General features: G+C 67.6%; 54 protein-coding genes, 1 tRNA gene and 1 riboswitch (1 of these 56 cut by a window edge). Of the genes, 30 read left to right on the top strand and 25 right to left on the bottom strand.

The genetic code is table 11. The features are described from left to right. The 4 genes from LGM89_RS30785 to LGM89_RS30770 all read left to right on the top strand — a co-directional run. Positions 1-7,618, top strand: the 3' portion of a protein-coding gene (locus tag LGM89_RS30785; protein ID WP_226274925.1) for a type I polyketide synthase. It extends 14 nt beyond the left edge of the window; the window shows 7,618 of its 7,632 coding nt (coding positions 15-7,632); the start codon falls outside the window, past its left edge; its stop codon occupies positions 7,616-7,618. Further along, entirely contained in the window at positions 7,615-8,532 is a 918-nt protein-coding gene (locus tag LGM89_RS30780) for a UDP-3-O-acyl N-acetylglycosamine deacetylase (protein WP_069353729.1), read from the top strand. The genes LGM89_RS30785 and LGM89_RS30780 overlap by 4 nt, the downstream gene beginning before the upstream one ends. Positions 8,533-8,597: 65 nt before the next feature. After that, positions 8,598-9,926, top strand: coding sequence for an aminotransferase class I/II-fold pyridoxal phosphate-dependent enzyme (locus LGM89_RS30775; protein ID WP_226274924.1), 1,329 nt, complete (start codon positions 8,598-8,600; stop codon positions 9,924-9,926). Further along, a complete protein-coding gene (locus LGM89_RS30770; RefSeq protein WP_226274923.1) occupies positions 9,923-10,597 on the top strand; it encodes a GNAT family N-acetyltransferase in 675 nt (224 codons plus the stop codon). The genes LGM89_RS30775 and LGM89_RS30770 overlap by 4 nt, the downstream gene beginning before the upstream one ends. Positions 10,598-10,738: 141 nt before the next feature. Here LGM89_RS30770 and cysC read toward each other — a convergent pair whose 3' ends face one another. From cysC to LGM89_RS30755, 3 genes are all read right to left on the bottom strand, one after another. Next, positions 10,739-11,335 (bottom strand): adenylyl-sulfate kinase, encoded by a 597-nt coding sequence (gene cysC / locus LGM89_RS30765; protein ID WP_226274922.1) that lies wholly within the window; start codon positions 11,333-11,335, stop codon positions 10,739-10,741. A 169-nt stretch (positions 11,336-11,504) separates the two neighbouring features. Beyond that, a complete protein-coding gene (locus tag LGM89_RS30760; protein ID WP_089444998.1) occupies positions 11,505-12,338 on the bottom strand; it encodes a class II glutamine amidotransferase in 834 nt (277 codons plus the stop codon). 214 nt (positions 12,339-12,552) lie between these two features. Beyond that, positions 12,553-12,882 (bottom strand): carboxymuconolactone decarboxylase family protein, encoded by a 330-nt coding sequence (locus LGM89_RS30755; RefSeq protein ID WP_011351062.1) that lies wholly within the window; start codon positions 12,880-12,882, stop codon positions 12,553-12,555. A gap of 129 nt (positions 12,883-13,011) precedes the next feature. Between LGM89_RS30755 and LGM89_RS30750 the strand changes: the two genes are divergently transcribed. From LGM89_RS30750 to LGM89_RS30715, 8 genes are all read left to right on the top strand, one after another. Further along, positions 13,012-13,959 (top strand): cupin domain-containing protein, encoded by a 948-nt coding sequence (locus tag LGM89_RS30750; protein WP_226274921.1) that lies wholly within the window; start codon positions 13,012-13,014, stop codon positions 13,957-13,959. Between the two features lie 103 nt (positions 13,960-14,062). Beyond that, on the top strand, positions 14,063-14,506 hold the full coding sequence (gene yiaA / locus LGM89_RS30745) for an inner membrane protein YiaA (protein WP_069249222.1): 444 nt from the start codon (positions 14,063-14,065) through the stop codon (positions 14,504-14,506). A gap of 139 nt (positions 14,507-14,645) precedes the next feature. Next, on the top strand, positions 14,646-15,710 hold the full coding sequence (locus LGM89_RS30740) for a glycosyltransferase (RefSeq protein ID WP_226274920.1): 1,065 nt from the start codon (positions 14,646-14,648) through the stop codon (positions 15,708-15,710). Between the two features lie 65 nt (positions 15,711-15,775). Next, the gene (locus tag LGM89_RS30735) at positions 15,776-16,792 is read left to right on the top strand and encodes a hypothetical protein (RefSeq protein WP_226274919.1); all 1,017 of its coding nucleotides are present in this window, start codon (positions 15,776-15,778) and stop codon (positions 16,790-16,792) included. Then, entirely contained in the window at positions 16,789-17,538 is a 750-nt protein-coding gene (locus LGM89_RS30730; protein WP_226204430.1) for a hypothetical protein, read from the top strand. The genes LGM89_RS30735 and LGM89_RS30730 overlap by 4 nt, the downstream gene beginning before the upstream one ends. Then, positions 17,535-18,692: a hypothetical protein gene (locus LGM89_RS30725; RefSeq protein ID WP_226274918.1), complete on the top strand. Its 1,158-nt coding sequence runs from the start codon at positions 17,535-17,537 to the stop codon at positions 18,690-18,692. Before LGM89_RS30730 ends, LGM89_RS30725 begins: the two co-directional genes overlap by 4 nt. Beyond that, the gene (locus LGM89_RS30720) at positions 18,668-19,306 is read left to right on the top strand and encodes a phosphatase PAP2 family protein (RefSeq protein ID WP_226274917.1); all 639 of its coding nucleotides are present in this window, start codon (positions 18,668-18,670) and stop codon (positions 19,304-19,306) included. The genes LGM89_RS30725 and LGM89_RS30720 overlap by 25 nt, the downstream gene beginning before the upstream one ends. After that, on the top strand, positions 19,303-20,250 hold the full coding sequence (locus tag LGM89_RS30715) for a fatty acid desaturase family protein (protein WP_226274916.1): 948 nt from the start codon (positions 19,303-19,305) through the stop codon (positions 20,248-20,250). Before LGM89_RS30720 ends, LGM89_RS30715 begins: the two co-directional genes overlap by 4 nt. Positions 20,251-20,397: 147 nt before the next feature. Here the strand turns inward: LGM89_RS30715 and LGM89_RS30710 are convergent. From LGM89_RS30710 to LGM89_RS30670, 9 genes are all read right to left on the bottom strand, one after another. Next, positions 20,398-20,474, bottom strand: a tRNA-Lys gene (locus LGM89_RS30710). Positions 20,475-20,582: 108 nt separating this feature from the next. Further along, positions 20,583-21,332 carry a tol-pal system protein YbgF gene (gene ybgF / locus LGM89_RS30705; RefSeq protein ID WP_071333989.1) on the bottom strand — a complete coding sequence of 250 codons (750 nt, stop codon included), beginning with the start codon at positions 21,330-21,332 and terminating at the stop codon, positions 20,583-20,585. Between the two features lie 19 nt (positions 21,333-21,351). After that, on the bottom strand, positions 21,352-21,864 hold the full coding sequence (gene pal, locus LGM89_RS30700) for a peptidoglycan-associated lipoprotein Pal (RefSeq protein ID WP_089424598.1): 513 nt from the start codon (positions 21,862-21,864) through the stop codon (positions 21,352-21,354). 17 nt (positions 21,865-21,881) lie between these two features. After that, positions 21,882-23,177 carry a Tol-Pal system beta propeller repeat protein TolB gene (gene tolB, locus LGM89_RS30695; protein ID WP_043189432.1) on the bottom strand — a complete coding sequence of 432 codons (1,296 nt, stop codon included), beginning with the start codon at positions 23,175-23,177 and terminating at the stop codon, positions 21,882-21,884. Positions 23,178-23,286: 109 nt separating this feature from the next. Beyond that, on the bottom strand, positions 23,287-24,339 hold the full coding sequence (gene tolA / locus LGM89_RS30690; RefSeq protein WP_089494168.1) for a cell envelope integrity protein TolA: 1,053 nt from the start codon (positions 24,337-24,339) through the stop codon (positions 23,287-23,289). Further along, positions 24,336-24,785: a protein TolR gene (tolR, locus tag LGM89_RS30685; protein WP_011351075.1), complete on the bottom strand. Its 450-nt coding sequence runs from the start codon at positions 24,783-24,785 to the stop codon at positions 24,336-24,338. Before tolR ends, tolA begins: the two co-directional genes overlap by 4 nt. A 10-nt stretch (positions 24,786-24,795) precedes the next feature. After that, complete coding sequence (gene tolQ, locus LGM89_RS30680) at positions 24,796-25,473, bottom strand: protein TolQ (protein WP_021157170.1); 678 nt, start codon at positions 25,471-25,473, stop codon at positions 24,796-24,798. A gap of 130 nt (positions 25,474-25,603) precedes the next feature. Further along, positions 25,604-26,089, bottom strand: a complete 486-nt coding sequence (ybgC, locus tag LGM89_RS30675) for a tol-pal system-associated acyl-CoA thioesterase (protein WP_089424600.1) — start codon at positions 26,087-26,089, stop codon at positions 25,604-25,606. 102 nt (positions 26,090-26,191) lie between these two features. Further along, positions 26,192-26,938: an SDR family NAD(P)-dependent oxidoreductase gene (locus LGM89_RS30670; protein WP_089445009.1), complete on the bottom strand. Its 747-nt coding sequence runs from the start codon at positions 26,936-26,938 to the stop codon at positions 26,192-26,194. 180 nt (positions 26,939-27,118) lie between these two features. Further along, positions 27,119-27,219, top strand: a riboswitch (ZMP/ZTP riboswitch). Positions 27,220-27,356: 137 nt separating this feature from the next. Between LGM89_RS30670 and glyA the strand changes: the two genes are divergently transcribed. The 7 genes from glyA to LGM89_RS30635 all read left to right on the top strand — a co-directional run bounded on the left by glyA (position 27,357) and on the right by LGM89_RS30635 (position 32,145). Then, complete coding sequence (gene glyA / locus LGM89_RS30665) at positions 27,357-28,604, top strand: serine hydroxymethyltransferase (protein ID WP_021157166.1); 1,248 nt, start codon at positions 27,357-27,359, stop codon at positions 28,602-28,604. A 6-nt stretch (positions 28,605-28,610) separates the two neighbouring features. Beyond that, a complete protein-coding gene (nrdR, locus tag LGM89_RS30660) occupies positions 28,611-29,090 on the top strand; it encodes a transcriptional regulator NrdR (protein WP_006476792.1) in 480 nt (159 codons plus the stop codon). Positions 29,091-29,243: 153 nt separating this feature from the next. After that, positions 29,244-29,807, top strand: coding sequence for a GspH/FimT family pseudopilin (locus LGM89_RS30655; RefSeq protein WP_226274915.1), 564 nt, complete (start codon positions 29,244-29,246; stop codon positions 29,805-29,807). Beyond that, entirely contained in the window at positions 29,804-30,214 is a 411-nt protein-coding gene (locus LGM89_RS30650) for a hypothetical protein (protein WP_373452527.1), read from the top strand. Before LGM89_RS30655 ends, LGM89_RS30650 begins: the two co-directional genes overlap by 4 nt. Continuing rightward, positions 30,204-31,037 (top strand): PilW family protein, encoded by an 834-nt coding sequence (locus LGM89_RS30645; protein WP_226274914.1) that lies wholly within the window; start codon positions 30,204-30,206, stop codon positions 31,035-31,037. The genes LGM89_RS30650 and LGM89_RS30645 overlap by 11 nt, the downstream gene beginning before the upstream one ends. A 203-nt stretch (positions 31,038-31,240) precedes the next feature. Continuing rightward, on the top strand, positions 31,241-31,702 hold the full coding sequence (locus LGM89_RS30640) for a pilus assembly protein (RefSeq protein ID WP_089495242.1): 462 nt from the start codon (positions 31,241-31,243) through the stop codon (positions 31,700-31,702). After that, on the top strand, positions 31,699-32,145 hold the full coding sequence (locus LGM89_RS30635) for a type IV pilin protein (protein ID WP_089494171.1): 447 nt from the start codon (positions 31,699-31,701) through the stop codon (positions 32,143-32,145). The genes LGM89_RS30640 and LGM89_RS30635 overlap by 4 nt, the downstream gene beginning before the upstream one ends. 54 nt (positions 32,146-32,199) lie before the next feature. Here the strand turns inward: LGM89_RS30635 and LGM89_RS30630 are convergent, their stop codons facing one another. From LGM89_RS30630 to LGM89_RS30615, 4 genes are all read right to left on the bottom strand, one after another. After that, positions 32,200-32,643: a DUF3318 domain-containing protein gene (locus LGM89_RS30630; RefSeq protein ID WP_089494172.1), complete on the bottom strand. Its 444-nt coding sequence runs from the start codon at positions 32,641-32,643 to the stop codon at positions 32,200-32,202. Between the two features lie 43 nt (positions 32,644-32,686). After that, positions 32,687-33,076 carry a phage holin family protein gene (locus tag LGM89_RS30625; RefSeq protein WP_089494173.1) on the bottom strand — a complete coding sequence of 130 codons (390 nt, stop codon included), beginning with the start codon at positions 33,074-33,076 and terminating at the stop codon, positions 32,687-32,689. 123 nt (positions 33,077-33,199) lie between these two features. Beyond that, positions 33,200-33,502 carry a DUF883 family protein gene (locus LGM89_RS30620; protein WP_006494044.1) on the bottom strand — a complete coding sequence of 101 codons (303 nt, stop codon included), beginning with the start codon at positions 33,500-33,502 and terminating at the stop codon, positions 33,200-33,202. A gap of 19 nt (positions 33,503-33,521) precedes the next feature. After that, positions 33,522-33,821, bottom strand: a complete 300-nt coding sequence (locus LGM89_RS30615) for a hypothetical protein (RefSeq protein ID WP_226204761.1) — start codon at positions 33,819-33,821, stop codon at positions 33,522-33,524. On the opposite strand from LGM89_RS30615, the gene LGM89_RS30610 reads away from it, so the two are divergent. Beyond that, the gene (locus tag LGM89_RS30610) at positions 33,820-34,458 is read left to right on the top strand and encodes a peroxiredoxin (protein WP_069247250.1); all 639 of its coding nucleotides are present in this window, start codon (positions 33,820-33,822) and stop codon (positions 34,456-34,458) included. The two genes, LGM89_RS30615 and LGM89_RS30610, sit on opposite strands and share 2 nt — an antisense overlap. 150 nt (positions 34,459-34,608) lie before the next feature. Here LGM89_RS30610 and LGM89_RS30605 read toward each other — a convergent pair whose 3' ends face one another. After that, the gene (locus LGM89_RS30605) at positions 34,609-35,796 is read right to left on the bottom strand and encodes an acyl-CoA dehydrogenase (RefSeq protein ID WP_046545018.1); all 1,188 of its coding nucleotides are present in this window, start codon (positions 35,794-35,796) and stop codon (positions 34,609-34,611) included. A gap of 213 nt (positions 35,797-36,009) precedes the next feature. On the opposite strand from LGM89_RS30605, the gene LGM89_RS30600 reads away from it, so the two are divergent. Beyond that, complete coding sequence (locus tag LGM89_RS30600; RefSeq protein ID WP_089494174.1) at positions 36,010-36,801, top strand: IclR family transcriptional regulator; 792 nt, start codon at positions 36,010-36,012, stop codon at positions 36,799-36,801. A gap of 132 nt (positions 36,802-36,933) precedes the next feature. Then, positions 36,934-37,344 (top strand): GFA family protein, encoded by a 411-nt coding sequence (locus LGM89_RS30595; RefSeq protein ID WP_226274913.1) that lies wholly within the window; start codon positions 36,934-36,936, stop codon positions 37,342-37,344. 205 nt (positions 37,345-37,549) lie between these two features. On the opposite strand, the gene LGM89_RS30590 is transcribed toward LGM89_RS30595, so the two are convergent. Beyond that, positions 37,550-38,353, bottom strand: coding sequence for an EAL domain-containing protein (locus LGM89_RS30590; protein WP_226274912.1), 804 nt, complete (start codon positions 38,351-38,353; stop codon positions 37,550-37,552). 364 nt (positions 38,354-38,717) lie between these two features. On the opposite strand from LGM89_RS30590, the gene LGM89_RS30585 reads away from it, so the two are divergent. Genes LGM89_RS30585 through fahA form a run of 5 tightly spaced genes read left to right on the top strand, consistent with a single transcriptional unit; the run spans position 38,718 to position 44,647 of the window. Beyond that, on the top strand, positions 38,718-40,379 hold the full coding sequence (locus LGM89_RS30585) for an FAD-dependent oxidoreductase (protein ID WP_226274911.1): 1,662 nt from the start codon (positions 38,718-38,720) through the stop codon (positions 40,377-40,379). 28 nt (positions 40,380-40,407) lie between these two features. Beyond that, a complete protein-coding gene (locus tag LGM89_RS30580; protein WP_069247256.1) occupies positions 40,408-40,638 on the top strand; it encodes a DUF2783 domain-containing protein in 231 nt (76 codons plus the stop codon). Then, positions 40,635-41,996, top strand: coding sequence for an MFS transporter (locus tag LGM89_RS30575; RefSeq protein WP_089494177.1), 1,362 nt, complete (start codon positions 40,635-40,637; stop codon positions 41,994-41,996). The genes LGM89_RS30580 and LGM89_RS30575 overlap by 4 nt, the downstream gene beginning before the upstream one ends. A gap of 15 nt (positions 41,997-42,011) precedes the next feature. Next, on the top strand, positions 42,012-43,346 hold the full coding sequence (gene hmgA, locus LGM89_RS30570; protein ID WP_226274910.1) for a homogentisate 1,2-dioxygenase: 1,335 nt from the start codon (positions 42,012-42,014) through the stop codon (positions 43,344-43,346). Further along, positions 43,343-44,647 carry a fumarylacetoacetase gene (fahA, locus tag LGM89_RS30565; protein WP_226274909.1) on the top strand — a complete coding sequence of 435 codons (1,305 nt, stop codon included), beginning with the start codon at positions 43,343-43,345 and terminating at the stop codon, positions 44,645-44,647. The genes hmgA and fahA overlap by 4 nt, the downstream gene beginning before the upstream one ends. Positions 44,648-44,878: 231 nt before the next feature. Here the strand turns inward: fahA and LGM89_RS30560 are convergent, their stop codons facing one another. The 6 genes from LGM89_RS30560 to LGM89_RS30535 form a co-directional block, all read right to left on the bottom strand. After that, positions 44,879-46,039: an MFS transporter gene (locus LGM89_RS30560; RefSeq protein WP_226274908.1), complete on the bottom strand. Its 1,161-nt coding sequence runs from the start codon at positions 46,037-46,039 to the stop codon at positions 44,879-44,881. 93 nt (positions 46,040-46,132) lie between these two features. Further along, positions 46,133-47,302, bottom strand: coding sequence for an MFS transporter (locus LGM89_RS30555; RefSeq protein ID WP_226204454.1), 1,170 nt, complete (start codon positions 47,300-47,302; stop codon positions 46,133-46,135). A 234-nt stretch (positions 47,303-47,536) separates the two neighbouring features. Then, positions 47,537-48,301 (bottom strand): 5,6-dimethylbenzimidazole synthase, encoded by a 765-nt coding sequence (bluB, locus tag LGM89_RS30550; protein WP_226204456.1) that lies wholly within the window; start codon positions 48,299-48,301, stop codon positions 47,537-47,539. Positions 48,302-48,481: 180 nt separating this feature from the next. Next, a complete protein-coding gene (locus tag LGM89_RS30545; protein ID WP_089430677.1) occupies positions 48,482-49,480 on the bottom strand; it encodes a 2-hydroxyacid dehydrogenase in 999 nt (332 codons plus the stop codon). A 30-nt stretch (positions 49,481-49,510) separates the two neighbouring features. Beyond that, complete coding sequence (locus LGM89_RS30540) at positions 49,511-50,494, bottom strand: LysR family transcriptional regulator (protein ID WP_226274907.1); 984 nt, start codon at positions 50,492-50,494, stop codon at positions 49,511-49,513. Between the two features lie 327 nt (positions 50,495-50,821). After that, on the bottom strand, positions 50,822-51,040 hold the full coding sequence (locus tag LGM89_RS30535; protein ID WP_144023036.1) for a hypothetical protein: 219 nt from the start codon (positions 51,038-51,040) through the stop codon (positions 50,822-50,824). 207 nt (positions 51,041-51,247) lie between these two features. Between LGM89_RS30535 and LGM89_RS30530 the strand changes: the two genes are divergently transcribed. Further along, complete coding sequence (locus tag LGM89_RS30530) at positions 51,248-52,459, top strand: pyridoxal-phosphate-dependent aminotransferase family protein (RefSeq protein WP_089494184.1); 1,212 nt, start codon at positions 51,248-51,250, stop codon at positions 52,457-52,459. A gap of 28 nt (positions 52,460-52,487) precedes the next feature. Here the strand turns inward: LGM89_RS30530 and LGM89_RS30525 are convergent, their stop codons facing one another. Next, positions 52,488-53,423, bottom strand: a complete 936-nt coding sequence (locus tag LGM89_RS30525) for a helix-turn-helix domain-containing protein (RefSeq protein ID WP_226274906.1) — start codon at positions 53,421-53,423, stop codon at positions 52,488-52,490. Between the two features lie 135 nt (positions 53,424-53,558). Here LGM89_RS30525 and LGM89_RS30520 point away from each other — a divergent pair, with 135 nt between their 5' ends. Together LGM89_RS30520 and LGM89_RS30515 are read left to right on the top strand one after the other, a co-directional pair. Then, positions 53,559-54,449: a DMT family transporter gene (locus tag LGM89_RS30520; RefSeq protein WP_226274905.1), complete on the top strand. Its 891-nt coding sequence runs from the start codon at positions 53,559-53,561 to the stop codon at positions 54,447-54,449. Between the two features lie 368 nt (positions 54,450-54,817). Then, on the top strand, positions 54,818-55,279 hold a 462-nt coding region (locus tag LGM89_RS30515; protein ID WP_226274904.1), incomplete at its 3' end, for a PAAR domain-containing protein.

Raw genomic sequence — 55,279 nt, 5'->3', positions numbered from 1 at the left:
TGCAATAATTGGGATCGCTTGTCGGTTTCCCGGAAGCGCAAACAATCTCGGCGACTTCTGGCAACTGCTGCGCGACGAACGCGACGCAGTCACCGAAATCCCCGCCGACCGCTTCGGCACCGATTTCTACCAGCACCCGTCCAAGCGCGAGCCGGGCAAGAGCTACACGTTCTCGGCCGGCGTGCTCGACAACGTCGCCGGCTTCGATGCCGCGTTCTTCGGCATTTCCCCGCGCGAAGCGGCCCAGATGGACCCCCAGCAGCGCCTGCTGCTCGAACTCGCATGGGAAGCGTTCGAGGACGCGGGCGTGCGTCCGGCCGACATGCGCGGCAGCAACTGCGGCGTCTTCGTCGGCGCCGCCAGCATGGATTACGGCAACCGCAACATGGACGATCTGAACGTGATCGATCCATATTCGGCGACCGGCAACACCTTGAGCATCGCGTCGAACCGCGTGTCCTACCTGTTCGACCTGCGCGGCCCGAGCATGTCCGTCGACACGGCCTGCTCGTCGTCGCTCGTCGCACTCCACCAGGCCGTCAAGGCGCTGCAGTCCGGCGAAGCCGACGTGGCGCTCGCGGGCGGCGTCAACCTGCTGCTGCACCCGTTCGGTTTCGTCAGCTTCTCCAAGGCGTCGATGCTGTCGCCTCGCGGTCGTTGCCGCACGTTCGACGCGACCGGCGACGGCTATGTCCGCTCGGAAGGCGGCGCGTTCGTGCTGCTCAAGCCGCTCGATCGCGCGCTCGCCGACGGCGACACGATCCACGCGGTGATCGCCGGCTCCGGCGTGAACTCGGTCGGCCACACGCCGGGCGGCATCAGCGTGCCGGGCGCGGCCGCGCAGGCGTCGCTGCTGCGCAGCGTGTACGCGCGCGCGGGCATCGATCCGCAGTCGCTGGCCTATCTCGAAGCGCACGGCACCGGCACGGCGGTCGGCGATCCGATCGAGGCGCGTGCGCTGATCGACGTCGTGTCGGGCGAGCGCCCGGCGGACCGTCCGCTGCTCATCGGTTCGGTCAAGACCAACATCGGCCATCTCGAGACCGCATCCGGCATGGCCGGGCTGCTGAAGGCCGTGCTGTGCCTGAAGCATCGCGCGGTGCCGCGCTCGCTGCACTTCGTCACGCCTAATCCCGGGATCGATTTCAACGGCGGGCGTCTGCGCGTCGTCGATCGCTACATGCCGCTCGACGCGGGCGACGCGCCGCTGACGGTCGGCGTCAACTCGTTCGGCTTCGGCGGAACCAACGCACACGTCGTGCTGACGGAGGCGCCTGCTGCAAACGAGGCATCGACGGCCGCGCCCGAGCCGACGCAGGCGCAACTGTCTCCGCTCGTGCTGACCGCGCGCAGCGCGAACGCGCTCAGCGCGCTCGCGGGCCGCTATCTGGTGGCGCTCGACAACGGCGGCGACTGGCAGGCGCTGGCCGCCGCGGCCGCTCGTCGTCGACAATGGCTCGAGCATCGCGCAATCGTCGCCCCGGCCGACCAAGCCGAAGGCCGCGCGGCGCTTGCGGCACTGGCCCAGCCGGCAGCGGAAGGGCTGCCGGCCTGCGTGGCAACCGGCCACGCGCCGGCCGAAGCGGTGCGCACCGCGCTTGTCTTCTCGGGCAACGGCTGCCAGTGGGTCGGGATGGGCAACGAACTCTATGCGGAGAACGCCGTGTTCCGCGCGGCGCTCGACGAAGTCGACGCGCTGTGGTGCGCCGATGGCAGCCCGTCGCTCGTCGACGTGATGCGCGGCGGCCCGAGCGCGGAATGGCTGGCCGGCGCGGGCGCCGAATGGCTCGCCGCGACGGAGAACGCGCAGCCGCTGCTGTTCGCGATCCAGGTCGGCATGATTCGCGTGATCGATGCGCGCGGGATGCGTTACGACGCGGCGATCGGCCATAGCGTCGGCGAGATTGCCGCGGCGTGGGTGACGGGCGCGCTGTCGCTCGCCGACGCGGTTCGCGTGATCAAGATCCGCAGCCGCGCGCAGGCGATGACGCGCGGCAGCGGCCGGATGGCGGCCGTCGGCATCGGCGACGCGGCGGCGCGCGAACTGATCGCGCGTCACGGGCTGGCGCGGCGCGTCGAGATCGCGGGCATCAACAGCCCCGACGCGGTGACGCTCGCGGGCGAGCTGCAGGGCTTGCAGGCACTGGAGGCCGCGCTGCGCGGCAGCGGCAAGTTCTTCCAGATGCTCGATCTCGACTACGCGTTCCACAGCAGCCACATGGACCGCATCGAGCCGGTCGTGCTGGCCGAGCTGGCGAGCCTGCGGCCTCAGCCGGGCAACGGCACGTTCGTGTCGACCGTGACCGGCGGCGCGCTGGCCGGCACCGAGCTCGATGCCCGCTACTGGTGGCGCAACATTCGCGAGCCGGTGCGCTTTGGCGACGGCATCGCGCATCTGATCGAGCAGGGCGTCCGGCTGTTCGTCGAGGTCTCGCCGCATTCGATCCTGCGCACGTACGTGAAGCAGGCATTCGCGGCCGCCGGCGCGACCGGTGTGGCGCTGCCGACGCTCAAGCGCGATCACGGCAGCGCGGCGACGCTGCGGCAAGCGATTCTCGCGGCGATCTCGCACGGTGCGAGCGTCGATCCCGACCGCTTCGCGCCCGGCGAAGCGCGTGCTGCATTGCCGTCCTATCCGTGGCAGCGCGACCATTTCTGGCTGACGCCGACCGTCGAAGGCTACGGCCTCGTCAATCGTCGCCGCGAGCATCCGCTGCTCGGCTATCGCCTGCACGAGCACGCATTCGCGTGGGAAAACCAGCTCGATCCGGCGAAGCTGCCGATGCTGGCCGATCACGTCGTCGACGGCGGCGTGGCGTTCCCGGGTGCGGGCTACGTGGAAATGGCGCTCGCCGCGGCACGCACCTTCTTCGATACGCCGGATGCGGCGCTCGAAAACGTCGAGATCCGCACGCCGGTGGTATTCCAGCCGCAGCAGGCGAAGCTGTTCCGGCTCGTGATCGAGCCGCGTACCGCGACCTTCACGATCGAGACGCGCGACCGGATGTCCGACGGTGCATGGACGCTGAACGTGACGGGGCGGATGCTGGAAAGCGGCAACACGCTCGGCGATGCGAGCGTCGTGCCGTCGGGCGCGCTCGATCGTCTGCTCGCGTTGCCCGCGGCCGATGGCGACACGCTGTATGCAAACACGGCGGCCATCGGCCTCAGCTACGGGCCGGCATTCCGCTGGGTCCGCACCGTGCGGGTCGCCGCGGATGACGGCGCGGCGCTGGCCGACGTTGCCGCGCCGGCAGCATGCGGCGACGCGCGGGCATTGTCCGCCTATCTGCTGCATCCGGCGCTGATGGATAGCGGGTTTCATCCGCTGTTCGCACTGCTGGCGGCGCGCGCGCGCGAAGGCGAGCATCCGGCTTACGTGCCGGTGCAGATCGGCCGGGTCGACTATCTGCGCGGCGACACGGTCGAGCGGGTGCTCGTGCGGATCGACCGCCACAGCCCGCATTCGATCGTCGCGCATTTCGAATTCCTCGACGCGCGCGGCGCGATCGTCGCGCGGCTCGGCGCATGCCGGTTCCGGCGCGTCGATCTCGTCGGCCGCCGGCAGAACCTGCCCGCGCGCTTCGTCTACCGCCTGGAAGAAGTGCCGCTGCCGGGTGACATCAATGCAGCCGGTTTACCGACCCCCGACGCGCTGCTCGCGCAGTCTGTCGCACGGCTCGATGCGGCCGGGCACGACGGCCGCCGGACTCAGCATCTGACCGAAATCCTGCCGCTGCTCGACGTGTTGGCGAGCCTCTATGCGCTCCGCGCGTTCGATGCGCTCGGCGCATTCGCCGGCACTTGGCAGCCGGCGGCCGGGCGTGAGGCATTGGCCGCACGTCTTGCCGACATGCTGGTCGAGGACGGTCTCGCTCATCGCGATGGCGCGCTGCTCGTGCGCGACGACGCGGCGTGCGCGGCGTTGCCGCCGCTCGACGAGCTGTGGCGCGGGCTGCTGGCCGAATCGCCGGGGCATGTAGCCGAGCTGACGCTGCTCGCGCATTGCGGCGCGGCGTTGCCGGACGTGCTGAACGGCGCGAAGGATGGCGCCCGCCTGCTGTCGCCGACCGGGCACAGCCTGGTCGAACAACTCCTTGCGGCATCGCCGACGTGGCAGCACGTGCACGCGTTGCTGAGCGCGAGCGTCGAGCAGGCGGTCGACGCATGGCAACCGGCACGCCGGTTGCGCGTGCTCGAGCTGGGCGCGACGGACGGCGACGTGCTGCAGACGCTCGGCATGCATCTCGCGGCCGCGCGCTGCGATCACACAATTGCGGCGACTGCCGGCCAACTCGCCGGGTTCGACGCTGATGCGGAAGCGGCGGTGCGCACGGTTGCATTGCAGGCGGGCGAGCGGTTGTCGCTGGCCGCCGACGAAGCCGGCCCTTACGACCTGATCGTCGCGAACCGCGCGTTGAGCGGCCGGCACGATGTGGCCGACGCGCTGAATGCGATGCGGTCATGGCTGGCGCCGGGTGGATTGCTGCTGCTGGCCGAGTCGCGCCGCGGCCGTTTCTCCGACATCGTATCCGGCGCGCAGGCTTCGTCGACGGAAGCCGATGCGCCCGCGCCGCTGGCGCCGGCGGATCTCGATGCCGCACTCGAACGCGCGGGCTTCGTCGATGTCGTGCGGCACGTCGAGCAATCGCTCGATCTGGACGGCACGCCGACGTTCGTCATCGCGCGTAACCCCGCGAGCGCCGTGGTCGCGCAACGCGGCGAGGAACCGAGCGATCTCGATACGCTTGCACGCAGCGAGCAATGGCTCGTGATGCACGCTCCGGATGCCGCGGACAGTTTCGGCGGGCGGCTGGCCGATGCGCTGGCGCGCGCGGGCTATCCGGCCGATATCGTCGACGTCACGCACGCGGCCGATGCGATCGCGTCATTGCCGGCCGGGCAGCCGGCGCATGTCGTGTTCTGCGCGCCGGAAACGCCGCTCGCGGAATCGACGACGGGGGATGGCCTGATGGCCGCGCAGCGGAACGGCGTGATTGCCCTTGCCGCACTCGTTCGCGCGCTCGGCGCGCAGCCGAACGCGGCCACGCGGTTGACCGTCGTCACGCGTGGCGGCGCGCCATTTGCCGGGACCGCGAATGCGCATCCGGAACAGGCCACGCTGTGGGGTCTCGGTCGCGTGCTGGCGAACGAGCATCCCGAGCTCGCGTGCCGTCTGATCGACGTCGATCGCGCGGCGGACCGGATCCCCGACGCGCTGATTCGCGAGCTGACCGGCGCAGCGGTCGAGGAAGAAGTCGTCCTGGGCGCCCACGGGCGGCAGGTGCCGCGCATGCTGACGGCCGCGCAGGCCGCGGCCCGCAACGATGGCGCGATCGCGCGTGCGGCCGTGCTTGCGTTCGACGCGCCGGGCTCGTTGCGCAACCTCGAATGGTTCGCGTTGCCGGAAAGCCCGCTGGGTGACGACGAGGTGGAGATCGAGCCCGTTGCCACCGGCCTCAATTTCCGCGACGTGATGTATGCGATGGGGCTCTTGTCCGATGAGGCGGTCGAGACCGGCTTCGCGGGTGCGACGATCGGGATGGAATTGTCCGGCCGCGTCGTCCGCGTGGGCAACGCGGTGACGGGATTCGCGCCGGGCGATGCGATGCTCGGCTTCGCGCCGGCCTCGTTCGCGACGCGCGTCAGGACGCGCGCGCAAGCGATCGCACTGAAACCCGAACGCTTGTCGTTCGAGGAAGCGGCGACCGTGCCGACCACGTTCTTCACCGCGTACTACGCACTCGTCGAGCTCGCGCGCCTGCGTCGCGGCGAACGCGTGCTCGTGCACGGCGGCGCGGGTGGCGTCGGGATCGCCGCGATCCAGCTCGCGCGCCACTTCGGCGCGGAAGTGTTCGCGACGGCCGGCAGCGACGAGAAGCGCGAGTTCGTGCGTCTGCTCGGCGCGGACCACGTGCTCGATTCGCGCAGCCTCGCGTTCGCGGACGAGATTCGTGCGCTGACGGGCGGCCAGGGCATCGACATCGTGCTGAATTCGCTTGCCGGCGAAGCGATGGTGCGCAGCATCGATACGCTGCGGCCGTTCGGTCGTTTCCTCGAGCTCGGCAAGCGCGACTTCTACGAAAACAGCCATATCGGGCTGCGGCCGTTCCGCAACAACATCAGCTATTTCGGCATCGATGCCGATCAGCTGATGGGTGCGCTGCCGGAGCTGACCGCGCGCCTGTTCGGCGAAGTGATGGCGCTGTTCGAGGCAGGCGTGCTGCATCCGCTGCCGTATCGCGCGTTTCCGGCCGAACGGGCGGAAGATGCGTTCCGCTACATGCAGCAGGCGCGCCAGATCGGCAAGGTGCTCGTGACCTATCCGTCCGGCACGCCGGCCCCGACGCGCGGCGTCACGCGCGCGGGTTCGCTCGCGCTCGATCCGCATGGCACATACCTGGTGGTCGGCGGCACGGGCGGGCTCGGTCTTGCGAGCGCGCGCTGGATGGTCGAGCGCGGTGCACGCCGGCTGACGCTGGCGAGTCGTTCCGGCGAGCTCGCTGCCGCCGCGCGCGAGGAAGTCGAGCGCTGGCGCACGACGCTCGGCGTCACGGTCGATGTCGTGTCGTGCGATGTGACCGACGCAGCGGCAGTCGACGCAATGATCGAGGCGATCGTCCGGCGCGGCAGCCCGCTCAAGGGCGTGCTGCATTCCGCGATGTCGATCGACGACGGCCTCGTGCGCAATCTCGACGATGCGCGCATGGCCGCGGTGCTCGCACCGAAGGTGGCCGGCGCGTGGAACCTGCATCGCGCGACGCGCGCGTTGCCGCTCGACCTGTTCGTGGTCTATTCGTCGGCGACGACCTATCTCGGCAATCCGGGGCAATCGAACTACGTGGCGGCCAACACCTTCCTCGAGGCGCTCGTCGAACATCGTCGCGCGGCGGGATTGCCGGGCACGTTCATGGCATGGGGGCCGCTCGAGGACGTCGGCTTCCTCGCGCGCCACGCGGATACGCGCGAGGCGTTGCAGTCGCGGATCGGCGGTGCGTCGATCACGTCCGACGAGGCGATGGTCGCGCTCGAGCGCGCGCTGGTGGCGGGCGCGGCAGGCGAAGCCGTAGTCCGGCTCGACTGGCACGCCGTGGCGCGCGGGATGCCTGCCGCGAAGGCGCGCCGGTATTCGCTGCTGCAATCGCACGTGAAGGGCGGCGATGCGCGCGACGGCGGTACGCAGCTGCGGGAAGACGTGCTGGCGTTGCCGCGCGATGAAGCGATCGCGCTGGTCGCCCGGACGCTGCAGGGGCAGATCGCGCGAATCCTGCACATGACGCCGGATCGCATCGCGCTCGACAAGTCGGTGCTCGACATGGGCATGGATTCGCTGATGGGGATGGAGCTCGGCCTCGCGGTCGAGGAAGCGTTCGAGGTCAAGCTGTCGGTGATGGCGATTGCCGAGGGCGCGTCGGTGACGACGCTGGCCGGACGAATCGTCGATTCGATCGGCGCGTCGACCGATGCGGATGCCGGTTCCGCGACGGATGCCGCGCAGGAGGCCGTCGCGGCGCTCGCGGCGAAGCATGCGATCGACGGCGAAGCGCGCGCGATGCTCGAAGCGCAGCAGGCACCCGTCGCGGGCCAGGCGTCGCCGACGCTGGAGGTCGCGCGATGAGCGCGCCGTCCGGCTGGGCGACGCGTCAGGGCACGCTGGCACGTCCGCTGGCGATCGACGGTCACGGGCTGCACACGGGGCGCCGGGTGGGCGTGCGGATCCTGCCCGGGCGTCCGGAAGAGGGCGTGACGGGCATCGCGTTCCGTCGCGTCGCGCAGGGGCGCACGCTCGCGACGCTGCCGGTCGATCCCGCGCTGCGCCGCGCGCAGCCGCTGTGCACGATGCTGCGCAACGCCGACGGCGTCGGCGTTCGGACGATCGAGCATCTGCTCGCTTCGCTGCTCGCGTGCGAGATCGATCACGCGATCGTCGAGATCGATGCGGAAGAAGTGCCGATTCTCGACGGCAGCGCCGCGCCTTGGGTGGATGCGATCCGCGCGTGCGGCCGTGTCGCGCTCGATGCGCCGAAACGCTTCATCCGCGTGCTGCGGCCCGTCGTCGTCACGGACGGCGAGGGTGACCAGCGGCGCGAAATGCGGATCGAACCGGCGCCGCGTTACGAACTGAGCGTGCGTAACGACCTGCGCGGCTTCGGCGACATGCACTGGGACGGGGCGCTGACGCCGGCCGCATTCGCGACCGAAATCGCACCATCGCGCTCGTACGGCCGCGTGAAATGGGCGGTACCCGCGATCGTCGCCGGTTATCTGCGCGGGGTGCCGATCCTGCGCGGCGCGCGGCCGTCGTGCACGGCGTCCATCGTCGGCAATCGCGTGCTGGGCGGGATGCGGCTGCCGGAAGAGTTTGTCCGGCATCGCGTGCTCGACCTGGTCGGCGATCTCGCGCTGGCCGGCGCGCCGCTGCTGGCGCGCGTGAGCGCGCTGCGGCCGAGCCACGAGATGAATTTCCGGCTGGTGGACGCGCTGCTGGCCGAACCCGATGCGTGGCAGTGGGCCGAGTTTCCCGACGCGTGACACCACACTTTTTCATGATGCGCGGCGTAACATAGCGCCTTTTCGAGATACAAGCGAAGGAAGCAATGGCACTGGGAGAGCAACTTCGCCAGCAACTGGCGGCGAAAGCGCTGAAACGGCAACTGGAGCGCGCGACCGATGCGGCCGCGGCACCGGGTGTGCCCGGCACGCTGGCCGCGCAAACCGCATCGGCGCGCAGCCGCTTCGAATCGATGCCGCAGTATCAGCAGGTCCGGATCATGCGCGAGATGGGCGAGAAGCTGCGCGTCGACTCGCCGTTTTTCCGCGTGCATGAAGGTGTGGCCGGCGCGACGACGCAGATCGGCGGCCGCGAGTACCTGAACTTCGCGAACTACAACTACCTCGGCCTGGCCGGCGATCCGGCCGTGTCGTCGCGCGCGAAAGCCGCGATCGACCGCTACGGCACGTCGGCGTCCGCGAGCCGGATGGTCGCGGGCGAACGCCCGGTGCAGCGCGACCTCGAGCGCGCGCTGGCGGCGTTCTATGAAACCGACGACTGCGTCGCGTTCGTGAGCGGCCATGCGACGAACGTGACCGTGATCGGCGCGCTGTTCGGCCCCGGCGATCTGGTCGTCCACGATTCGCTCGCGCACAACAGCATCGTGCAGGGCGCGCAGTTGAGCGGCGCGAAGCGGCTGAGCTTCGCGCACAACGACTGGCAGGCGCTCGACGAACTGCTGTCGCGCGTGCGCCGCGAATACCGGCACGTGCTGATCGCGATCGAAGGGCTGTACAGCATGGACGGCGATTTCCCCGACCTGCAGCGCTTCGTCGACGTGAAGACGCGCCACGGTGCATTCCTGCTGGTCGACGAGGCGCATTCGCTCGGCGTGCTCGGCGCGACCGGCAAGGGCATCCGCGAGCATTGCGGCGTAGCGCCCGACCAGGTCGACATGTGGATGGGCACGATGAGCAAGACGCTGGCCGGCTGCGGCGGTTTCATCGCCGGCTGCCAGCCGCTGGTCGACATGCTGCGGCATCTGGCGCCGGGTTTCCTGTACAGCGTCGGGCTCGCGCCGACGCTCGCCGAAGCGTCGCTGGCCGCGCTCGAGCGGCTGCAGGCCGAGCCGGAGCGCGTCGCGCAACTGCAGGCGCGCGGGCGGCAGTTCCTGACCGAGGCGCGCGCCGCCGGGCTGAACACGGGCACGAGCGCCGGGTTCGCGGTCGTGCCGGTGATCACGGGTAGCTCGCTGAAGGCCGCGCAATGGGCCAATGCGATGTTCGATGAAGGGATCAACGTGCAGCCGATCTTCTATCCGGCCGTCGAGGAAAAGGCCGCGCGCCTGCGCTTCTTCATCTGCTCTACGCACGAGCCGGAGCAGATCAGCCGGACGGTCGCCGTGTTGTCGCGCCTCGCGGGGCGCAGCGCGTGACGCTGGGCGGCGCGTGCGCGCAAGCGGTGCCGCGCGCCGGCGAGCGCGTGCGGTTTCGTGCGGCGGACGCGGGCGATGCGGCGGCGTGCGCGCCGCTCGTCTTTGCCTCCGGCGTGGCGGAATTCGGGTTCTTTCTCGGCGAAAGCGACGCACGCTGCATCGCGTTCCTGCAACAGGCGTTCCGGTCGCGTTACGGGCGCTTCTCGTGGCGCCGGCATCGTGTCGCGGTCGCCGACGACGGTGCGGTGCTGGCGGTGATGGCGATTCACGACGGGCAACGGACGACATTCGACGACGTGCATGTCGTGTGGGCGCTGGCGCGCTTTTTCGGCGTGCGCCGCACGATTGGCCAGTTGTTGCGCGGGCTGATCCTCGAAACGGAAATTCCGGCGCCGAAGCGTTCGCAGATCCTCGTCGCGCATTGCGCGACCGATGAACGTCAACGCGGCACGGGTGTGTTCAGCGCGCTGTTTCGCGATGCGCTGGATACCGGCGCGTTGCCGGTCGACGGCAGCCGCGACGTCGTGCTCGACGTGCTGACGCGCAACGTGCGGGCCCGCGCGCTGTACGAACGGCTGGGGTTCGCCGCGCTGCCGCGCCCGCGCGCGCGTTCGCGCCGGCTGCCCGCCGAACTCGATTCGATCCGGATGCGGTTTTCTCGCCGCGCGTGACGGCGAGTATCGTGCCTGCCGCCTTACTTGTGTCGCGGGCTGAACGGCTGGCGGAGTCCGTTGGCATCGCGTGCGGACGTCCTTGCCGTTCGCGCGAATGGCGCACCGACGCTCGCGGGACGGCGTTCGATCGCGACGGCGTCAGCCGTCCAGCGGCAGTTTCCGGATGATCGCGTCCACACACTCCGAGGGACTGGCCTCGGCCGTCCTGACATGAACGTCAGGGAACTGCGGTGGCTCATAGACAGAATCGATGCCGGTAAATTGGCGAATCGCGCCTTGCCTTGCCAACGCGTAGAGTCCCTTCGGGTCGCGAGCCTCTGCGACTTCGAGTGAAGCGTCGACGAAGACCTCGATGAACGTACCGGCCGCAAAGCGCGCACGCGCCTTGGCGCGCGCCTCCTGGAATGGCGAGATCAGCGCAGCGATGACGACGAATCCGGCATCCACCAGCAGCCTCGCCACCTCGGCGGTTCGTCGGATATTTTCATGGCGATCGGCATCGCTGAATCCGAGGTCCCGGTTCAGCCCCTCGCGCAGGCGGTCAGCATCCAGCAGATAGGTGCGCAGTCCGCGGTCATCGAGGTGTTCCTGCAGCAGAGTCGCCAGCGTCGATTTGCCTGCGCCGGAGATGCCGGTCAGCCACACCACGAAGGCGCGATCCTGTTTTCCGTCCGGACTGGTGGAGCGACCGTTCGTCGGCGTGGCGGGTGACAAATTCTTGAAATCTTGGGGCATTTCCGATATGAGGTGCGGGCGATCGTGCAGTTGCTTTCTTGGGTTCTGTTTACTCCTGGGGCGGATTGTAACGCGACGGAAAGTTTGTAATCCCTTCCTTTTTTAACGAATTGCTTCGTGCGTGTGTGTCTGATACCAGCGTCCAGATGAGGTCAACGGTGCCAATGCGCTACTTGTGCCGCGGCCCGAACGGCCGCTGCTGCACGTCGGCGCCGTGCGCGACGATCGCCGTGCTCTCCGGCACTTCTTCCCATGCGCCCCGCAAGTCGACGAGCGGCTCGGACACGACCATGAACGCGTCGTCGCCGGCCTCGGCGATACGCGGGTTGTGCGGATACAACTCGTGCAGGTGCTTGAACGACGTGCTGTGAAACAGCGAGCGTGACTGCCGTTCGCTCGAATAGCGCACCGCGATGATCCGTTCACCGTCGGTCGCGCAGATCGTCATGTTGAGCGGGTCGGCCACGCGATGCCGCCCGGCGGTTTCTTCCACCACGCCGACCATCCGCTCGAGCGCCGGCAGTGGCGTCTGCTCGAGGCCGTAGGTCAGCGCGAGACGGAACATCAGTTCGGAGTCGGTCGAGCCTTCGAGCGTCGGGAACAGCGCGGGATCGACCTTCATCGTCAGGTCGCGGCGCAGCTTGTGGAAGTCGCGGATCAGCCCGTTGTGCGCGAACAGCCAGCGGCCGTGGCGGAACGGGTGGCAGTTGGTTTCCTGCACGGGGGTGTCGGTGGCCGCGCGGATGTGCGCGATGAACATCCGCGAGCGGATCGCGCGTGCGGCTTCGCGCAGGTTGCGGTCGTTCCACGCGGGATGCACGGAGCGGTAGCGGAACGGAAGTTCATCAGGGCGCCCGTACCAGCCGATGCCGAAGCCGTCGCCGTTGGTGGTCGTCGCCCCCAGCTCCGAATGCAGGCTCTGGTCGATCAGCGAATGCTTCGCGCGGAACAGTACGGTCTCGAGATGAAGCGGATTGCCCGTATAGGCGAGCCAGCGGCACATGGAGCGCTCCTTCACGATGGATCGTTCGCGCATGGTAGCCGACTTCGCGGCGCGTCCGTGCTGGGCGCACGCGGCCAGTCATTCGGGCAGGTACGCCGGCCAATCGTCATACATCGATTGCCTTGCCTGCCCGGATGCGCGATGCGCAACCGGGCGGCCTGCGGCCCATCCGACCGGGCGCCGCCACGCGACGGCAGCGCCGCGGCCGTCGAGCTCACTCGCCGAGCGCGTCCATCACGCGCGCCGAATAGACGAGCGCCGCACCCGCGTTCAGCGCAATCGCGACGCCGAGCGCTTCCGCCACTTCCTCCTTGGTCGCACCATGCTTGGCCGCTTCGGCGGTGTGCACGGCGATACAGCCGTCGCAGCGCGTCGTGACGGCGACCGCGAGCGCGATCAGTTCGCGCGTCTTCGCGTCGAGATGGCCGGTCTTGGCACCGGCGCCCGACAGCGCCTTGTAGCCGGCCAGCGTATCGGGCGACAGCTTGGCGATCTCGCCGATGCGCGTCGAGAGTTCCTTCCGATATTCGTTCCAGTTCAGCATGATGCGTCCTTTCGAGTAGGGGTGAGGAGGGCGGCGGGTGCCGCGATCTCGGGCGATGCAGGGCTATTCTGATCGTTCGCGTTGAGGGTTTCGATACGCTAGAGTGTCAATTTTTAGCGCGATCGTCTCATGGATGCGTTGAGTCAACTCCTGTCGCTGGGCCGCAGCCATGTCGAGCTCGACGTGCGCTGCCTGCTCGACGGGCCGTTCGCGATGCCGCACGACCCGCTGCCGTCCGGCGAGGCGGCGTTTCACCTGGTGCTGGCCGGAACCTGCCGGCTGCGTACCGCGGACGGGCGCACGCTGCAGCTCGCCGACGGCGATTTCGTGCTGCTGCCCGCGGGTGGCGCGCACGACCTGCTCGACGCAGGGGACGGCCGGTCGCGGCCGGCTGCGGCGCTACGCGAACAGGGCGCCGGCGGCGGCGCGGTGCTGCCGCTCAAGTCGAATCTCGATCCGGCCGAACCGGGCGGCGCGAGCGTGGACCTGCTGTGCGGGCGGTTCGTCTATGCGCGCGGCGCGGGCGAACTGCTGATGCGCACGCTGCCGCCCGTGCTGCATGTCGGGTTGCGCGATGCGTCGGGGTTCGCGCCGCTGCAACTGCTGACGAGCGTGCTGCGCACCGAGGCGTCGAACGGGCAGCCGGGCGCCGGCGCGATCGTGAACGCGCTCGGCCAGGCGCTCCTCGCGTACGCGTTGCGCGCATACGGTCGGGGTGCGCGCGTGCCGTCCGGCTGGCTGGCGCTGGCGGCCGACGCGCGGCTCGGCCCGTCGGTCCAGGCCGTGCTGCAGGCGCCGGGGAAACCGTGGACGGTCGAGTCGCTCGGCGACGCGTCCGCGATGTCGCGCGCGACGTACGCACGGCATTTCCGCGAGCGGGCCGGGATGAGCGTCGGCGCGTTCGTCGCGCAGATCCGGATGATGCACGCGTGCGCGCTGCTGCAGGACACGCAGCGCGGTCAGGCGGAAATCGGGCAGGCGGTCGGCTACCAGTCCGAAGCCGCCTTCGGCAAGGCGTTTCGCGCCGTGCTCGGCACGACGCCGGGACGTTGGCGGCGGGCGCAGCGCGGCATGTAAGACTGCAAGCGAGGCTGTCGTGGCACGCGCCAAAGCTGCTACCATGCGCGAAACGCAGTTCAACGAAAACGATTTCGAACAAGAAGAAAGAGAGGGCAAAGCAATGAACCAGACCACCATCCAGCAGCCGTCGTTCGCGTTCGTGGCCGCGTCGTGGGCCGCGCTGCTCGCCGGTTTCGCGGCATTCCTGATCGGTCTCTGGAATGCCGGCATGCAGCTCAACGAGAAGGGCTACTACTTCACCGTGCTGGTGTTCGGTCTCTATGCGGCCATTTCGCTGCAGAAGAGCGTCCGCGATCGCGCGGAAGGCATTCCCGTCACCGGCATCTACTACGGCCTCAGCTGGATCGCGCTGCTGCTGTCGATCGCGTTGCTGGTCGTCGGCCTCTTCAACGCGACGCTGCAGTTGAGCGAAAAGGGCTTCTACGCGATGTCGTTCGTGCTCGCGCTGTTCGGCTCGGTCGCCGTGCAGAAGAACACGCGTGACCTGCAGAACGCGAAGCCGCGCTATCCCGACGCCGAATCGGCGCCGTCCGTCCAGGAGTGACGGCCCGCGAAGCGGGCGCCTTCCAGGCCGCCTGCTTTGCGACGACGGTCGCGGGCGACCCGCATTCGCCGATGCGCGGCGGGCTCCCCGCCCATTCGTTTCATCCATGCCGGTGCGCATGACGATGGAGATATTCCGGATGCCACACTTCACAGACACCACGCGGCATACCCGCGCGGCTGCTCGCGCCGTGGCGGCGCGGGCAGCGCTCGTGCTCGAGACGAACAACCTGCGCGGCGGCGCGGGGCTCGTGCAGGCCGTCGACAGCCTGAAGCGTCTCGTCTCGGCGCTGTCGAAGCAGACCGTGCCGCCCGCGGCGCTCGCGCAATGGATCATCACGCACGACGGGCTGCCGGCCGATGCGTGCCAGGAGATCGCCGCGCTGGCCGGCCGCCCGATCGACTTCGTCGAGATCGGCGCGAGCACCGGCTACTACGATGCGAAGAACGACGGGTTCGATCGCGTCGACGCGGCCCGCTGCGACATCGTCGTGTTCGGCGATGCCGATTGCCGGCCGGCCGACGACTGGCTCGAGCATCTGCTCGCACCGTTCGCGCGCGAAGCCGGCGATGCGCCCGCCGCGGTGGCGGGGCGCACCAGCTATGCGCCGACCGTGCTCGGCACCGCGCTGACGTCGATCGATTTCATGTATTTCCCGAGCCCGCTGCGTGACGGTGCGACGCGCAATTTCTACGCGAACAACGTCGCGTTCCGGCGCGACGTGTTCGCGCGGTTCCGCTACGAGCCGCTCGACGGCGTCTATCGCGCGCATTGCCAGGTGATGGGGCTGCGGATGCAGGCAGCTGGTGTAGCCGTCGAGTTCGCGCCGGCCGCGCACACCGAACATCGGCTGCCGGACACGCAACGCGAATCGCTGAAGCTGCGCTGGATGCGCGGCGAGGACAGCGTCGGGCTGACACCGTATCTCGTGAACGCGTACCTGCCGCGCGGCTGGCAGTGGCTCGGTCGCAGCGGCCCGCTCGGCCCGTTCTGCGTAATGGCGATGCGGCTCGGCTACAGCCTGCGCGCGCTGAATCATCAGCAGTTGCCGCAGCGAGGCGTCGTCCGCTATCTCGCGGCCGTCGGCGTCACGATCGCGGCGTCCGCCATCGATACGCTCGGCGCGCTCGCACGCGGTTTCGGTCTCACCGGGCATGCATCGGCCCGGCGCGATCTCGACGCGCTGTCCTATCACCGTCATTGAACCGGCGCCGCGCATCACGCGCGGCCACGACACGCCGACCCCCTGCACCCATCCTGACAACGACCATGTCCACGCTCGCCACCCGTGTTGCCTGCCTCGCCCTGTTTGTCGCCAGCGCTGGCGCCCATGCCGCGCCGGTCGACCATGCGGGGCGCGGGATCTACCACTTCGCATCGCAAAGCGGCTGCCCGTTCGCGAACGCGGCCGCCGCGGACTGCAATCGCGTCGCGCTCGATGCGCCGGACGTTCACGCGAGCATCGATACCGATGCGCACGCGATCGTCTTCTCGAGCGATGCGACGCGCCGCACGAAGGACGTGCTCGGCGACGTGCTGCTGCAGGGCACGGGCGTCGACGGCGAAGGCCGGCGCGTGCCGCTGAGCGTGCACGTGCTGCTGCGTCGCGACGGCGCGAAATGGGACCGCGACGTGTACGTCCATGCGCCCGTGCACGGCACGTTCACCGACGTTCGGATCGATCCGTATCGCGTGCGCGTGAAGGAAGGCGAGGGCGAGCGTGACGTACTCACGCCAGACGAAACGCTGGCGCTGTTCGCGCATCCGTCGCTTGCATCGCGGCTCGCGCGGCATCTCGTGAAGGTGAGCGCGACCGATCCGAAGCAGCCGTTCGCGGACGACATCACGATTGGGCTCGGCGTCGGCGGCCTGACGAAGTCGGTCGCGCGTGCGAGCTTTGCATCGAACGCGCCGCACGATGCCGACGTCGATCGCGCGCTCGCATCCGGCACGTGGACGATTCGCTTCGATGCGCTGAGCAATCACATTCCGGTGTGGGTCGCCCGGCGCGAGCTGTTCCTGTTCGGCCTCGACGGCAGTGCGCTGGTGAAGGACGTGCTCACGCGCGGCTTCAGGAAGAACGACCGGATCGAATTCGGCGCGCATGACGGCAACGGCTATCTGCGCGTCAACGGCCGCGAGGAAGCATTTGCGGGGGCAGCCGCATCCGCGCACGCATTCATGCAGGAAAGTTTCATCGGCCTGATCCTCGGATGGCGTCGCGATCCGGCTGGCGCTGCGGCGGCTGCGACGAAATCCGCGTCTGCACGAGGCGAGCCGGCATGAGCGCGGCAGGCGAACTGCCGGCGTCGCCGCAGGCAGCGCACGATGCACGCTTCGAATGTATCGAGGCGCCGGTGCCGCGCGGCGCGGCGCGGGTGCGCGCGTACCTCGTCGATCGCCTCAAGCGGGCGGCGATCCGGCGGTTGCATCGCAGCGTACATGGCGAGCGCTGGGTGCTGCGCATGTACCTGATCGGCGAGGAAGCGACCGAGTGCGCATTGCACGAGGACTGGACCGGACAGCCGCCGGATTGGCTTGCGCCGCGGATCGAGCAGCACCTCGCGGACGAGCGTCGCCACGCGGCTGCATTCGCCGATGCGCTGCGCGAGCGCGGCGTCGCGCCGTCGACTGCATCGCATGAGCCTGACTGGTTGAGCCGGCGCAAGATCATGCGATGGCGTCGGCTCGCGCAGCGCCATGCGCCGCATTTCTCGCAAGGCGTACTGGTGCCGGCCTATGCGACGGGCCTTTGCGCGGAACAGATGGCGATGCGCGTGCTCGCGCGTCACTGCGCGACGATCGGCGATGCCCATCCGTTGTATCCGCTGCTCTCGCGCGTGCTCGCCGACGAGACACGGCATGTCCGGCTCTGCTCGGACACGCTGCGCCGTCTGGTTGCACCGTCCGAGGCGGCGCATCTCGCCGCGTTGCTGAACGAGATCCGCGCGATCGAGGCCGGTTTCGGCGTGACGGGCGCGCTGGCGATGGTCGCGGCCGGCTGGTTCCAGTCGCTTCGTCCGCGCGCATGATGCCGCGCATCGTCTATCTCGCGACGGCCGACGCACGCGGCCACCTGATGCGCGCGCAACTGCTTGTACATGCGCTGCGTGCGGCCGGCGCGCAGGTCGACGTGCTGACGACGTCCGAGGCGGGGCAGGCGTTCCTGGCTGCATTCGACATCGACGCGGCCGTGCTGTCCCATCACTACGCGGTGCAGTTCGACGAACGCCAGAACATGCTGCGCGACGCGACCGATCGCAATGTCGCGCACTACGTGTTCAGACCGACGCGCATGCTGCGAGACATCGCGCGGTTGCGTGCGATCGTCCGCGATGCCGATCTCGTGATCAACGACTCGTTTCATCCGGCGCTGCTGTTCATGGGGGCGATGCCGGGCTGGCGGCGCCGCATCGTCCACGTGTATGGCGGCAGCCTGCGCCGCGCGTTGACCGCGAATTTCGATGCACGGCTGCCGCGCGCACTGGCGCGTGCATTTGCACGGATCGTCGACTGGCAGATCGATTCGGCGCGGTGCTGCATCGAACACGATTTTGCGTACGATGCCGCCGATGACGTCCGGCGGTCGTGCGCGCATTATCGACTGCCGACGCCAGTGCCGATCGTCGCCGGGCAACCCGCTTCGGAACCGGCTGCAGCCGCCATTTATCTGAACCCGCACTTTCGCGATATCGCGCTCGCCGATGCGTTGTCGGTCGGCCTGCGCGACGCGGGGCTCGCCATCCATCGCGTGGGCGAGGGCTACGCCGGACACGACGGCTGGACCGGGGTCGACGCCGACTGGGTGACGCGCGCCGCCCATGCGCCGCTGATCGTGTCGGCGCCCGGCATGGCCGCGCTGTCGATCGCACGCGTGTATCAGCGCCCGATCCTGCTCGTGCAGTCCGACCAGCCCGAGCAGGCGAGCAACGCCGCGCGCGCCGCGCAACTGCAACTCCTGCATCGCGTCGTCACGTGGCGCGGCGACGCGGCCGTGTTCCAGCGGGACGTCGGGCAGGCTGCCGCCGAGCTGATGCGCCATCCCGGTACGCAGGCAGGAACGATCGCCGGCCGCGAGCATGCGCGTGCGCGCGTCGACGCATGGACGTCGCGCCTCCTCGCGTTGCGTCCGCATGCGAAGGTGGCCGATACGGAGACGCGATGCGAGGCGCCGGCACCACGATGAGTTCGCTGTCGTTTCGTGACGATCGCCGGCCGGATATCCGGCAGATGCTGGCCGCGACGTTCGGCATGGCAGCCGGCCTCGCGATCTTCTTTCTGCTGGAGCGCAGCGTCACGCCGCGCTCCGTGTTTGCCTCGTCGATCGATGCGCGGATTCCGTTCACCGCATGGTCGTGGTTCGTCTATGTCGGCTTCTTTCCGTTCGTGATCGCGCTTGCCGCATATGCGCGGCCGCCCGCGTTCGCCGCGTTCAAGGAGGCCGTGCTGATCGCGTTCGTGCTCGGTGTCGTGTGCTTCCTGCTGTTTCCCGAAGCGGTGCCGCGGCCCGACGTCGCGGAGATCGGCAATACGTTCGTGCGTCACCGTCTCGCACGCATGTGGCAGCTCGATCTCGCGGCCAATGGTTTTCCGAGCCTGCATGTCGCGGTGACCTGCCTCGCCTGCCGGATGCTGACGGACCGTCGACGGCTCGTGACCGCGGCGGTCGGCCTGCTGATCTGCGCGTCGACGCTGACGCTCAAGCAGCATACGGTCGTCGATGTGCTGGGCGGCGTAGCGCTCGCGATGGTCAGTGCGCTGTGGGTCGAGCGGCGATCGCTGCGCGGGAGGTTCGTGTGACGGGTGCCCTTGTTCATCATGCCGGGCCGAATGCCGAGCTTGCTCGGTTCGTGCCCGATCCCGCGCTGTTTCGCGTGAGTGCATTGCGTGTGGGTGCGGCGTTGGCAGGCGACTGGCTGATGATTGCCGTCGCGTTCGCGGTGGCGATCGCGTTTGCGCATCCGCTCGTGTACGCGTTGGCCGCGATCGTGATCGCGCGCAGCCAGCTTGCGCTCGCGGTCATGATGCACGAAGGCGCGCACGGTTTGCTGGCGCGGAACCGGCGCGTCAACGACGCGCTGGGCCAACTGTTCGCGGCCGGCCCGCTGTGGCTGTCGCTGCGAACGTATCGTGCTGGCCATCTGAAGCACCATCGCGCACCGATGGAGGCGGACGATCCCGTCGCGCTGCTGTTCGGCGTGCACGACTATCCGGTGACGCGCGGGCGGCTGATCGGCCGCCTGCTCGCATACGCATGCGGGATCGGCTACGTGACGAGCGTCGTGAAGCTCGCCCGCGGCGAGTTTGCGCATGCGTTGCCGAAGGTCGGGAAGTCGCGCGCGTACGCCGCGTGGGAAGTCGCGTCGATGCTGGCCGGCAACGGTGTGCTGTTCGGCGCGCTCGCATGGGCCGGACATCCGCTGCTGTACGTCACGTTGTGGATCGTGCCGTCCGTCACGCTGCTGCCGCTCGCCGGGCAGGTGCGCGCGATCTTCGAGCATGCGGGGCTGCCGGCCGGTGCCGACCAGAGCCGCAACGCGCGCACGATCGTCCGGCGTTCGTGGCAGACGTTCCTGTTCGGACCGCACGCGATTCATTTTCATATCGAACATCACCTGTTCGCGCGGATGCCGTTCCATCACCTGCCGGTCGTGCATCGGCAGCTTGCGCAGCGGCAGTTGCTGCCCGAGAGCAATCTGTACACGGGATATGGTGGCGTGCTGCGCGACGTGAGCGTGCGCTGACGCACGGGCGGGTGTCCGGTGGCGGAGTAGGGAGAGTGCGGCTGAGTGTGTCGCAGACATCACCGGGATGCCGCGCTTCGATACGGATGCGACAGACGCAAAAAAGCCTCCACTTGGGAGGCTTTGATTTGCACTATCGAAGATAGTTGGTAGGGTGGGAGGGACTCGAACCCTCGACTCTCTGATTAAAAGTCAGATACTCTAACCAACTGAGTTACCACCCCACGTTCTTGAAACCTGTTGGTTCGTTGCTTCAACAACTTGGGCAACGACCCAAAGAGCAAAATATTATAGCGACGGATTGTCAGGCTGTCAACAACCCGCCGCGATAATTATTTGATCGACTCGATCTTGCCCTGCGCGGTCTGCGCTGCATTCGACCCGGCGTACTGCGACACGACCTGCTCGAACGTCTTCTTCGCGGCCGCCTTCTGGCCTTGTTCGAGCTGGTTCGTGCCGATTGCCACCAGCGCGTCGGCTGCGCGCGGATGCTGCGGGAACTTGCTGACGATCCCTTGCCACGTTGCAGTCGAACCGCGGTAGTCGCGCAGCGCGTATTGCGCATTGCCATACCAGTACTGCGCGGTCGGCTGGTAGGGGCTCTGCGGATACTTCGCGATGAACGCGCGGAACGAAGCCGCGGCCGCCTTGAAGTTGCCGTTGCGGAACTGCTGCTGCGCCGCATTGAGCGCATCCGTTTCACCCGGCTGCACGGTGCCTTCGACACCATCGATCGTCGCCTGCTGCGGCTCGAACTTCTTGAGCCGCGTGTCGAGATCCTGGTAGTACTCCTTCTGCTGCCGCTCGAGCGTCGTCAGCCGGTTCGTCAGGTCCTCGTTCTCGCCGCGCAGCGTCGCGACCTGCTGGTTCAGCTGGTCGAGACGGCCGGATTGATCGAGAATCGTACGCTGGGCGGCGGACAACTGGCTCGCCAGATTGTCGGTTTTGCTGCGCAGATCGAGCACGGCGCGGCGCGCTTCGTTGTCGTCGAACACGCCGGCGTGCGCCGGCGCGGCCGACCACGCCGCGCCGGCGACGCAGAATGCTGCGGCAACGCGCAGCAGGGATACACGGTGCGTCATACGGCGATTCTTCCGTTACTTACTGTTGGTAGACGAGGTCGGCGCGACGGTTCTGCGCCCACGATGCTTCGTCGTGACCCGCTGCCTGCGGCTTTTCCTTGCCGAGGCTCACGGCTTCCATTTGCGAATCGTTCACGCCGAGCAGTGCCATCGCACGACGGACCGCTTCCGCACGCTTCTGGCCCAGCGCGAGGTTGTACTCGCTCGTGCCGCGTTCGTCGGTGTTGCCCTGGATCAGCACGTGGCGCTGCGGGTGGCTCTTCAGGTACTGAGCGTGCTGCTGCATCAGCGGCTGGTACTCGTCCTTCACCGAATAGCTGTCGAAGTCGAAGTAGATGCTGCGCTTCGCGAGCGGGCTGTTGGGGTCGTTCAGCGGATCGACGTTCACTTGCGCGACGTTGTCGGCGCTCGGCTGCGTGCTGACGGCACCGCCGGCATTCGCCTTGTCGTCGAGCTTCACGCCCGACTTGCACGCTGCGAGCGCGCTGATCATCATCACGGCCAGGGCCAGACGAGCTTTATTCGACATCATGTTTACTCTCCTTGTGGTCATTGCATGAAGGGCCCCCACGACGGCTCACGTACGGAGCCGCCCTGGACGGACAGGATTTGCGGCGGCGCGCTGCCGTCCGAGGGCACTGCTGCCAGAACATTGCGACCACCCGACTGGGTAGCGTACAGAAGGTACTGGCCGTTTGCCGCGAAGCTCGGCGATTCGTCGCGATTCGTATTCGTGATGGCGTTCGCCGCGCCGGACTGCAGATCCTGAACGTACAGCTTGAAGCCCCCGCCCGTGCGGGAGATGTAAGCGAGCAGCTTGCCGTCCGGGCTGATGCGCGGACTCGTGTTGTAGCTGCCGGTGAAAGTCACGCGCTGCGCGGCGCCGGCGCTTTCGCCCTGTGCCGGCATCCGGTAGATCTGCGGCGCGCCGCCGCGATCGCTCGTGAAGTAGATCCAGCGGCCGTCCGGCGAGTAGAACGGCTCGGTGTCGATCGAGCTGCTCTGCGTGAGGCGGCGCAGGCCGCCGCCCGTCGAGTTGACCGTATAGATTTGCGTGTTACCCGTCAGCGACAGCGCGACGGCCAGCGTGTTGCTGTCCGGCGACCAGGCCGGTGCGCTGTTGTTGCCCTTCTGGTCGGAGACGATATAGCGACGGCCGGTCGGCAGGTCGTGGATGTAGACGATCGGCTTCTTGCGCTCGAACGAGACATACGCGACCTTCGTGCCGCTCGGCGACCAGGACGGCGAGATGATCGGTTCGGTGCTCGACAGCGCGATGCGCGCGTTCTGGCCGTCCGAATCCGAGATCTGCAACTGGTAGCGGTTACCGGTCTTGATCACGTACGACAGGCGCGTGGCGAACACGCCGCGCACGCCGAGCAGCTTCTGGTAGATGTAGTCGGCGATCTTGTGGCCGGCCGTGCGCAGCGTGGTGTCGGTGGCCGTCAGGGACAGGCCGCCGAGGCTTTGCTGCTTCACGGTGTCGTACAGGATGAAGTTGACCTTGTACTGGCCGTTCGCCTCGCGGTTCACGCTGCCGGCGACGAACGCATTCGCGCCCTTGGCCTTCCATGCGCCGAGATCGACCGATGCGCTCTCCGGCACGGGCGTGCTGCCGGCGTCGATGTTGGTGAATTTGCCGCTGCGGGCGAGGTCGGCGCGGACGATCGACGTGACCTGCTGCGGCAGGTTCGCCTCATTCGCGAAATTCGCCGTGGCGATGGGGAACTGGGTCGACCCGACACCGGTGATCAGCACGTTGACCTGGGCGTTAGCGGCGCTGCCCGCCGTAATCAGACACGAGGCCACGAGTGCCCTGAAACCTAGCTTTGTCATCAAACTCATGCTTCTTGCTTCCCGTATGGCTTGGATCGCTGCGCAACGGCAGAGACAGTAAAAATACCCGATTCGTTCCCGTCCGACAGCGACGCCCGGAGTGTAAGCGCAATTCTTTTCACTCCGCCGCCTTGAAGGTAATCGTAATGTCCGACGGGGTACGACCGTTAGAATCGGGCGGCAACGGGACCGACGCGTGGATTGCACTCACCACGGCTTGATCCCACCCCGAATTCCCGCTGGAGCGGGAAACCGATGCGCTCAATACGTCACCGGACGGCGTGCACCGAATCTTGACGACGGTGGTCAGGCCTGCTCGCTCACCGCCCCAAACGATATTCGGTTTGACGCGGCGGCGCACCTTGTCGGCATAGCCGGGCGTCGCGGCATTGCCGCCTGAGCCCGTGCCCGTGCCGCTTTTCGCGAGGCCTTCGCCGCCGCCTTCACCGGCGCCGGACAGGCCCTGCATCTGTGCCAGGCGTGCGCTGCGCTCGCGGTCGAGCTTCGCGTTCGCTGCCGCATTGGCCTTCGCGCGCGCCGTGGCTTCGGCCTTCGCCTTGGCCTGGGCTTCCGCCTTTGCCTTCGCGGCCGCGTCGGCCTTCGCCTTCGCCGCCTGCTGCGCTTCGAGTTGCGCCTGCTTCTGCTGCTGGAGTTTCTGCTGTTCGAGCTTCTGCTGCTCGGCGAGCTGCTGTTGCTTGAGCTTGTCGGCCTGCTTTTGCTTGTCGCGTTCCGCGGCCTTCTGCGCGGCGAGTGCGGCTGCCTGCGCCGCGAGCTGTGCGCGCCGGGCTTCCTCTTCCTGCTGGGCCTTCAGTTGCTGCGCGCGGCGCTGCTGCTCGAGCAGTGCTTCACGCGCGGCCGCTTCCTGCTGCCGCTTCTTCTGCTGCAGCGCGATGTCGGCCTGCTCGTCGCGCACCGGGGGAGGGGGCGGCGCGACCTTCACGGGCGGTGCGGGTGTGACAACGGGCCGCGGAGCCGGGACATCGGGCACCTCGGTCCACAGCTCGGCTTCGGCGCCGGCCGGCGTGCTGTTCTGCCACTGCACGCCGTGATACAGGAACAGCGCGAGCAGCACGTGCATCAGCGCGGCGAGCGCGAATGCGCGCCAGGTGCCGCGCTCGCGGGGAGGCTGAGGCGGGTAGGCGGAGCTGCGCGTGGATTGCTGCCGGTTCATTGCGATTTGACGAGGAGGCCGACGCGCTTGACGCCGCGCGCCTTCAGATCGGACATCACGGTCATGACGGCATCGTACTGCACCGTCTTGTCGGCCGCGATCACGACCGGCTGGTCGGGATGGTCAGCCTGCCGGGCCACGATGAAGCTGTCGAGCTCGGCCTTCGTCATCGTGTCTTCCTGGGTCGCGCCCGAGTCGCCCTTGTACTTGACGCTCATCGTGCGATCGGCCTTGATGTTGACGACGACGGGCGGCGTCTGCTCCTGCGGCGCGGCGTTGCCGACGGTCGGCAGGTTGATGATCGACGGGGCGACGAGCGGTGCGGTGACCATGAAGATCACGAGCAGCACCAGCATCACGTCGATGTACGGCACGACGTTGATGTCGGCCATTGCGCGGCGCGAGCGGCCGCCGCGCATGCTGGATCGGATGGGGCTTCCTGCCATGGCGCGCTCCTTACTGGGCCTGACGCTGCAGGATGTTCGAGAACTCTTCGATGAAGGTCTCGAAGCGGATCGCGAGGCGGTCGATGTCGTGCGCGTAGCGGTTGTACGCGACCACCGCCGGAATCGCGGCGAACAGGCCGATCGCGGTGGCGACGAGCGCCTCGGCGATGCCCGGTGCGACGTTGGCGAGCGTGGCCTGCTGCACGTTCGCGAGGCCGCGGAACGAGTTCATGATCCCCCAGACCGTGCCGAACAGACCGATGTACGGGCTGACCGAGCCGACCGATGCGAGGAACGCGAGGTTCGCTTCGAGCACGTCCATTTCACGCTGGAACGACGCGCGCATCGCGCGGCGCGCACCGTCGAGCACGAGGCCCGGATCGCTGATGCGTTTTTCCTTCGCCTTCAGGAATTCGCGCATGCCCGATTCGAAGATCCGCTCGAGTGCGCCGATCGTGTGGCGGTTGTTGGCTGCGCTCTGGTACAGCGCCTGCAGGTCGCCGCCCGACCAGAAATCCTTCTCGAAGCGTTCGGTCTGCGCGCGCGCGCGGCGGATCGCAAACCACTTGCGGAAGATGAAGGTCCACGACATCAGCGACAGCAGCAACAGCAGCCCCATCACGGCCTGGGCCAGCACGCTCGCGTTGAGGACGAGGGAAATGATCGACAGGTCTTGAGAAGTGTTCATAGAGGTTTGAGTAACGTCCCTTCGGGGCGCCCGGTATGCGTGTGGCGCGGCGCGCCGGCCATGCCTGGCGCCGAACCTTGCTTAGTATCGAATCAGAAAGGCAAGTTCATAGGCTTTGTCTAAACGGCGCTCATGCGAGCTTCGTTGACAGTGCAGTCTGCCCGTCGTCGATGACGGGCCCGCGCTGCAGCGCGTCGAGCACGGCCGGCGGGATGGCCGCTGGCCGGATGCCGGTACGGTCGACGCAGCCGAGACGGATGTGCCCGGACACGAGCAGCGTGTCTCCGCACCAGGCTTCTTGCGCGAATTCCACCGACGCGCGGCCGATGCGGCCGGGCCGGCTCGTGATCGCCAGCGTGTCGTCGAGTCGCGCCGGGGCGCGGTAGTCGAGCGACGTGCTGCGGACGACGAAGATCGCGTCGGTGTCGTCGGCGAGCTGGCGCTGGTCGATGCCGCATGCGCGCAGCCACTCGGTGCGGGCGCGTTCGAAGAACTTCAGGTAGTTGGCATAGAAGACGATGCCGCCTGCGTCGGTATCCTCGTAGTACACGCGCACCGGCCAGATGAAGCCGGACGGCGCTTCCGGGGAGCGGGTAGGCTGGGTCATGGCGCGCATTCTACCGGAAGGCAAGGGCCTGATTCGTAACCGATTCGTAACGGAATGTAGTATGTCGTAGCACACCGCGGGCCGGCCCGGAGGGGGCTGGCCCGCGTGGCTTCAGCCGCGATGGACGGTCGGGCCGCCGGGGGCTTGCGCGATCGGCATCAGCTCGATCGTGTTGACGTTGACATGCGCCGGGCGGGTCGCGATCCAGTAGATCGTGTCGGCGATGTCCTCGGGCATCAGCGGCTGGACATTGTTGTAGACGTTCGCCGCTTTGGCGTCGTCGCCGCGATAGCGGACGTTCGAGAATTCGGTGCCGCCGCACAGGCCAGGCTCGATGTCGGTGACGCGCAGCGGCGTGCCGAGCAGGTCGGCGCGCAGGTTCAGGCTGAATTGTCTGACGAAAGCCTTGGTCGCGCCGTAGACGTTCCCGCCCGCATAAGGGTACGAACCCGCGACCGAGCCGAGATTGAAGATGTGGCCGCGGCCGCGGTCGATCATGCCGGGCAGCAGCGCGTGCGTGACCGTGACGAGGCCCGTGCAGTTCGTGTCGATCATCGTGTGCCATTCGTCGAGACTGGCCTTTTGGGCCGGCTCGACGCCGAGCGCGAGGCCGGCGTTGTTGACGAGCACGTCGAGCGCCGCGAATTCGGCGGGAAGGGCGGCCGGCACGGCCTCGACGGCCGCGCGATCGCGTACGTCGAGCTCGAGCGGCAGAAGGGAATCGCCGAGTTCGGCGGCGAGCGCATCGAGACGATCCTTGCGGCGCGCGGTCGCGACGACGCGGTGGCCTCCCTTGACGAAGGCACGGGCGATGGCGGCGCCGAAGCCGGCGGACGCGCCTGTGACGAACACGATCATTGCTGCTCCTGGTGGATGACAAAATAGCGAGTGGTATCCCGCAAGCCTACTGAGATTGCCGCACCGCGGCAAGGCGGCACAGCGTTCCCGCACGGGCGCGTAGAGTCTGGCCCCAATTGCTTCCGGCGCACCGCCGTGCGGTTGCCTATTCATGACGCATCCAATACACTAACGCGCTCATCACCCCTGCGTGACTGGCGATAGAACCCTTCGGGTTCAAGGTGGAGCATCCCACCGTGAAGCGCGGGGCGCCGTTTTTGCCGTTCGCCTGGGCAGCCGTTGTGCGCCGTCGCGTGCATCGCCGGTGGCTGTCCTGCCTCGCGTCATACGGATTCTTCCGCCACGTCGAGCTGGTCCCGCCAGCAGCGCACCGTACTCGGCCGCTCCGGTCAACCTGTACACACTTAACGGAAACCGTATGTTTGACAGAGCCCAAAGCACCATTGCGAACGTCGATCCCGAAATCTTTGCCGCGATCGAGCAGGAAAACCGCCGCCAGGAAGATCACATCGAGCTGATCGCGTCGGAAAACTACACGAGCCCGGCCGTGATGGCCGCGCAAGGTTCGCAACTCACGAACAAGTACGCCGAAGGGTATCCGGGCAAGCGCTACTACGGCGGCTGCGAATACGTGGATGTGGTCGAGCAACTGGCGATCGACCGCGTGAAGCAGCTGTTCGGCGCGGAAGCCGCGAACGTGCAGCCGAACTCGGGTTCGCAGGCGAACCAGGGCGTGTTCTTCGCGATGCTCAAGCCGGGCGACACGATCATGGGCATGAGCCTCGCGCACGGCGGCCACCTGACGCACGGCTCGCCGGTGAACATGTCGGGCAAGTGGTTCAACGTGGTGAGCTACGGCCTGAACGAAAACGAAGACATCGACTACGAAGCCGCCGAGAAGCTCGCGCAGGAACACAAGCCGAAGCTGATCGTCGCGGGTGCGTCGGCGTTCTCGCTGAAGATCGATTTCGAGCGTCTGGCGAAGATCGCGAAGTCGGTCGGTGCGTACCTGATGGTCGACATGGCCCACTACGCCGGCCTGATCGCGGCAGGCGTGTACCCGAACCCGGTGCCGCACGCGGATTTCGTGACGACGACGACGCACAAGAGCCTGCGCGGCCCGCGCGGCGGCGTGATCCTGATGAAGGCGGAGTACGAGAAGCCGATCAACTCGGCGATCTTCCCGGGGATCCAGGGCGGCCCGCTGATGCACGTGATCGCGGGCAAGGCGGTGGCGTTCAAGGAAGCGCTGTCGCCGGAGTTCAAGGCGTACCAGGAGAAGGTGGTCGAGAACGCCCGCGTGCTGGCTGAAACGCTGGTGAAGCGCGGCCTGCGGATCGTGTCGGGCCGCACGGAAAGCCACGTGATGCTGGTGGACCTGCGTGCGAAGAACATCACGGGCAAGGCAGCGGAAGCGGCACTGGGCGCGGCGCACATCACGGTGAACAAGAACGCGATCCCGAACGATCCGGAAAAGCCGTTCGTGACGAGCGGCGTGCGCCTGGGTTCGCCGGCGATGACGACGCGCGGCTTCGGTCCGGCGGAAGCGGAGCAGGTGGGCAACCTGATCGCGGACGTGCTGGACAATCCGGAAGATGCAGCGACGATCGAGCGCGTGCGCGCGCAGGTCGCCGAGCTGACCAAGCGTTTCCCGGTCTATCGCTGATCGACGATGCGCTGCCCGTTCTGCCGGCATGACGACACGCAGGTCGTGGATTCCCGCGTGTCCGAAGATGGCGCCGCGATCCGGCGGCGCCGTCGCTGCTCGGCTTGCGACAAGCGCTTCACGACGTACGAGCGGGTCGAGCTGTCCCTGCCGTTCGTCGTGAAGAAGGACGGCAGCCGCACGGAATTCGACCGTCGCAAGATCGTCGCCAGCATGCAACTCGCGCTGCGCAAGCGGCCGGTCGCTGCCGACGCGATCGACGCGGCGGTCGCCCGCATCGAATATCAACTGCTCGCGACAGGCGAGCGCGAAGTGCGTAGCGAGAAACTCGGCGAACTCGTGATGAACGAGTTGCGCGGGCTCGATACGATCGCTTATGTCCGCTTCGCATCGGTGTATCGCCGGTTCGAGGACGTTTCCGAATTTGCCGACGTGATCGAAGAGTTCCGTCGCGCCTCTCCCGCCAAGACTCCCCGTAAGCGCTGACGCGCTGCGTTCGTTCATCGTCTTCTCCGTTGGGTCAGTTCGCGCCGATTGTGTCGGTCGCGATCGCATGCCGCCAGTCAGCCATTCGGCAAATGGTGCGTGTCCGCACGTGTCGCTACAGTCGTCGCATCACCTTGGTGAAGGACGACTGCGATGGGACTGCACGCTCAACCCCTGAAAAATGTATTGCGACGTGCGGGCGGATTCACGCTCGTCGAACTGATGGTTGCCATCTCGCTGGCGGCCGGGCTCGCGCTTTATGCTGCGCCTGCGTTCGACCAGTGGCGCATGCGCGAACGCGTGGATGCACGCTCGCGCGCGTTGCTCGGCGCGCTGTCGTTTGCACGTACCGAGGCGACGCGTCTCGGCGTGCGCGTCACGCTGTGCCGGGCGGGTAGCGCCGGCACCTGTCTGCGTGCGGGTGAACGGTGTGATCCGGCTGAATGGTCGTGTGACTGGATCGTCAGCGGGCAGGTCGACGGGCAGTCGCGCGTGCTGCGGCGCTATCCGCGCGATGCCGAAGTGGCCGTCGCGGGTGCCGCGCACGATCTCGCGTTCGCACCGCCGGTCGGTCAGGCAATCGGTGGTATCCGGCGCTTCGAATTGCGTCCGCGACGCGACGTGTCGGGTGCGGACGATGCGCATGCATCGCGTTGCGTGCGGATCGCGGCAGGCGGGCGGGCCCGGGTTGTCGCCGGCCGTTGCGGCGCGGCGTGAGCGTCCTGCGCAACGCCATGCGCGGCACGTCGCTGATCGAAGCGATGCTGGCCATCGCGCTGCTCGCGACCGTTATGCTGGCTGTAGCGGGCAGCCAGCTTGCGATGGCGCGTGCGCAGCGCGCGACGATCTGGCGTGAACGCGCGCTGTGGCTGGCCGATGCACGTATCGAGCGCTTGCATGTTGCTGCGGAGGCCGGTGATGACCTCGCGGCGCGGGCCACGGCGTCGCTGCCCGGCGGCGCGATGACGCGCGGTGATGGGCCGGACGGCGTTCGCTACACGGTTGTCGGCTGGCGCGGTGGCAATGCGGCCACCGGGCCGCGATGCGAAGCGGCGGGAAGCTCGGCGCAGCCGCCGTCGTGCGTCCGGATTCCGTATCGGGAGGCGGAATCCGATGAACGCTGATCGCCGCATGCGTGCACATACGTTGCTTGAAGTGTTGATTGCGATGACCGTCGGTCTGCTCGTGCTCGCGGCGGCCGGTGCGCTGTACCACGCGCAGCGCGTCGCACAGCGGCGCGCGGACGACGGATTCCGGATGCGCGATGCGGCTGGCGCCGCACTGATGCTGATCGGCCAGCAGATCCAGATGGCCGGATTTCGGCCGCTCGATTTGGAAGGTGTCACGTCGTTGCCGCCCGTGTTCGGCTGTTCGATGGCGCGCGTGAGGGGAGCGGGCGCGCAGGTACGGTGCGAGCCCGTGCGCGGTGCGTCGGACGCATTGCTGATCCGCTATGTCGGCGATGCCGTGTCGACGTGGCTCACCGTGAGCGGCCAGGTGTCGGATTGCCTCGGGCAGGGTGTCGGCGTGTCCGGCGAACGTGCGCCGGTGGAGAACCGCTTCGATGTGCACACCAGTCCGTCGACGGGCGAGCCTGAACTGTATTGCGAAGGAAGCGGCCGTCCGGGCACGCCGCAGCCGGTCGTGTCGGGAATCGATCAGTTACGGGTGCGCTATCTTCGCCGCGACGGCACGCAGTTCGTCGAGGCCGACGCATTGCGCGGCGACGACTGGCGCGATGTCGTGGCCGTGCATGTCTGCGTGCGGGCGCGCGGCGAACCGACGGGCGAGCCGGTGCGGCACGTCGACTGCGACGGCCGCACGGTCGTTGCGCAAGACGGCCGCGTGCGTCTGACGCTCGATCGCATCGTCGCGTTGCGCAATGCCGCGCGCACATTCGACGATACGTCGCGTGATGCCACGGATGAACGCGAGGTGCCGCGATGAACGGAGCGAGGCAATATGCGCGCAAGAGGGCGCGGTGCGTTGCGACACGCAACATGCATGAGCGAATCGATACACGCTGTGACGGTCCGCGGCAGGCTGCAGGTGCGAAAGTCCAAACAGCGAGCCAGCAAGCGCCGTACAGACATTTGCGGTCAGCCAGCCGCGAGTGGCGTCGCGACGCGGGCCTCGCATTGCCTGCGGTGATCGCGGTTGGCGCGGCGGTGGCGGCGCTGACCGGCACGTGGTTCGAAGCAGCACTGACGGAATCGCGCCGCACGCGCGCATTATCCGATCGGCTGGTCGCATTCCACGCAGCCGATGCCGCGCTGGCAGCGTGCACCGCGCGATTGCGCCGTGGCGCGGCGCCGTACGTGAGCGCAGGCGAGTCGCACGAGGAGCCCGACGCGTGGCGGCGCATGCCGGCGCTGGTGGCCGCCGAAGCGTTCGCGCCGTTCGCCGGATGGCCGATGGCCGTTCAACCGCCTCGATGCCTGATCGAAGCGTGGCGCGGGGCGGGGCCGGCCGGCGGCCGCGCTTACGTCGTCACCGCGCGTGGCGTCGGTGCGCATGCATCGAGCGCAGTCTGGCTGCAGCACCAGGTCGCGATCCGTGATGGACACATCGTCGCCCTGCACTGGCGTCGCGTCGCGACGGTACTTCGATGAATGGTCGCGCGTCCGTGTACCGCTCGGCGGGATTCACGCTGATCGAACTGATGATCGTGCTCGCGATCGTTGCAGTGTTGGCCGGATGGGGCGTCCCGTCGTATCGCGAGCATGTCGTGCGCGTTCATCGCGCGTCGGCGGTCGCCGCGTTGTACCGCGCGGCCCAATATCTCGAAACACTGGACGGTGTGCCGCCATCGGCATTGCCGATGGCGCTCACGCAAGCGCCGCCGGACGGGCGCGCAGTCTATCGACTGGCGATCAGGCGGCCGGACCGCGACGATTCGCCGGTGAGCTATGACCTGGAGGCCATCCCGCTCGACACGGGCCCGATGCACGACGACGCGTGCGGTGCATTCACGCTGCGTTCGGACGGGACGAAAGGCAATGTGCGAAGTGGCGGCGCCGACGGACAGATCGCGGCGTGCTGGGGCGTGCGTTGAGTGCGGCAAGGCGCGCCACGGCGCTTGGCCGTGCGCGCGGGATGCCGACGACGGTCAGTCGTCGTGCGTGTCGAGACCACGCTCGTCGCGGGACTGCTTCCAGATCCGGTAGACCTCCCATGCAGCGAAACCGAGGGTGCCCCACTTCAGCGCGGGGCCCGCACTCGCGCGCAGCAGCGAGCGAACGGGTTTGGCGAGCACGAGCGATGCGAGCGAGCTCAGCATCGGATACTGGTTGACGAGCTGTCCGAGGTTCGCGTTCAGGTTCTTGGCAGACTGGCTGAACTTGTTGCTGGACAGGCCGGGGATGAACACCTTGAGCCAGCTGAAGCGCGTCACCGCGCGGCGCATGTCGCCGGCGGCTTCCGCGAGTTCGAGCCGCTCGACTTCGGATCGCAGGATCAGCAGTTCCTTGCGGAGCGCGCGATGCTGCGACGCGCTCCAGTTCGATCGCGACGAATGGGAGCGGGGTGGATTGCCCGTGACGTTCTGGCTCATGGCGCGTCGGCGAAGTAGGTGGGAGGGGTGAGCGCGATTGCGTTCACGGCTTGCCGCGGAACAGTTCGCGGTCTTTCTCGAGTTCGGCGAGCGTCGCCTCGAATACGGTCGGCGCGTCGCGCAGGCCCGAGCGGGCCTTCAATGCGCATGCGATCCCGCTTGCGGCATACAGCGCGGTGATCGCCGCGAGCGACTGCCATCGGTAGGTATCCCAGAACGCGATCGCGATGAGCACGGTCAGGCTGATGAGCGCCATCGTGGCGAGCATCATCGCGGCGAGCCCGAGGAACAGCACGCCCATCAGGCGCTCCTTCTCCTCGGCAAGCTCGATGCCCACCAGTTCGAGGCGCGTTTGCAGAAGGCCGATCGCGGAGCCGACGAGGCGGCGCAGCGGTCCTTGGCCGGACGGCTGCGAGGGGGTGTCTGTCGTCATGGGTAAGGTGCGTGCGCGTGCAGTGTGCAGCCAGGACAAAGCCGGCAGGCGGAAACCGCCGGCTGGCTTCGACGCCCGCAAGCCGCACGACGCGGCCCACGGGACGAAACAGCGCAGAGCGCGTTACTTGCGGTTGATCAGCAGGCCGATCAGCACGCCAACGCCGGCGGCGACGCCGATCGACGTCCACGGATGCTCGTGCACGTAGTCGTCGGTCGCGCGTGCGGCCTTCTTGCCCTTCTCGACCACCACGACCTGGACGTCGGCCGCCTTTTCCTTGGCCTGCTTGAGGCGCGACATGGCTTTCTCGCGCAGCTCGGCCGCACGGTCGCCCGTGCTGCTCGCAGCTTGCTTGAGCAGGTCTTCGGCGTCCGAGAGAACGGTTTTGATATCCGACATCAGTTTCTCCTTGTTGATTTCCGACATTGCAACTCCCTTCGTGCTGTCATGCTGCAGGTTCACATCGTAGCGAAACGCCTGCCTGCTGGCGAGCCGGGAAGACACACAACGGCAGTGCAAGACCGCATGGTAAACGACTTGTAATCATGAACAGAGCGGCAAACGAGGTGAAAAGTTTCCCTGCGGCCGCCTGTCCGGCACCGGCACCAGGCAAAAATGACAAAAAAGTATGAATATCAAACGGAATAATCGTTCGCACGCCCCATTGCTTCCCGTAAGCTGACAGACTTTCCCGCGCCGATCCGGGCGCGGTTTCAACCAGCATCGTTCGAGGAGGGAACATCATGAGTCTGCGTCTTGGCGACATCGCACCGGATTTCGAGCAGGAATCGAGCCTGGGCCCGATCAAGTTTCACGAATGGCTCGGCAACAGCTGGGGCGTCCTGTTCTCCCATCCGGCCGACTACACGCCGGTGTGCACGACCGAACTCGGGCTGACCTCGAAGCTGAAGGGCGAATTCGAGAAACGCAATGTAAAAGTGATCGCGCTGTCGGTCGACGGTGTCGAGTCGCACAAGGGCTGGATCAACGACATCAACGACACGCAGTCGACGGTCGTCGGCTTCCCGATCATCGCCGATGCGGACCGCAAGGTTTCGCAGCTGTACGACATGATCCACCCGAACGCGAACGAAACGCTGACGGTGCGTTCGCTGTTCGTGATCGACCCGAACAAGAAGGTGCGGCTCACCATCACGTACCCGGCCAGCACGGGGCGCAACTTCGACGAAGTGCTGCGCGTGATCGACTCGCTGCAGCTGACCGACAACTACAAGGTCGCGACGCCCGGCAACTGGAAGGACGGCGACGACGTCGTGATCGTCCCGTCGCTGCAGGATCCGGAAGAGCTGAAGAAGCGCTTTCCGAAGGGCTTCAACGCGGTGCGTCCGTATCTGCGCCTCACGCCCCAGCCGAACAAGTAAGCATCGGCTGCAGAGGAGCGCGCTACCGGGCCGGCGGCACGGTGCGCGGATCCGATGAAAAACGGCCCGTCCGGCATGACTACCGGGCGGGCCGTGTCTTTTGCGCGAGCACGGCGCGGCGCGGTTGCCGCGCTCGCCGCATCCGGACGATCAGAAGAATGCCTGGATGCCCGTTTGCGCGCGGCCGAGGATCAGTGCGTGGATGTCGTGCGTGCCTTCGTACGTGTTGACCACTTCGAGGTTCACGAGGTGGCGCGCGACGCCGAATTCGTCGGAGATACCGTTGCCGCCGAGCATGTCGCGCGCGAGTCGTGCGATGTCGAGCGCCTTGCCGCACGAGTTGCGCTTCATGATCGACGTGATCTCGACGGCCGCCGTGCCTTCGTCCTTCATCCGGCCGAGGCGCAGCACGCCTTGCAGGCCGAGCGTGATTTCGGTCTGCATGTCGGCGAGCTTCTTCTGGATCAGCTGGTTCGCGGCGAGCGGCCGGCCGAACTGCTGGCGGTCGAGCACGTACTGGCGCGCGGTGTGCCAGCAGGACTCGGCGGCGCCGAGCGCGCCCCATGCGATCCCGTAGCGCGCCGAGTTCAGGCACGTGAACGGGCCGCGCAGGCCGCTCACGTTCGGCATCAGGTTCTCTTCCGGCACGAACACCTCGTCGAGGACGATCTCGCCGGTGATCGACGCGCGCAGCCCGACCTTGCCGTGGATCGCGGGCGCCGACAGGCCTTTCCAGCCTTTCTCGAGGATGAAGCCGCGGATCGCGTCCTTGCCGTTCTCTTCGAGCTTCGCCCACACGACGAACACGTCGGCGATCGGCGAGTTCGTGATCCACATCTTCGCGCCGGACAGCGAGTAGCCGCCGGGCACTTTCTTCGCGCGGGTGACCATGCTGCCCGGATCGGAGCCGTGGTTCGGCTCGGTCAGCCCGAAGCAGCCGATCCATTCGCCGGTGGCGAGTTTCGGCAGGTACTTCTGCTTCTGCGCGTCGGAGCCGAATTCGTGGATCGGGACCATCACGAGCGACGACTGCACGGACATCATCGACCGGTAGCCCGAGTCGACGCGCTCGACTTCGCGGGCGATCAGGCCGTAGCTCACGTAGTTGAGGCCGGGGCCGCCGTATTCCTCGGGAATCGTCGGGCCGAGCAGGCCGACTTCGCCCATTTCGCGGAAGATTTCGGCGTCGGTGCGTTCGTGGCGGAACGCTTCGGTGACGCGCGGTGCGAGCTTGTCCTGCGCGTACGCTTGCGCGGCGTCACGCACCATCCGCTCTTCTTCGGTCAGTTGCTGGTCGAGCAGCAGCGGATCGTCCCAATGAAAAGTTGCAGCACTCATCGTCTCATCTCCTGTCGACCCGAGTTAGCGCTTCAGCGCTTACTCGGGTCCCATGCTTTGCGGTCGACCCAGGTTGGCACTTCAGCGCTTCCCCGGGTCCCACGCTTTACGGTCGGTCCCTGATTCAGCCGGGTTTGTTGCCTGAGAGTTTGCTTGACGGAAGTTCCGCTGTGCGGAACAATGTTTTGCAAATCGAACCCAGTGTAGCACCAGATGACACTTTCAACCATCGACGAAACCACGATCGACGAACGCAAGTTCGTCGTCGCGCTCGCGCGCGGGCTCGACCTGCTGCGCGCATTCCGGCCCGGGGAGACGATGCTCGGCAACCGCGACTTCGCGGAGCGCACGGGGCTGCCGAAGGCGACGGTGAACCGGCTCGCTTACACGCTGACCGTGCTCGGCTACCTGCGTTACGACGAGACGCTCGGAAAGTATGCGCTCGACGCCGGCGTGCTGTCGCTCGGCTACGCGCTGCTGTCGGGCTCGGGCACGATCGACCTCGCGCGGCCGCACATGCAGGCGCTCGCGCGCGACATCGGCGCGGCCGTGTCGCTCGGCTGCCGCGACGGGCTCGACATGATCTACCTGGAGACGATCCGCAGCGAGACCGCGCTGACGCTCGGGCTCGCGCCCGGTTCGCGGCTGTCGATGCTGACGAGCTCGATGGGGCGCGCGTACCTGGCCGTGCAGCCGGAAGACGTGCGCCGCGCGCTTTATGCGGAGCTGCATCGTGCGGCCGGCGGCGGGGCCGACGCCGATGCGCTCGTCGCCGCCGCGCAGCAGGCGGTGGCCGAGTTCTCGGCGGGGGGCTGCTGCTATTCGTTCCGGGCGTGGCACATGGACGTCAACGCGGCGGCCGTCCCGTTTCGCGAACCGCGCGAGGGGCGCTGGCTGATCCTGAGCTGCAGCGGCCCTGCATCGTCGATGGACGAGGACGTGTTCCGTACGCAGGTCGGGCCGAAGCTGAAGGCGCTCGCGCAGCGGCTCGGGCAGACGGCCTGAGCGACGGGCGCGCGCGGTGGGGTGCCGTCGCCGGTACGGTCGGCAGCGCCCGGGCGTGACACCGCCGCCGGTTGTGCCACGAACGAACCGCGCGCATGATCGTTCGCCAGCTCACCGACGAAGAGGTTTGCCATGTCTCACGCAGAATCGATGGAAGGCGGATGCGCATGTGGGGCGATCCGGTACCGGATCACCCGTGTTCCGGCCGACGCCGGTTTTTGCCACTGCCGGCTCTGTCAGCGCACGACCGGCGCGGCGGTGGTCGCGTCGGCATCGGTGCCGATCGACGCGTTCGAATACCTGCAAGGCGAGCCGACCGTATATGCGTCGAGCGCGTGGGGCGAGCGGCGCTTTTGCGGCCGTTGCGGCGCGCAGCTCGACTACCGGCTCAGTGATGCACCCAGGGCGGTCGAGATCAATTACGCGACGCTCGACGAGCCGTCGCGGCTACGTCCGGCCTGGCATGTCTGGTATGGGGATCGCTTCCCGGGCATCGAGATCGACGACGATCTGCCCAAGTACGATGACGGTGGAAGGGCGTAAGCGGTAGGTCACCGCCGACATCGACCGTGCCGGCAACGAGGCGCGCGCGTTCCCGCTAAGCCGGTCTTTCCACGAGGCCGGCAACCACCGGCCGGACCTCGGACGACGGGGCGAGCCAGGCGGCCCGATCCCCACGTTACATCACCTGCATTCCACTGTCGGCACGCGACGCCCCGCGTGTGCGAACCCCCTCATCCACCGAGGCTCAGGCCGTCACGACCTTCGCAAACACGGGCCCCTGCATGAACCGGACGTCGTACTGGCGCAGCAGCTCGCACTGCGTTTCGTCGACGACACCGTCGAAGATCAGCGGAATCCGCACGCGCTGCGCATACGCGACGAGCGCCTTGACCATCCCGTCGCGCAACGCGATGCCCGCATCCATCTTGATGTAGTCCGGGCGCGCCATCTCCGATTCGACCGCGAGGATGCGGCCCGGGTCCGGCAGCTTGTCGGCGACCTTGAAGCCGTGATGCTGATAGCTGCGCGTCAGGTAGCCGAGGAAGGTCTTGTGCGCGACCGCGACCGCCGGCAGCTCGATCACGATCCGCTCGGCCGGCAGCCCGAAGCGCTGCAGCACCGATGAGAAATGCTTGCCGTGGTCGTACTTCACGCTCTTCAGCAGCCGTTCGTGCACGCGCAGGAACAGCAGCCCATGGCGCTGCGCGCCAAAGAAATTGATGGCATGCAGCGCGCGCGACAGGCGGTCGATCGCGACGAGCGTCTGGTCGTCGACGGCCGAGTCGACCGGATCGTGCGGCGCGCCCGTGACGACCGTCACGGCCTGGAAGCCGAGTTCGTCGCCGTAGCGCTCGATCGCGTCGGCGAACGACGTCGATTGCGGTGCGCCCGGCATCGTCACGTCGTAGATCGGTTCGTAGGCGCTGCCGAGCGTGCGCTCGGGCAGGTTCGCGCTTGCGGTGCCGCCATCGGCGAGCGTGAGGTGATCCCGCAGATACGGCAGTTGCCCGGCACGGGCGACCAGCTCGGGAATGGTGGGCGGAATCATCGGCGTAAGAAGGAAAAACGGCGGCCGAACGGGCCGCCTCGTAGCTTGATATTAGCAGCGCCGGCCAAGCTCGGCTCGGCGTTTCGTTCATATGGTTATCCCGTCGTCGACGCTTCGGCTAGGGTTTACGTTGATTTCACTATTCGTAATTGGTTTTACTATTCGTAAATCCAGGATTTGTCGCCGATCAAGAAATGCGGCATGCGGGCGCCGCGAAACGGCGCCGTTCACGAATCAACAGGAAGCAAGGAGCGAGACGTGGCGGTTGACAGGAATGGCACGCGGGAGAGCGGCGCGGCGCGCCGGCAGGCGACGGGCGGGATGACGGGCGTGCCGGCTTGCGCCTGGCAGGGTTGAGGAGCGGATGGCGACCATGAGCATCGATTACCAGACGCTGAAGTTCGAATACCGCCCGCGTGCGCAGGACACGACCGTTCACCCGGTGATCGTCGTCGGCGCGGGCCCGGTGGGCCTCGCGGCCGCGATCGACCTCGCGCAGCAGGGCGTGAGCGTCGTGCTGCTCGACGACGACGACACGCTGTCGACCGGCTCGCGCGCGATCTGCTTCGCGAAGCGCACGCTCGAGATCTTCGACCGGCTCGGCTGCGGCGAGCGCTTCGTCGACAAGGGCGTGAGCTGGCACGTCGGCAAGGTGTTCCTGCAGGACGAGCAGCTGTACGCGTTCGACCTGCTGCCCGAGGAAGGGCATGCGCGCCCCGCGTTCATCAACCTGCAGCAGTACTACGTCGAAGGCTACCTGGCCGACCGCGCGTTCGCGCTGCCGAACATCGACATCCGCTGGAAGCACAAGGTCACGGGCATCGACCAGTCGGCCGAACACGCGGTGCTGACGATCGAAACGCCGGAGGGCGTCACGACGCTGCGCGCGCAGTACGTGATCGCGGCCGACGGCTCGCGCAGCCCGATCCGCACGATGATGGGCCTCGAAAGCCACGGCCGCACGTTCAAGGACCGTTTCCTGATCGCCGACGTGAAGATGAAGGCGGAGTTTCCGACCGAGCGCTGGTTCTGGTTCGACCCGCCGTTTCACCCGAATCAGTCGGTGCTGCTGCATCGCCAGCCCGACAACGTATGGCGCATCGACTTCCAGCTGGGCTGGGATGCCGACCCCGTCGCCGAGAAGCAGCCGGAGCGCGTGATTCCGCGCGTGCGTGCACTGCTCGGGCCGGACGTCGAGTTCGAGCTCGAATGGGTGAGCGTCTATACGTTCCGCTGCCAACGGATGGACGCGTTCCGGCACGGCCGTGTGCTGTTCGCGGGCGATTCCGCGCACGGCGTGTCGCCGTTCGGCGCGCGCGGCGCGAACAGCGGCGTGCAGGATGCCGACAACCTCGCGTGGAAACTGAAGCTCGTGCTCGACGGCCGGTCGGCCGACAGCCTGCTCGACACGTATGCGAGCGAGCGTGAATTCGCAGCCGACGAGAACATCCGCAACTCGACGCGCTCGACCGACTTCATCACGCCGAAGAGCCCGGTGTCGCGCGTGTTCCGCGACGCGACGCTGAAGCTTGCACGCGACTGCGAATTCGCGCGCAAGCTCGTGAACAGCGGCCGCCTGTCGGTGCCGGCGGTGCTCGCCGATTCGCCGCTGAACACGCCGGACCGCAACGGCGACGCCTTCGCGGGCGCGATGCGCCCGGGCGCGGCGGCGGCCGATGCGCCGGTGCGTACGCAAGGCGCGTCGGGCTGGCTGCTGCAGCAACTGGGCAGCGGCTTCACCGGCATGCTGTTCGGGTTGCCGGGCGATGCGGCCGCGCTTGCGCAGGCGCTCGACGGCCTCGCGCTGCCGGTGCGGCCCGTGCTCGTCGTGCCGGCCGGGCACGCACAAGCGGTCGCGGGTGTCGTCGTCGTGGAGGACGTCGACGGCTTCGCCGCGCAACGCTACGACGCGAAGCCCGGCACGTTCTACCTGCTGCGTCCCGACCAGCACGTGTGCGCGCGCACGCGCACGCTCGACCGTCAGGCGCTGGCCGACGCACTGGCGCGCGCGACCTGCGCACGCTGAAAACGATAAAGACACCGGAGACTCCGTCATGCCCCCACTCGACACCCGCCCGCGCCTGGCTGATCCGGACGCGTTCTACGAAGCGCTGATCGACATGCATCGCGACCTGTCCGACGCCGACAGCCAGCTCGTCAACGCGAAGCTGATCCTGCTGCTCGCGAACCAGATCGGCGACGCCGACGTGCTGCGCGAAGCGATGGCGCTCGCGCGCCAGGGCGTGACGCCGCCCGTGCATCCGGCCGCCGAGGTGACGCAATGAGCGCGGCGCCGGCCGACGCGCGCGTGCTCGAAGTCGAGCGCGTGATCGACGAGACCCATCGCCCGGGTTTCCACTGGATGCTGCTCGTGTTGTGCGGGCTGTGCCTCGTGATCGACGGGTTCGATGCGCAGGCGATGGGCTACGTCGCACCGAGCGTGATCGCCGAATGGGGCGTGCCGAAGCAGGCGCTGGGGCCGGTGTTCAGCGCGAGCCTGTTCGGGATGCTGCTCGGCGCGCTCGGGCTGTCGGTGCTGGCCGACCGGATCGGGCGGCGCCCGGTGCTGATCGGCTCGACGCTGTTCTTCGCGGTGACGATGCTCGCGACGCCGTTCGCAGGTTCGATCCCGGTGCTGATGGCGCTGCGCTTCGTCACGGGCCTCGGCCTCGGCTGCATCATGCCGAACGCGATGGCGCTGGTCGGCGAGTTCAGCCCGGCCGCGCATCGCGTGAAGCGGATGATGATCGTGTCGTGCGGCTTCACGCTCGGCGCGGCGATCGGCGGCTTCATCAGCGCCGCGCTGATTCCGGCGCTCGGCTGGCGGTCGGTGTTCTTCGTCGGCGGCGCGGTGCCGCTCGTGCTGACGATCGCGATGGTCGCGCGGCTGCCGGAGTCGCTGCAGTTCCTGGTGCTGAAAGGGCGCGTCGCGCAGGCACGCGCGTGGCTCGCGCATTTCGCGCCGCAGGCCGGCATCGATGCGAACACGCGGCTCGTCGTGCGCGAGCGCGCCGCGACCGGCGCGCCGGTCGCCGAGCTGTTCAGCCACGGCCGCCTGCCGGTCACGCTGCTGCTGTGGGCGATCAGCTTCATGAACCTGATCGATCTGTACTTCCTGTCGAACTGGCTGCCGACCGTGATGCGCGACGCGGGCTATTCGCCGGGCACGGCCGTGATCGTCGGCACGGTGCTGCAGACGGGCGGCGTGATCGGCACGCTGTCGCTCGGCTGGTTCATCGAACGCTACGGCTTCGTGCGCGTGCTGTTCGCCTGCTTCGCGTGCGCGGCCGTGTCGGTGGGACTGATCGGCTCGGTCGCGCATGCGCTGCCGTGGCTGCTGGTGGTGGTGTTCGCGGGCGGGTTCTGCGTGGTCGGCGGGCAGCCGGCCGTGAACGCGCTCGCGGGCCAGTATTACCCGACGTCGCTGCGCTCGACGGGCATCGGTTGGAGCCTCGGCATCGGCCGGATCGGCTCGGTGCTCGGGCCGCTCGTCGGCGGACAACTGATTGCGCTCAACTGGTCGAACGGTGCGCTGTTCCATGCGGCCGCGGTGCCGGTGCTGTGCTCGGCGCTGTTCGTCCTGGGGCTTGCCGGTGTGACGCGGCGAAGCGGTGCGCAGGCGCCGAACGCCGCGATGAATTGAGGGAGAAAGGAAACGATGACGCTTGACCTGTCGAAACCGGCAACCGCCGGCTACCAGAGCGGTTTCGCGAACGAATTCGCGACCGAGGCATTGCCCGGCGCGCTGCCGCATGGCCGCAACTCGCCGCAGCGCGCGCCGTACGGGCTGTATGCGGAGCAGCTGTCGGGCACGGCGTTCACCGCGCCGCGCGGCCACAACCGCCGCTCGTGGCTGTACCGCATCCGCCCGGCGGCCGTGCACCGGCCGTTCGAGCCGTATGCGGGGCCGCAGCGGCTCGTGTCGGAATTCGGCGATTCGGCCGACGTGCCGCCGACACCGCCGAACCAGCTGCGCTGGGATCCGCTGCCGATGCCGGTCGAGCCGACCGATTTCGTCGACGGGCTCGTGACGATGGCCGGCAACGGTTCGGCCGCCGCGATGAACGGCTGCGCGATCCACCTGTACGCGACGAACCGCTCGATGCAGGACCGCTTCTTCTACAGCGCGGACGGCGAACTGCTGATCGTGCCGCAGCAGGGGCGGCTGTTCATCGCGACCGAATTCGGCCGGGTCGACGTCGAGCCGTTCGAGATCGCGGTGATCCCGCGCGGCGTGCGTTTTGCCGTCACGCTGCCGGACGGCGATGCGCGCGGCTATATCTGCGAGAACTTCGGCGCCCAGCTGCGCCTGCCGGATCTCGGCCCGATCGGTTCGAACGGTCTCGCGAACCCGCGCGACTTCCTGACGCCGCACGCCGCTTACGAAGACCGCGAAGGCGCGTTCGAGCTGATCGCGAAGCTGAACGGCCGGCTGTGGCGCGCGGACATCGGCCATTCGCCGCTCGACGTCGTCGCGTGGCACGGCAACTACGCGCCCTACAAGTACGACCTGCGCCTGTTCAACACGATCGGCTCGATCAGCTACGACCATCCCGATCCGTCGATCTTCCTGGTGCTGCAGTCGCAGAGCGACACGCCGGGCGTCGACACGATCGACTTCGTGATCTTCCCGCCGCGCTGGCTCGCGGCCGAGGATACGTTCCGCCCGCCCTGGTTCCACCGCAACGTCGCGAGCGAGTTCATGGGGCTCGTGCACGGCGCTTATGACGCGAAGGCCGAAGGTTTCGTGCCGGGCGGCGCGAGCCTGCACAACTGCATGTCGGGCCACGGGCCCGACGCGGATACGTTCGAGAAGGCGTCCGCGAGCGACACGACGAAGCCGCACAAGGTCGACGCGACGATGGCGTTCATGTTCGAAACCCGCACGCTGATCCGGCCGACGCGCTACGCGCTCGACACCGCGCAGCTGCAGGCCGACTACTTCGAATGCTGGCAAGGCATCAAGAAACATTTCAATCCGGAGCAAAAATGAGCGATACCCAAGACTGGCGCGCGACGCTCGACCCGGCCCGCAAGAGCTGGGTCGAGACGGCGAACGATCCCGCCTGCGATTTCCCGATCCAGAACCTGCCGTTCGGGATCTTCAGCGATGCGAAGCAAGCGTCGCGCCGTGCGGGTGTGGCGCTCGGCGATCAGATCGTCGATCTCGCTGCGCTCGCGCGTGCGGGCCTCGTGACGCTGCCGGCCGGCGCCGACGTGTTCGCCGCGCCGGCGCTGAATGCATTCATCGCGCTCGGCCGTGACGCATGGCGTAGCGTGCGCGTGCAGCTGTCCGACCTGTTTTCGCGCGACAACGCGCGGTTGCGCGACGATACGGCGCTGCGCGCACAGGTGCTCGTCGCGCAGCGCGACGCGACGCTGCATCTGCCGGTCGACATTCCCGGCTATACCGATTTCTATTCGTCGAAGGAGCATGCGACCAACGTCGGCTCGATGTTCCGTGATCCGAAGAATGCGCTGCTGCCGAACTGGTCGGAGATGCCGATCGGCTACAACGGCCGCGCGTCGTCGGTGGTCGTGAGCGGCACGCCGGTGCGGCGCCCGAACGGGCAACTGAAGTTGCCCGACCAGGATCGCCCGGTGTTCGGTGCGTGCCGCAAGCTCGACATCGAGCTGGAGACGGGTTTCATCGTCGGGAAGGGCAACGCGCTCGGCGAGCCGATCGCGTGCGAGGACGCGCAAGCGCATATCTTCGGGATGGTGCTGCTGAACGACTGGAGCGCGCGCGACATCCAGCAGTGGGAATACGTGCCGCTCGGGCCGTTCAATTCGAAGGGCTTCGCGACGACGATCTCGCCGTGGATCGTCACGCTCGACGCGCTCGAACCGTTCCGCGTCGCGCAGCCGGAGCAGTCGCCGCAGCCGCTCGCGTATCTGCAGCACGCGGGCAAGCATGGGTTCGACATCGCGCTGGAAGTGACGCTGCGCGCGGAAGGGGCGGCCGAAGCCACGTCGATCAGCCGCACGAACTTCAAGCACATGTACTGGACGATGGCGCAGCAGCTCGCGCATCACACGGTTGCCGGCTGCAACACGCGCGTGGGTGACCTGATGGGTTCGGGCACGATCAGCGGGCCGACGAAGGATTCGTTCGGCAGCCTGCTCGAACTGACGTGGAACGGCAAGGAGCCGGTCGCGCTGAACGGTGGCGGCAGCCGCACGTTCATCGAGGACGGCGACGAGCTGACGCTCGCCGGGTGGTGCCAGGGCGACGGTTATCGGGTCGGCTTCGGCACGTGTGCGGGGAAGATTTTGCCGGCGCATAGCGCGTGACGGATCGCAGCGCGAAACGTTACGCGTAGGTCACGTGTCGATCGCGCGTAGTCCGGAAGGACAGGATGGCCCGCGTTGCGCGGGCCGTTTTCGTTTACCGCGGGAGGGACGCGAGCGGGCTGACGCGGATCGGGGCATGATGCTGCGCGCCAACGCCAACGCCAACGCCAACGCCAACGCCAACGCCAACGCCAACGCCAACGCCAACGCCAACGCCAACGCCAATCTGCATCAAACCGCGCGCTGCAGCGCGGCGCGGCGCTCCCACAGCGCGGCCGCAACGAACGCCGCGACACAGACGACCAGCACGCCAACCAGCGCGTGGCTGCCCAGTTGTTCCATCAACGCGCCGGCGACCAGCGGGCCGCCGAAGCTCGCGGCGCTCCACGACGCCGACACGAGCGAGCTCGCGGTGACGAGCGCCGCACCGCGGAAGCGTTCGCCGCACGCGACGAGCGACAGCGTGTAGATGCTGCCGGCTGCCGCGCCGAGCACGAAGAGCAACGGCCAGCACAGCCACGGATTGGCGATCACGAACGGCAGCAGCGGCAGGCCGGCGAGCACGATCCAGCCTGCGCCGAGGTGCACGCGTTCGCGGCCGAGCTTGTCCGCGAGCCAGCCGATCGGGAACTGCATCGCGGTATCGCCGAACAGCATGATCGACGCGAGCAGCACGGCGGTGGCGCTCGCGACGCCGTGATCCATCGCATAGAGCGGCAGCAGCGACAGCGCGAGCGTATCGAACAGCGCGAAGAAGCCGGTGCCGATGATCAGCGCGGGCATGCGCGGCAGGATGTCGAGCCAGCGGCCGTGCGCTTCGTGATGCGCGTCGTCGCCGGCGAGCGGCGCGCGCCGGATCGTCGCAAGCGTCGGCAGCGCGAGCAGGAACAGCGCGCCGCACAGCGCGAAGCGGATGCTCGTCGCGCCCGCGATCTGGCTCACGAGCACGGGGCCCGCCATCTGGAACAGCGTGAAATTGGTCGCGTAGATCGCGACGACGCGGCCGCGCGTCGAATCGTCGGCGAGCTGGTTGACCCACGCCTCGCCGATCGTGAACAGCAGCATCAGCGCGGCGCCGCACAGCACGCGCAGCGCGCCCCATAGGATCAGGTTCGACGTGAACTGCATCAGCGCGGTGGCCGCCGCGAGCAGCACGACCGACACGACGATCGCGCGGCGCGAGCCGATATGCCGCGCGAGCGCTGTGACGAACGGGACGATCGCGAGGCCGCCGAGGGCCTGCGCGGCCGTCAGCATGCCGACGACGTTGGTGCCGTGCCCGGCTTCGGTCAATGCGAGTGCGGTGAGCGGCAGCGTGGCGCCGGTGCCGAGACCGACGACCGCGACGCTCAGGATGAGTGCGAGGAAATCGCGATTAAGAATGGCTTTCATCGGCGGGGATGCTACACCGCGGACCTTGAAAGGTCCATGAAGGCCATCAGCTTTGAGTGGAGTTGTGCTCGCAACGATTTCAGCAGGGTTGCGTCATACATACTCGGTCGGTACGGCCACCGGTCGACGTTCGAGCGACGCCGACCATAGCGTGAGCGCGAGCGCCGCGACGGCCATCGCGACGCCGACCCACGGCAGGTTCACGAGCGACACGCCGGAGCCGATCGCCATCCCGCCGAGCCATGCGCCGGTCGCGTTGCCGAGGTTGAACGCGCCCTGGTTCAGCGTCGACGCGAGGTTCGGCGCGTCGCTGGCGCGGTCGACGATCAGGATCTGCAGCGGCGGCACGATCGCGAACGCGAGGATGCCCCACACGAAGATCGTCGCGAGTGCGGCGAACGGCAGGTGCATCGTGCCCGCGAACAGCGCGAGGACCACGCCGATCAGCGCGAGCGTCGCGATCAGCGACGGCATCCGGCGCCAGTCGGCGAGCTTGCCGCCGAGTGTGCCGCCCACCGTCAGCCCGAGGCCGAACAGCAGCAGCACGTAAGTGACCTGGCGCGGCGAGAAGCCCGTCACGTCCTCGAGGATCGGCGTGATGTACGTGAACACGCTGAACAGGCTGGCCGAAGCGAGCACGCTGATGCCGAGCACCATCAGCACCTGTGGATGCTTCAGCACGCTGAATTCGCGCGTGATGCTGGTGTCGGGCATCGCGAGATGCTTCGGCAGGCAGACGGCAAGCGCGGCGGCCGCGGCAATGCCGATGCCGGTGACGGCCCAGAACGTCGCGCGCCAGCCGTATGCCTGGCCGAGCGCGGTGCCGAGCGGCACACCGAGCACGTTCGCGAGCGTGAGGCCGGTGAACATCAGCGCGATCGCCTGCGCGCGACGGTTCGGCGCGACGAGGTTGCTCGCGACCACCGAGCCGATCCCGAAGAACGCGCCGTGGCAGAACGCGGTGACGACGCGCGCGGCCATCAGCACCGCATAGCCCGGGGCGGTCGCGCAGAACAGGTTGCCCGCGATGAACAGCCCGATCAGGCCCATCAGCGCACGCTTGCGCGGCATCTTCGCGGTGACGATCGCGAGGATCGGCGCACCGATCGTCACGCCGAGCGCATAGCCCGACACGAGCATGCCGGCGGCCGGGATCGACACGCCGAGATCGCGCGCGACATTGGGCAGCAGCCCCATGATCACGAACTCGGTGGTACCGATTCCAAATGCGGCGACGGCGAGGGCGAAAAGAGGTAAGGGCATCGCGGTGGGCTCGGGAAAAGCCGCCGCTCGGGCTGGCGCAGGATGCGCGGGACGGGCGGGCGGTAAGGCGAACGACAGCCGCGATTCTACTTCAGTGAAAACCCCTATGCTTGGGGCCAAAACGGTTGTTGCCGGCGAGCGACGGGATTGCCCGCGTCGCGCTCACAGTGTGGGATTCGGCGGGCTTTGCGGCGGGGGAATGGCGGGGGCGGAACGATGACGGCGGGAGGCTCGTCAGGCGATGCGTTCGCGGGAGCCGTCGACGCTTTCGGTCGATGCGCTTGCCAGGTCGGTGCCCGTTTCCGTTGCCGCATCCGCCCTGTCCGCAGGTGACGAAGGCGACCTTGCGGCATCGATCGCGGCCGGATCGTCCCAGCCGTTTTCGAACAGGCACGCCTCGATCGGCATCCGCGCGGCCCAACGCTCCTGCTCGAGCATCGGCTTCGCATAGAACGCGTCGACGTGTCCGACGCACAGCACCGCGATCGGCTTGGCGCCGTCGGGCATCCGCAGCAGCGTGCGCAGCGCATCGACGTCGAACAGCGAAACCCAGCCCATCCCGAGCCCTTCGGCGCGGGCCGCGAGCCACATGTTCTGAATCGCGCAAGCCGCGGACGCGAGATCCATCTCCGGCAGCGTGCGACGGCCGAACACGTGGCGCTCGCGGCCGTCGGCGAGCGCGACGACCAGCAGCTCGCCGCATTCGCGCACGCCTTCGACCTTCAGCCGCATGAATTCGTCCTGGCGCTCGCCGAGCGCGTCGGCGGTCGCACGGCGCTCGGCCTCGACCAGCGCATGGATCGCGGTGCGCAGCGCCGGATCGGTGATGCGGATGAAGCGCCACGGCTGCATGAAGCCGACGCTCGGTGCGTGATGCGCCGCGCGCAGCAGGCGCGCGAGCACGGCGGGATCGACGGGTGCCGGCGTGAAGTGGCGCATGTCGCGCCGTTCGAAAATGGCGCGGTAGACGGCGGCGATGTCGGAATCGTCGAAACGCATGGACGGGAGGAGGCGGGATAACGTCGGCGCAACGATAGCAGACGGCGCACGCACCGCGTTACATCATTTGAAACAAAGCGCGAAATTGTTGATGCAAAAGGTCGTGTTTTCAGCGGCGATCAAAAGCAAACGATTGCGATATCGCTTGCAGCCATGAAACGAGCCGGTTTCGTCGATTTCTCAGCGATTCGCGGTCACGACGTTCTGCGGCGTGCCGGCATGCCACGCCTCGATGTTCAACAGTGTGGTGTGCGCGATCTCGGCGAGCGCCTCGCGCGTGAAGAATGCCTGGTGCGACGTGACGATCACGTTCGGGAACGTCAGCAGCCGCGCGAGCACGTCGTCCTGCAGCGGCAGGTCGGAGTGATCCTCGAAGAAGAGCCCGCTTTCCTCTTCGTACACGTCGAGCCCGAGATGGCCGAGCTGGCCGCTCTTGAGCGCGTCGACCAGCGCCTGCGCATCGACGAGGCCGCCGCGCCCGGTGTTGATCAGCATCGCGCCGTGCTTCATCCGCGCGAGCGTCCGCTCGTTGATCAGATGGTGCGTCGACGGCAGCAGCGGGCAGTGCAGGCTGACGATGTCGGCGTGGTGCAGCAATTCGTCGAGCGCGACATAGCGCGCGCCGAACGCGATCAGCTCGTCGTTGTACGGCGGTACCGAGTGCGCGAGCACATGCATCCCGAAGCCCATCATGATCTTCGCGAACACGCTGCCGATGATGCCGGTGCCGATCACGCCGACGGTCTTGCCGTGCAGGTCGAAGCCGAGCAGGCCGTTCAGCGAGAAGTCGCCTTCGCGGGTGCGCGCGACGGCGCGCGGCAGGCGGCGGTTGAGGGCGAGGATCAGCGCGACCGCGTGCTCGGCAACCGCGTGCGGTGAATAGGCGGGCACGCGCACGACCGTGATGCCGAGCCGCTCGGCGGCGGCCAGGTCGACGTGGTTGAAGCCCGCCGAGCGCAGCGCGATCAGGCGCGTGCCGCCGTCCGCCAGCCGTTCGAGGACGGCCGCGTCGACGGTGTCGTTGACGAACGGGCAGACGACGTCATAGCCATGCGCGAGGATCGCGGTTTCCGCGTCGAGGTGCGACGGCTGGAAGTGCAGCCGATAGCCGAACCGCCGGTTGGCGGCAGCAAACGAATCGTCGTCGTACTGCCGGCTGCTGAACAGGATCACGCGCACGCTGCACCTCCGAAGGCTGACGCGCGCAGTTTACTGCAGCCCCGTGACGATGTCGGAGCGGTCGGGCCCGCGCGACGGCCGCAGGAAGCCGTAATCGGTGCGTTCGCGGGCGGGCTGCGCGCTGAAGTGATCGAGCGCGTGCTCGACGAAGCTGCGCGTGCGGGCCGGCACGTACTGGCGGTTCGGATAGACGAGCGACAACTGCGTGTCGGGATCGTCGATCCGGTAGCCGGCCATCAGCCGCACGAGCGCGCCGCTGGCGAGCGCGCTGGCGACACACGGCTCGGGCAGCACGGCGATGCCCGCCCCGGCCACGGCGGCCGCGTGGACGAGCGCGAGCTGGTTGACCGTGCAGGCCGGGCGCACCGTGACGGAATGCGCGACGCCGTCGTGGCCGACCAGTTGCCACGCGGGCGCATGCTGGTGCGGCGCGAGCGTGACCCAGTCGTGGCCCGGCAGGTCGTCGGGCAGGCGCGGCTCGCCGCGTCGCTCGAGATAGGCCGGCGCCGCGACCGCAACGAACGGGTTGGGCGAAAGGGCGTGGCCGATCAGCGTCGGGTTGCCGTCGAGCCGGTTGCCCGTGACGATGCCGACGTCGTACCCGGAATCGAGCACGTCGAGCGGCCCCTCGGCGACGGTCAGCTGCACGCGCAACTCGGGGTAGCGGCGCCGGAAGCTGCTGACGAGCGGCGTCAGCGCAAGCGGCGACAGCAGGCCCGACGCGACGACGCGCAGCGTGCCGGCCGGTTCGCGCACGGCATGCGCGACGGACGATTCGAGGTGATCGAATTCCTCGAGCAGCGCCCGGCACCCGTCGAGGTAGCGCACGCCGGCCTCGGTGAGCGACAGGTTCCGCGTGGTGCGGTGGATCAGCCGGGTGTTCAGGTGGCCCTCGAGCATCGCGATCGAACGCGTGACGAGTGCATTGGACACGCCGAGATGGTGCGCCGCGCGCCGGAAGCTCTGTTGCTCGGCGACGCAGACGAATACACGCATGGTCTGAATCTGGTTCATGGCTTGCGTATTTCTGGCCCGGTTGATTGATTATGGTTGTGGCTTTACGCCGCGCGACATCGAAAGCGCATCGCGCGGCCCTCAGTTTTCCGTCGTATCGAAAAATCGTTTTCTTCGATTCCGCAGATGATTGTTCAATACAGCGCGATATCCGTCAACCTGAGAAAAGCGGCGGGTTGCGGAAAATCGAAATCGGGAGTAACGCGTTAAACGTAGTGCTGTCTGGCATGCCTGCCGTTCAAAGGTGGCACGATATTCGGCAAGCATGTTGGATGCAAATATTGTCTATTTCATTCAACGAGTTGTGAGCTATTTGTGTGAGTTTCTTCAGGTATTGGAAGGAAGCGCGCCCCAATTCATGCCGCAATAATGGATGTTTTGGATTGTGCGAGGGTTTTGCGTATCGGATTCCGCGTGATGATTTTCATCACGGATCTGGTCTATTTCAATCGATACGGAAGTCGCGCTGAAGCGGCGACGTTGACGGAGTGCGGTGTTATTGGCGGAGAAAATCGTGCGCTTGGCGCTCGAGTGGAACCGTTTCACACCCTGGCCGGCAATCCGTTTTCAATCCGGATGACCGGTGTGCGACCCGCGCACGGCCGGCTGGCCCGGTTCGGCGACCGGGCCACCATCGCGCTGTCCGGCCGCGCGTGCCTCTTGCGCGAGGCGGCGGAACGCGGAATGATCGATCAGTTCGCCATGCAGCGCGGCGGGCGTCCGTGCCCTTCCTTTCCTCACCTTTTACCAGCCATGTCCATCGATTACTCGCCGATTCCCTGTCCCGTCGTCGTGCCGCTCGACGCGATCCTGCCCGAAGAACCGCTGCTGATGATGGGGGCCGGCCCGGTCCCGATCCCGGCCGCCGTCGCGAAGGCGAACACGGTCGTGATCAACCACCTCGGCGCGACGATGGCGAAGATCATCGAGCAGGTGAAGGAGATGGCGCGCTACGTGTTCCAGACCCGCACGAAGTGGGTGCTCGGCGTCGCGGGCCCCGGTTCGGCCGCGATGGAGATGGCGATCTCGAACCTCGCGTGGCGCGGCACGCGCGTGCTGTCGATCCGCAACGGCTTCTTCAGCGCGCGGATGGCCGAGATGGCCACGCGCGTCGGCGCCGACGTCGCGACGCTCGAAGTGGCCGACCGCGCGGTCGCCGGCCTCGACGAGATCGCGGACGCGATCGCGCGCGAGCGGCCCGAAATCGTCACGATCGTGCAGGGCGAGACGTCGAACACCGTGTGGAATCGCGACCTGCGCGACATCGCGGCGCTCGCGAAGGCGGCCGGCGCGCTGGTCGTGGTCGACGCGGTGTGCACGCTGTCGACGATGCCGCTCGAGATGGACGCGTGGGGCATCGACGCGGTGATCACCGGCGGCCAGAAGGGGCTGTCGTCGATCCCGGGCGTGTCGCTGATCGCGTTCTCCGACGCCGCATGGGAGCGCATGAAGCATCGCCCCGAACCGAACGCGCACTGGTGCCTCGACATGGCGCTCGCGGAGAACTTCTGGCACAACGCCGGCTATCACTACACGGCGCCCGTGTCCGGCGTGCTCGCGCTGCACGAAGCGCTGCGGCTCGTCTGCGCGGAGACGCTCGAAAGCCGCTTCGCGCGCCACCTGCGCTGCTCGCTCGCGCTGCAGGCGGGCGTCGAGTCAATGGGGCTCAAGCTCTATGCGCCGAAGGACTGCCGGCTCAATTCAGTGGTCGGGATCGAGACGCCGGAAGGGCTTACGCCGGGAATGGTCTGCGGCCATATCTCGAAGCAGTACCAGGTCGAGATTTCGGGCTCGTTCGGCTTGCCGATCGTACGGATCGGGCAGATGGGCGAGCAGTGCCGCGAACACAACCTGTTCCGCACGCTGCATGCGTTCGGCCGCACGATGGTCGACCTGAAGGTACCGGTCGACCTGCCGGCCGGCGTCGCGGCGCTCGAACAGGAACTGTCGCGGCGCGGCGCGTAAGCGGGGAAACGGGAAAAAGGGGCCGCGCTCAGCGGCCCTGCATCGCGCGCCGGTACGTATTCGGCGTCGTGCCATGTGCGTCGCGAAAGCGATGGCTGAAGTGGCCGGCGTTCGCATAGCCGCAGTCGGCCGCGATCTGCGCGAGCGGCAGCGCCGTCGTGCGCAGCAGCTCGCGGGCCCGCGCGAGGCGCTGCTCGGCCACCCACGCGTGCGGTGCGCGGCCGAACGACAGCCGGAACATCCGCGAGAAGTGGTACTCGGACAGCGCGGCGACGTCGGCGAGTTCGCCGAGCGTCAGCGGTTGCGTCAGGTACGTGTCGATGTAGTCGCGCACGCGGCGGCGCACGGCCGGTGCGAGTCCGCCGCGGAACGACATGTCGGTGCGGGTCGTGCTCTGCCCGCGCAGCAGCAGGCTCAGCACCTCGTGCGCGGTCTCGTTCACGCGCAGCCGTTCGTCGGCATCGTCCCAGCCGTCCAGCGCGAGCGAGCGCAGCAGCGCGGCGACGCGCGCATCCTCGAAGTAAGTGCGGTCGGCGAGCTTCAGCTCGCGCGGCTCGCGGTCGAGTTCGCGGATCGCGCGCTGCGTGAAGTGTTCGGGCAGGAAATACAGGTGGATGAAGTGCATCTCGCCGCGCACCCACCAGCGCGATTCGTGGTCGCCCGGCAGCGCGCACAGCAGGCTCGGCGCGCCGTAGCGCGGCACGCGCTGGCGTTCCGTCCGGTAACCGCCGTCGAGGTAGCACGACAGCGTGTGGTGGCCCGGCTGCTCGTAGACCGTCTCGCTTTCGTCGGTGATCCGCGTCCATTCGGCGATCGCCAGATGGTCGCCGAGCCACGCGAAGCGCTCGAGCGTCGCGTTCGCGTCCGCGAGCGTGCGGCAGACCGACTGCAGGCCGAACGGCAGATCGCCGCCAGCCAGGGCGGTAGGGTGGTCGACGGGGGGCGCGGAAAGGGAGAGGCTCATGATGGGCCGAGTATAAGCGGGCGCGCGGCGCCGCGTGCGGCGGCCCGAAAAAGACCGCAATTCCGGACAATCGGCGCGCGCCGGGCGGCGGCATAGTCGGGATCCGTTTCACCTGCCTTTTGGATCGTTGCCGCCATGAACCTGTCGCTTTATTTCGTCACCGTGCTGATCTGGGGCACCACCTGGATCGCGATCAAATGGCAGCTCGGCGCCGTGCCGCCGCCCGTGTCGATCGCCTGGCGCTTCTGGCTCGCGGCCGCCGTGCTGTTCGCGCTGCTGCGCATGATGCGCCGGCCGGTGCGCCCGCCGCGCGAAGCGTGGCGTTTTCTCCTCGCGCAGGGCTTCGCGCTGTTCTGCCTGAACTTCCTGTGCTTCTACTATGCGGAGCAGGTCGTGCCGAGCGGCCTCGTCGCGGTGATCTTCTCGACCGCGCCGCTGCTGAACTCGATCAACGGACGGCTGTTCATGGGCCGTCCGCTGCGGCCGTCGGCGATTGCCGGTGCGCTGCTCGGGCTGGCCGGCATCGCGTGCCTGTTCTGGCAGCAGATGGCCGGCCATCTCGACGACCACGCGACGTGGACGGGGCTCGCGATCGCGTTCGCGGGCACGATGTGCTTCTCGATCGGCAACCTGCTGTCGAGCCGGATGCAGTCGATGGGGCTGCACCCGCTCGCGACCAACGGCTGGGCGATGCTGATCGGCGCGGCAATCCTGACCGTCGGCAGCGTGGTGGCCGGGATGCCGTTCACGCTCGACACGAGCCCGCGTTATCTCGGCGCGCTCGTGTATCTCGCCGTGCCCGGCTCGGTGATCGGCTTTACCGCGTATCTGACCCTCGTCGGCCGGATCGGGCCGGAGCGCGCCGCGTACTGCACGGTGCTGTTCCCGATCGTCGCGCTGGCCGTGTCGACGGTGTTCGAGGGCTACCAGTGGTCGCCGCTCGCGGTGGTCGGGTTGCTGCTGGTGGTGGCCGGCAACCTGGTCGCGTTCGACCTGACGCGGCGGTTGTTTCTGCGGGCGGCGTGATCGGCGTGCCGGGTACCGCGACGCGCAAGAGCGCGGTTATCCGACGTTCTATCCGGAGGACGACCCTCCGATGGGGAAGGTGTTCCCTCACGTGTGAATGATTGGTTTTCGACTTGAGACCGAATCACCGGCAAGCGCACCCGGCCGGGATGAGCAAGTTGGCTGCCGGATGGAAAGCAACCCCGAAGAAATCAAGCTATCGCACCGATCCCCCCGGCGTATTCCCGCGCTAGGTCGATTCAAACGGTAAAACAGAACAATTCACATCTGTTATGGGTGCCGAATCATATTCGTCCGATTGATCGACGTTTCTGATCTGGAATAGCGTCTCTAGGCAGCCATTCCATTTACTGAGACAGGGAAGCCGGATGAAAATCGAACTCAAAGCACCGACCCATCTTTTCGCCACCGTTGGCGCGCTCACGGAACGCGGTGGACGTGTCACCACCGCAACCAGCGGCCTGACATTGGCCGGATTGGAAGTCGCCTGCGTCGGCGATGTAGTGACCTACGACGACGGTAGCGAGGCCGCGATTATCGACGGCGCGGGAGACAACCATAGCGGAGGCAAGCCATTCGCGTTAGTGGGCAGCCGGTTGAGCAACGGCGACCGCATTACCGAAACGCTGCGCACTTCGTGGGGCATTCACGTGCGGGAGGGGCAAAGCGTTGCGGGCCTGTTCGATCCCACCTATGTGCCGCCACCCGCACCGCCTGCCTATAGATTGGCGGTACGTGGCGCGACAACAGCGCGCGGCGGTGCATTACGCGAGCCGTCCGGCACATGGGAAGTAGCGCCACACTTGGGCAAAGCTGCCACGATGGGCGAC

The organism is Burkholderia sp. AU31624 (genome assembly GCF_020420065.1).
Taxonomy (GTDB): domain Bacteria; phylum Pseudomonadota; class Gammaproteobacteria; order Burkholderiales; family Burkholderiaceae; genus Burkholderia.
The sequence above is the reverse complement of the archived record's forward strand: the minus strand, read 5'-3'. Positions and strand labels throughout refer to the sequence as shown.

Excerpts from the sequence above, each read along its gene's own strand:
- LGM89_RS30780 (WP_069353729.1), top strand. The coding sequence starts at position 7,615 with ATGAGCGCGCCGTCCGGCTGGGCGACGCGTCAGGGCACGCTGGCACGT.
- LGM89_RS30625 (WP_089494173.1), bottom strand. The coding sequence starts at position 33,076 with ATGACGACAGACACCCCCTCGCAGCCGTCCGGCCAAGGACCGCTGCGC.
- LGM89_RS30605 (WP_046545018.1), bottom strand. The coding sequence starts at position 35,796 with ATGAGTGCTGCAACTTTTCATTGGGACGATCCGCTGCTGCTCGACCAG.
- LGM89_RS30585 (WP_226274911.1), top strand. The coding sequence starts at position 38,718 with ATGGCGACCATGAGCATCGATTACCAGACGCTGAAGTTCGAATACCGC.
- LGM89_RS30720 (WP_226274917.1), top strand. The coding sequence starts at position 18,668 with ATGCGAGGCGCCGGCACCACGATGAGTTCGCTGTCGTTTCGTGACGAT.
- LGM89_RS30670 (WP_089445009.1), bottom strand. The coding sequence starts at position 26,938 with ATGATCGTGTTCGTCACAGGCGCGTCCGCCGGCTTCGGCGCCGCCATC.
- LGM89_RS30595 (WP_226274913.1), top strand. The coding sequence starts at position 36,934 with ATGTCTCACGCAGAATCGATGGAAGGCGGATGCGCATGTGGGGCGATC.
- LGM89_RS30740 (WP_226274920.1), top strand. The coding sequence starts at position 14,646 with ATGCCACACTTCACAGACACCACGCGGCATACCCGCGCGGCTGCTCGC.
- LGM89_RS30600 (WP_089494174.1), top strand. The coding sequence starts at position 36,010 with ATGACACTTTCAACCATCGACGAAACCACGATCGACGAACGCAAGTTC.
- LGM89_RS30755 (WP_011351062.1), bottom strand. The coding sequence starts at position 12,882 with ATGCTGAACTGGAACGAATATCGGAAGGAACTCTCGACGCGCATCGGC.
- hmgA (WP_226274910.1), top strand. The coding sequence starts at position 42,012 with ATGACGCTTGACCTGTCGAAACCGGCAACCGCCGGCTACCAGAGCGGT.
- nrdR (WP_006476792.1), top strand. The coding sequence starts at position 28,611 with ATGCGCTGCCCGTTCTGCCGGCATGACGACACGCAGGTCGTGGATTCC.
- bluB (WP_226204456.1), bottom strand. The coding sequence starts at position 48,301 with ATGCGTTTCGACGATTCCGACATCGCCGCCGTCTACCGCGCCATTTTC.
- LGM89_RS30750 (WP_226274921.1), top strand. The coding sequence starts at position 13,012 with ATGGATGCGTTGAGTCAACTCCTGTCGCTGGGCCGCAGCCATGTCGAG.
- LGM89_RS30655 (WP_226274915.1), top strand. The coding sequence starts at position 29,244 with ATGGGACTGCACGCTCAACCCCTGAAAAATGTATTGCGACGTGCGGGC.
- LGM89_RS30735 (WP_226274919.1), top strand. The coding sequence starts at position 15,776 with ATGTCCACGCTCGCCACCCGTGTTGCCTGCCTCGCCCTGTTTGTCGCC.
- fahA (WP_226274909.1), top strand. The coding sequence starts at position 43,343 with ATGAGCGATACCCAAGACTGGCGCGCGACGCTCGACCCGGCCCGCAAG.
- ybgC (WP_089424600.1), bottom strand. The coding sequence starts at position 26,089 with ATGCGCGCCATGACCCAGCCTACCCGCTCCCCGGAAGCGCCGTCCGGC.
- LGM89_RS30630 (WP_089494172.1), bottom strand. The coding sequence starts at position 32,643 with ATGAGCCAGAACGTCACGGGCAATCCACCCCGCTCCCATTCGTCGCGA.
- pal (WP_089424598.1), bottom strand. The coding sequence starts at position 21,864 with ATGATGTCGAATAAAGCTCGTCTGGCCCTGGCCGTGATGATGATCAGC.
- LGM89_RS30725 (WP_226274918.1), top strand. The coding sequence starts at position 17,535 with ATGATGCCGCGCATCGTCTATCTCGCGACGGCCGACGCACGCGGCCAC.
- LGM89_RS30575 (WP_089494177.1), top strand. The coding sequence starts at position 40,635 with ATGAGCGCGGCGCCGGCCGACGCGCGCGTGCTCGAAGTCGAGCGCGTG.
- cysC (WP_226274922.1), bottom strand. The coding sequence starts at position 11,335 with ATGCCCCAAGATTTCAAGAATTTGTCACCCGCCACGCCGACGAACGGT.
- yiaA (WP_069249222.1), top strand. The coding sequence starts at position 14,063 with ATGAACCAGACCACCATCCAGCAGCCGTCGTTCGCGTTCGTGGCCGCG.
- LGM89_RS30635 (WP_089494171.1), top strand. The coding sequence starts at position 31,699 with ATGAATGGTCGCGCGTCCGTGTACCGCTCGGCGGGATTCACGCTGATC.
- LGM89_RS30760 (WP_089444998.1), bottom strand. The coding sequence starts at position 12,338 with ATGTGCCGCTGGCTCGCCTATACGGGCAATCCGCTTCATCTCGAGACC.
- tolB (WP_043189432.1), bottom strand. The coding sequence starts at position 23,177 with ATGAGTTTGATGACAAAGCTAGGTTTCAGGGCACTCGTGGCCTCGTGT.
- LGM89_RS30620 (WP_006494044.1), bottom strand. The coding sequence starts at position 33,502 with ATGTCGGAAATCAACAAGGAGAAACTGATGTCGGATATCAAAACCGTT.
- LGM89_RS30610 (WP_069247250.1), top strand. The coding sequence starts at position 33,820 with ATGAGTCTGCGTCTTGGCGACATCGCACCGGATTTCGAGCAGGAATCG.
- LGM89_RS30520 (WP_226274905.1), top strand. The coding sequence starts at position 53,559 with ATGAACCTGTCGCTTTATTTCGTCACCGTGCTGATCTGGGGCACCACC.
- ybgF (WP_071333989.1), bottom strand. The coding sequence starts at position 21,332 with ATGACGCACCGTGTATCCCTGCTGCGCGTTGCCGCAGCATTCTGCGTC.
- LGM89_RS30730 (WP_226204430.1), top strand. The coding sequence starts at position 16,789 with ATGAGCGCGGCAGGCGAACTGCCGGCGTCGCCGCAGGCAGCGCACGAT.
- LGM89_RS30555 (WP_226204454.1), bottom strand. The coding sequence starts at position 47,302 with ATGCCCTTACCTCTTTTCGCCCTCGCCGTCGCCGCATTTGGAATCGGT.
- LGM89_RS30560 (WP_226274908.1), bottom strand. The coding sequence starts at position 46,039 with ATGAAAGCCATTCTTAATCGCGATTTCCTCGCACTCATCCTGAGCGTC.
- LGM89_RS30525 (WP_226274906.1), bottom strand. The coding sequence starts at position 53,423 with ATGAGCCTCTCCCTTTCCGCGCCCCCCGTCGACCACCCTACCGCCCTG.
- tolQ (WP_021157170.1), bottom strand. The coding sequence starts at position 25,473 with ATGAACACTTCTCAAGACCTGTCGATCATTTCCCTCGTCCTCAACGCG.
- LGM89_RS30775 (WP_226274924.1), top strand. The coding sequence starts at position 8,598 with ATGGCACTGGGAGAGCAACTTCGCCAGCAACTGGCGGCGAAAGCGCTG.
- tolA (WP_089494168.1), bottom strand. The coding sequence starts at position 24,339 with ATGAACCGGCAGCAATCCACGCGCAGCTCCGCCTACCCGCCTCAGCCT.
- LGM89_RS30590 (WP_226274912.1), bottom strand. The coding sequence starts at position 38,353 with ATGATTCCGCCCACCATTCCCGAGCTGGTCGCCCGTGCCGGGCAACTG.
- tolR (WP_011351075.1), bottom strand. The coding sequence starts at position 24,785 with ATGGCAGGAAGCCCCATCCGATCCAGCATGCGCGGCGGCCGCTCGCGC.
- LGM89_RS30615 (WP_226204761.1), bottom strand. The coding sequence starts at position 33,821 with ATGATGTTCCCTCCTCGAACGATGCTGGTTGAAACCGCGCCCGGATCG.
- LGM89_RS30645 (WP_226274914.1), top strand. The coding sequence starts at position 30,204 with ATGAACGCTGATCGCCGCATGCGTGCACATACGTTGCTTGAAGTGTTG.
- LGM89_RS30530 (WP_089494184.1), top strand. The coding sequence starts at position 51,248 with ATGTCCATCGATTACTCGCCGATTCCCTGTCCCGTCGTCGTGCCGCTC.
- LGM89_RS30580 (WP_069247256.1), top strand. The coding sequence starts at position 40,408 with ATGCCCCCACTCGACACCCGCCCGCGCCTGGCTGATCCGGACGCGTTC.
- glyA (WP_021157166.1), top strand. The coding sequence starts at position 27,357 with ATGTTTGACAGAGCCCAAAGCACCATTGCGAACGTCGATCCCGAAATC.
- LGM89_RS30540 (WP_226274907.1), bottom strand. The coding sequence starts at position 50,494 with ATGAACCAGATTCAGACCATGCGTGTATTCGTCTGCGTCGCCGAGCAA.